Source organism: Bacillus mobilis (assembly GCF_001884045.1).
Classification (GTDB): domain Bacteria; phylum Bacillota; class Bacilli; order Bacillales; family Bacillaceae_G; genus Bacillus_A; species Bacillus_A mobilis.
In genome coordinates, this window is the sequence record NZ_MACF01000125.1 from 1 (window position 1) to 56,352 (window position 56,352).

General features: G+C 36.5%; 67 protein-coding genes, 3 pseudogenes and 1 other annotated feature (1 of these 71 only partly in view). Of the genes and pseudogenes, 25 read left to right on the top strand and 45 right to left on the bottom strand.

Features of this window, described 5'->3' with window-relative positions; translation table 11 throughout:
- Positions 1-5: 5 nt before the first annotated feature.
- The gene (locus tag BAQ44_RS23975; RefSeq protein WP_071724341.1) at positions 6-833 is read left to right on the top strand and encodes a DUF2785 domain-containing protein; all 828 of its coding nucleotides are present in this window, start codon (positions 6-8) and stop codon (positions 831-833) included.
- A 14-nt stretch (positions 834-847) separates the two neighbouring features.
- On the opposite strand, the gene BAQ44_RS23980 is transcribed toward BAQ44_RS23975, so the two are convergent.
- The 6 genes and pseudogenes from BAQ44_RS23980 to BAQ44_RS24005 form a co-directional block, all read right to left on the bottom strand.
- Positions 848-1,054 (bottom strand): hypothetical protein, encoded by a 207-nt coding sequence (locus tag BAQ44_RS23980; RefSeq protein ID WP_071724275.1) that lies wholly within the window; start codon positions 1,052-1,054, stop codon positions 848-850.
- Positions 1,055-1,117: 63 nt separating this feature from the next.
- Positions 1,118-1,294, bottom strand: a pseudogene (locus tag BAQ44_RS23985) (anti sigma factor C-terminal domain-containing protein); the annotation flags it as partial.
- Between the two features lie 153 nt (positions 1,295-1,447).
- Positions 1,448-1,903, bottom strand: a complete 456-nt coding sequence (locus BAQ44_RS23990) for a GNAT family N-acetyltransferase (protein ID WP_071724278.1) — start codon at positions 1,901-1,903, stop codon at positions 1,448-1,450.
- Positions 1,904-1,975: 72 nt separating this feature from the next.
- Positions 1,976-2,320, bottom strand: a complete 345-nt coding sequence (locus tag BAQ44_RS23995; protein WP_071724280.1) for a DUF6176 family protein — start codon at positions 2,318-2,320, stop codon at positions 1,976-1,978.
- A gap of 2 nt (positions 2,321-2,322) precedes the next feature.
- Positions 2,323-3,111, bottom strand: coding sequence for a GNAT family N-acetyltransferase (locus BAQ44_RS24000; RefSeq protein ID WP_071724282.1), 789 nt, complete (start codon positions 3,109-3,111; stop codon positions 2,323-2,325).
- On the bottom strand, positions 3,108-3,440 hold the full coding sequence (locus BAQ44_RS24005; RefSeq protein ID WP_071724342.1) for a cupin domain-containing protein: 333 nt from the start codon (positions 3,438-3,440) through the stop codon (positions 3,108-3,110). The genes BAQ44_RS24000 and BAQ44_RS24005 overlap by 4 nt, the downstream gene beginning before the upstream one ends.
- A 151-nt stretch (positions 3,441-3,591) precedes the next feature.
- Here BAQ44_RS24005 and BAQ44_RS24010 point away from each other — a divergent pair, with 151 nt between their 5' ends.
- Both BAQ44_RS24010 and BAQ44_RS24015 read left to right on the top strand, forming a co-directional pair.
- Positions 3,592-3,855 carry a helix-turn-helix transcriptional regulator gene (locus tag BAQ44_RS24010; RefSeq protein ID WP_002003636.1) on the top strand — a complete coding sequence of 88 codons (264 nt, stop codon included), beginning with the start codon at positions 3,592-3,594 and terminating at the stop codon, positions 3,853-3,855.
- Positions 3,852-4,277, top strand: a complete 426-nt coding sequence (locus tag BAQ44_RS24015) for a hypothetical protein (protein WP_063260722.1) — start codon at positions 3,852-3,854, stop codon at positions 4,275-4,277. The genes BAQ44_RS24010 and BAQ44_RS24015 overlap by 4 nt, the downstream gene beginning before the upstream one ends.
- A 51-nt stretch (positions 4,278-4,328) precedes the next feature.
- Here BAQ44_RS24015 and ald read toward each other — a convergent pair whose 3' ends face one another.
- Together ald and BAQ44_RS24025 are read right to left on the bottom strand one after the other, a co-directional pair.
- Positions 4,329-5,462, bottom strand: a complete 1,134-nt coding sequence (gene ald, locus BAQ44_RS24020; protein ID WP_001219387.1) for an alanine dehydrogenase — start codon at positions 5,460-5,462, stop codon at positions 4,329-4,331.
- A 213-nt stretch (positions 5,463-5,675) separates the two neighbouring features.
- Complete coding sequence (locus tag BAQ44_RS24025; RefSeq protein WP_071724283.1) at positions 5,676-6,434, bottom strand: SDR family oxidoreductase; 759 nt, start codon at positions 6,432-6,434, stop codon at positions 5,676-5,678.
- Positions 6,435-6,616: 182 nt separating this feature from the next.
- Here BAQ44_RS24025 and BAQ44_RS24030 point away from each other — a divergent pair, with 182 nt between their 5' ends.
- On the top strand, positions 6,617-7,075 hold the full coding sequence (locus tag BAQ44_RS24030; protein ID WP_063260721.1) for a universal stress protein: 459 nt from the start codon (positions 6,617-6,619) through the stop codon (positions 7,073-7,075).
- Between the two features lie 41 nt (positions 7,076-7,116).
- Here the strand turns inward: BAQ44_RS24030 and BAQ44_RS24035 are convergent.
- A pseudogene (locus BAQ44_RS24035) lies at positions 7,117-7,811 on the bottom strand (hypothetical protein).
- Between the two features lie 95 nt (positions 7,812-7,906).
- On the opposite strand from BAQ44_RS24035, the gene BAQ44_RS24040 reads away from it, so the two are divergent.
- Complete coding sequence (locus BAQ44_RS24040; protein WP_052943339.1) at positions 7,907-8,086, top strand: hypothetical protein; 180 nt, start codon at positions 7,907-7,909, stop codon at positions 8,084-8,086.
- Between the two features lie 72 nt (positions 8,087-8,158).
- Here the strand turns inward: BAQ44_RS24040 and argH are convergent, their stop codons facing one another.
- Together argH and BAQ44_RS24050 are read right to left on the bottom strand one after the other, a co-directional pair.
- On the bottom strand, positions 8,159-9,547 hold the full coding sequence (gene argH / locus BAQ44_RS24045; RefSeq protein ID WP_071724285.1) for an argininosuccinate lyase: 1,389 nt from the start codon (positions 9,545-9,547) through the stop codon (positions 8,159-8,161).
- Positions 9,544-10,749, bottom strand: a complete 1,206-nt coding sequence (locus BAQ44_RS24050; RefSeq protein WP_061679881.1) for an argininosuccinate synthase — start codon at positions 10,747-10,749, stop codon at positions 9,544-9,546. Before BAQ44_RS24050 ends, argH begins: the two co-directional genes overlap by 4 nt.
- A 166-nt stretch (positions 10,750-10,915) precedes the next feature.
- Between BAQ44_RS24050 and BAQ44_RS24055 the strand changes: the two genes are divergently transcribed.
- Positions 10,916-11,233, top strand: coding sequence for a hypothetical protein (locus tag BAQ44_RS24055; protein WP_063260716.1), 318 nt, complete (start codon positions 10,916-10,918; stop codon positions 11,231-11,233).
- Positions 11,234-11,261: 28 nt separating this feature from the next.
- Here the strand turns inward: BAQ44_RS24055 and BAQ44_RS24060 are convergent, their stop codons facing one another.
- The gene (locus tag BAQ44_RS24060; protein WP_000910292.1) at positions 11,262-11,456 is read right to left on the bottom strand and encodes a hypothetical protein; all 195 of its coding nucleotides are present in this window, start codon (positions 11,454-11,456) and stop codon (positions 11,262-11,264) included.
- A gap of 854 nt (positions 11,457-12,310) precedes the next feature.
- Between BAQ44_RS24060 and BAQ44_RS24070 the strand changes: the two genes are divergently transcribed.
- Positions 12,311-12,973 (top strand): YitT family protein, encoded by a 663-nt coding sequence (locus BAQ44_RS24070; RefSeq protein WP_063260715.1) that lies wholly within the window; start codon positions 12,311-12,313, stop codon positions 12,971-12,973.
- 31 nt (positions 12,974-13,004) lie between these two features.
- On the opposite strand, the gene BAQ44_RS24075 is transcribed toward BAQ44_RS24070, so the two are convergent.
- A complete protein-coding gene (locus BAQ44_RS24075; protein ID WP_063260714.1) occupies positions 13,005-13,838 on the bottom strand; it encodes an EcsC family protein in 834 nt (277 codons plus the stop codon).
- Positions 13,839-13,975: 137 nt separating this feature from the next.
- On the opposite strand from BAQ44_RS24075, the gene BAQ44_RS24080 reads away from it, so the two are divergent.
- Complete coding sequence (locus tag BAQ44_RS24080) at positions 13,976-14,611, top strand: DUF1796 family putative cysteine peptidase (protein ID WP_071724287.1); 636 nt, start codon at positions 13,976-13,978, stop codon at positions 14,609-14,611.
- A gap of 72 nt (positions 14,612-14,683) precedes the next feature.
- The gene (locus BAQ44_RS24085) at positions 14,684-15,118 is read left to right on the top strand and encodes an NUDIX hydrolase (protein ID WP_071724289.1); all 435 of its coding nucleotides are present in this window, start codon (positions 14,684-14,686) and stop codon (positions 15,116-15,118) included.
- Between the two features lie 25 nt (positions 15,119-15,143).
- Here BAQ44_RS24085 and ackA read toward each other — a convergent pair whose 3' ends face one another.
- From ackA to BAQ44_RS24110, 5 genes are all read right to left on the bottom strand, one after another.
- Entirely contained in the window at positions 15,144-16,337 is a 1,194-nt protein-coding gene (ackA, locus tag BAQ44_RS24090) for an acetate kinase (RefSeq protein WP_063260711.1), read from the bottom strand.
- 299 nt (positions 16,338-16,636) lie between these two features.
- Entirely contained in the window at positions 16,637-17,623 is a 987-nt protein-coding gene (locus BAQ44_RS24095; protein ID WP_000084362.1) for a class I SAM-dependent methyltransferase, read from the bottom strand.
- A gap of 199 nt (positions 17,624-17,822) precedes the next feature.
- A complete protein-coding gene (gene tpx, locus BAQ44_RS24100; protein ID WP_000024525.1) occupies positions 17,823-18,323 on the bottom strand; it encodes a thiol peroxidase in 501 nt (166 codons plus the stop codon).
- A gap of 134 nt (positions 18,324-18,457) precedes the next feature.
- Positions 18,458-18,850 (bottom strand): GerW family sporulation protein, encoded by a 393-nt coding sequence (gene ytfJ, locus BAQ44_RS24105; protein ID WP_063260710.1) that lies wholly within the window; start codon positions 18,848-18,850, stop codon positions 18,458-18,460.
- 12 nt (positions 18,851-18,862) lie between these two features.
- The gene (locus BAQ44_RS24110; RefSeq protein WP_063260709.1) at positions 18,863-19,501 is read right to left on the bottom strand and encodes a DUF2953 domain-containing protein; all 639 of its coding nucleotides are present in this window, start codon (positions 19,499-19,501) and stop codon (positions 18,863-18,865) included.
- A gap of 204 nt (positions 19,502-19,705) precedes the next feature.
- Here BAQ44_RS24110 and BAQ44_RS24115 point away from each other — a divergent pair, with 204 nt between their 5' ends.
- Positions 19,706-20,509 (top strand): NAD kinase, encoded by an 804-nt coding sequence (locus tag BAQ44_RS24115; protein WP_071724291.1) that lies wholly within the window; start codon positions 19,706-19,708, stop codon positions 20,507-20,509.
- Positions 20,510-20,613: 104 nt separating this feature from the next.
- On the opposite strand, the gene BAQ44_RS24120 is transcribed toward BAQ44_RS24115, so the two are convergent.
- From BAQ44_RS24120 to BAQ44_RS24155, 8 genes are all read right to left on the bottom strand, one after another.
- Positions 20,614-22,182 (bottom strand): amidohydrolase, encoded by a 1,569-nt coding sequence (locus BAQ44_RS24120; RefSeq protein WP_071724293.1) that lies wholly within the window; start codon positions 22,180-22,182, stop codon positions 20,614-20,616.
- Positions 22,183-22,252: 70 nt separating this feature from the next.
- Positions 22,253-22,684: a VOC family protein gene (locus BAQ44_RS24125; protein ID WP_063260706.1), complete on the bottom strand. Its 432-nt coding sequence runs from the start codon at positions 22,682-22,684 to the stop codon at positions 22,253-22,255.
- Between the two features lie 91 nt (positions 22,685-22,775).
- Positions 22,776-24,362, bottom strand: coding sequence for an acyl-CoA synthetase MbcS (mbcS, locus tag BAQ44_RS24130; RefSeq protein ID WP_071724295.1), 1,587 nt, complete (start codon positions 24,360-24,362; stop codon positions 22,776-22,778).
- Between the two features lie 330 nt (positions 24,363-24,692).
- Positions 24,693-24,890, bottom strand: a complete 198-nt coding sequence (locus BAQ44_RS24135; protein WP_000091640.1) for an alpha/beta-type small acid-soluble spore protein — start codon at positions 24,888-24,890, stop codon at positions 24,693-24,695.
- Between the two features lie 80 nt (positions 24,891-24,970).
- Entirely contained in the window at positions 24,971-26,185 is a 1,215-nt protein-coding gene (thiI, locus tag BAQ44_RS24140) for a tRNA uracil 4-sulfurtransferase ThiI (protein WP_063260704.1), read from the bottom strand.
- Positions 26,186-26,191: 6 nt separating this feature from the next.
- Positions 26,192-27,334, bottom strand: a complete 1,143-nt coding sequence (locus tag BAQ44_RS24145) for a cysteine desulfurase family protein (RefSeq protein WP_063260703.1) — start codon at positions 27,332-27,334, stop codon at positions 26,192-26,194.
- A 168-nt stretch (positions 27,335-27,502) separates the two neighbouring features.
- Positions 27,503-29,215 carry a septation ring formation regulator EzrA gene (gene ezrA, locus BAQ44_RS24150; protein ID WP_071724297.1) on the bottom strand — a complete coding sequence of 571 codons (1,713 nt, stop codon included), beginning with the start codon at positions 29,213-29,215 and terminating at the stop codon, positions 27,503-27,505.
- A gap of 207 nt (positions 29,216-29,422) precedes the next feature.
- Entirely contained in the window at positions 29,423-30,265 is an 843-nt protein-coding gene (locus BAQ44_RS24155) for a LysR family transcriptional regulator (RefSeq protein WP_071724299.1), read from the bottom strand.
- 124 nt (positions 30,266-30,389) lie between these two features.
- On the opposite strand from BAQ44_RS24155, the gene BAQ44_RS24160 reads away from it, so the two are divergent.
- On the top strand, positions 30,390-31,334 hold the full coding sequence (locus BAQ44_RS24160) for a DMT family transporter (protein WP_063260700.1): 945 nt from the start codon (positions 30,390-30,392) through the stop codon (positions 31,332-31,334).
- A gap of 11 nt (positions 31,335-31,345) precedes the next feature.
- On the opposite strand, the gene refZ is transcribed toward BAQ44_RS24160, so the two are convergent.
- Entirely contained in the window at positions 31,346-31,984 is a 639-nt protein-coding gene (refZ, locus tag BAQ44_RS24165) for a forespore capture DNA-binding protein RefZ (protein WP_063260699.1), read from the bottom strand.
- 147 nt (positions 31,985-32,131) lie between these two features.
- Here refZ and BAQ44_RS24170 point away from each other — a divergent pair, with 147 nt between their 5' ends.
- Positions 32,132-32,611, top strand: a complete 480-nt coding sequence (locus BAQ44_RS24170) for a free L-methionine (R)-S-oxide reductase MsrC (RefSeq protein ID WP_071724301.1) — start codon at positions 32,132-32,134, stop codon at positions 32,609-32,611.
- A 61-nt stretch (positions 32,612-32,672) separates the two neighbouring features.
- Here the strand turns inward: BAQ44_RS24170 and megL are convergent, their stop codons facing one another.
- Entirely contained in the window at positions 32,673-33,848 is a 1,176-nt protein-coding gene (megL, locus tag BAQ44_RS24175; RefSeq protein ID WP_071724304.1) for a methionine gamma-lyase, read from the bottom strand.
- A 400-nt stretch (positions 33,849-34,248) separates the two neighbouring features.
- Here megL and rpsD point away from each other — a divergent pair, with 400 nt between their 5' ends.
- The gene (gene rpsD, locus BAQ44_RS24180; protein WP_000135322.1) at positions 34,249-34,851 is read left to right on the top strand and encodes a 30S ribosomal protein S4; all 603 of its coding nucleotides are present in this window, start codon (positions 34,249-34,251) and stop codon (positions 34,849-34,851) included.
- A 54-nt stretch (positions 34,852-34,905) separates the two neighbouring features.
- On the opposite strand, the gene BAQ44_RS24185 is transcribed toward rpsD, so the two are convergent.
- The gene (locus tag BAQ44_RS24185; RefSeq protein WP_000050944.1) at positions 34,906-35,034 is read right to left on the bottom strand and encodes a hypothetical protein; all 129 of its coding nucleotides are present in this window, start codon (positions 35,032-35,034) and stop codon (positions 34,906-34,908) included.
- 150 nt (positions 35,035-35,184) lie between these two features.
- Between BAQ44_RS24185 and BAQ44_RS24190 the strand changes: the two genes are divergently transcribed.
- The gene (locus BAQ44_RS24190; protein ID WP_071724306.1) at positions 35,185-35,487 is read left to right on the top strand and encodes a YjdJ family protein; all 303 of its coding nucleotides are present in this window, start codon (positions 35,185-35,187) and stop codon (positions 35,485-35,487) included.
- Between the two features lie 76 nt (positions 35,488-35,563).
- On the opposite strand, the gene tyrS is transcribed toward BAQ44_RS24190, so the two are convergent.
- The 6 genes from tyrS to acsA all read right to left on the bottom strand — a co-directional run bounded on the left by tyrS (position 35,564) and on the right by acsA (position 40,837).
- Positions 35,564-36,820 (bottom strand): tyrosine--tRNA ligase, encoded by a 1,257-nt coding sequence (tyrS, locus tag BAQ44_RS24195; protein ID WP_000512075.1) that lies wholly within the window; start codon positions 36,818-36,820, stop codon positions 35,564-35,566.
- A 70-nt stretch (positions 36,821-36,890) separates the two neighbouring features.
- Positions 36,891-37,119 (bottom strand) — a binding site (T-box leader).
- Positions 37,120-37,196: 77 nt separating this feature from the next.
- Positions 37,197-37,442, bottom strand: a complete 246-nt coding sequence (locus BAQ44_RS24200) for a hypothetical protein (RefSeq protein ID WP_071724309.1) — start codon at positions 37,440-37,442, stop codon at positions 37,197-37,199.
- The gene (locus tag BAQ44_RS24205; protein WP_071724311.1) at positions 37,423-37,968 is read right to left on the bottom strand and encodes an RNA polymerase sigma factor; all 546 of its coding nucleotides are present in this window, start codon (positions 37,966-37,968) and stop codon (positions 37,423-37,425) included. The genes BAQ44_RS24200 and BAQ44_RS24205 overlap by 20 nt, the downstream gene beginning before the upstream one ends.
- Positions 37,949-38,404, bottom strand: a complete 456-nt coding sequence (locus BAQ44_RS24210) for a hypothetical protein (RefSeq protein ID WP_071724313.1) — start codon at positions 38,402-38,404, stop codon at positions 37,949-37,951. Before BAQ44_RS24210 ends, BAQ44_RS24205 begins: the two co-directional genes overlap by 20 nt.
- Positions 38,405-38,470: 66 nt before the next feature.
- Positions 38,471-39,028: a maltose acetyltransferase domain-containing protein gene (locus BAQ44_RS24215; RefSeq protein ID WP_000845594.1), complete on the bottom strand. Its 558-nt coding sequence runs from the start codon at positions 39,026-39,028 to the stop codon at positions 38,471-38,473.
- A 90-nt stretch (positions 39,029-39,118) separates the two neighbouring features.
- On the bottom strand, positions 39,119-40,837 hold the full coding sequence (acsA, locus tag BAQ44_RS24220; RefSeq protein WP_016130337.1) for an acetate--CoA ligase: 1,719 nt from the start codon (positions 40,835-40,837) through the stop codon (positions 39,119-39,121).
- 176 nt (positions 40,838-41,013) lie between these two features.
- Here acsA and acuA point away from each other — a divergent pair, with 176 nt between their 5' ends.
- The 4 genes from acuA to BAQ44_RS24240 all read left to right on the top strand — a co-directional run bounded on the left by acuA (position 41,014) and on the right by BAQ44_RS24240 (position 44,546).
- The gene (gene acuA / locus BAQ44_RS24225) at positions 41,014-41,646 is read left to right on the top strand and encodes an acetoin utilization protein acetyltransferase AcuA (RefSeq protein WP_061680131.1); all 633 of its coding nucleotides are present in this window, start codon (positions 41,014-41,016) and stop codon (positions 41,644-41,646) included.
- 17 nt (positions 41,647-41,663) lie between these two features.
- Complete coding sequence (locus BAQ44_RS24230) at positions 41,664-42,308, top strand: acetoin utilization AcuB family protein (protein WP_071724315.1); 645 nt, start codon at positions 41,664-41,666, stop codon at positions 42,306-42,308.
- Positions 42,305-43,471 carry an acetoin utilization protein AcuC gene (gene acuC, locus BAQ44_RS24235; protein ID WP_071724317.1) on the top strand — a complete coding sequence of 389 codons (1,167 nt, stop codon included), beginning with the start codon at positions 42,305-42,307 and terminating at the stop codon, positions 43,469-43,471. Before BAQ44_RS24230 ends, acuC begins: the two co-directional genes overlap by 4 nt.
- A gap of 214 nt (positions 43,472-43,685) precedes the next feature.
- Complete coding sequence (locus BAQ44_RS24240) at positions 43,686-44,546, top strand: alpha/beta fold hydrolase (protein WP_116758412.1); 861 nt, start codon at positions 43,686-43,688, stop codon at positions 44,544-44,546.
- A 54-nt stretch (positions 44,547-44,600) separates the two neighbouring features.
- Here BAQ44_RS24240 and BAQ44_RS31210 read toward each other — a convergent pair whose 3' ends face one another.
- The 3 genes from BAQ44_RS31210 to BAQ44_RS24255 all read right to left on the bottom strand — a co-directional run bounded on the left by BAQ44_RS31210 (position 44,601) and on the right by BAQ44_RS24255 (position 47,157).
- Entirely contained in the window at positions 44,601-44,843 is a 243-nt protein-coding gene (locus tag BAQ44_RS31210; protein ID WP_249024759.1) for a hypothetical protein, read from the bottom strand.
- Between the two features lie 168 nt (positions 44,844-45,011).
- Complete coding sequence (locus BAQ44_RS24250) at positions 45,012-45,701, bottom strand: response regulator transcription factor (RefSeq protein WP_071724323.1); 690 nt, start codon at positions 45,699-45,701, stop codon at positions 45,012-45,014.
- Between the two features lies 1 nt (position 45,702).
- On the bottom strand, positions 45,703-47,157 hold the full coding sequence (locus tag BAQ44_RS24255) for a sensor histidine kinase (protein WP_071724325.1): 1,455 nt from the start codon (positions 47,155-47,157) through the stop codon (positions 45,703-45,705).
- A 149-nt stretch (positions 47,158-47,306) separates the two neighbouring features.
- On the opposite strand from BAQ44_RS24255, the gene BAQ44_RS24260 reads away from it, so the two are divergent.
- The 3 genes from BAQ44_RS24260 to mscL all read left to right on the top strand — a co-directional run bounded on the left by BAQ44_RS24260 (position 47,307) and on the right by mscL (position 49,520).
- On the top strand, positions 47,307-47,987 hold the full coding sequence (locus tag BAQ44_RS24260) for an ankyrin repeat domain-containing protein (protein WP_063260686.1): 681 nt from the start codon (positions 47,307-47,309) through the stop codon (positions 47,985-47,987).
- Positions 47,988-48,066: 79 nt separating this feature from the next.
- On the top strand, positions 48,067-48,993 hold the full coding sequence (locus tag BAQ44_RS24265; protein ID WP_071724327.1) for a Gfo/Idh/MocA family protein: 927 nt from the start codon (positions 48,067-48,069) through the stop codon (positions 48,991-48,993).
- 128 nt (positions 48,994-49,121) lie between these two features.
- Positions 49,122-49,520: a large conductance mechanosensitive channel protein MscL gene (mscL, locus tag BAQ44_RS24270; RefSeq protein WP_063260684.1), complete on the top strand. Its 399-nt coding sequence runs from the start codon at positions 49,122-49,124 to the stop codon at positions 49,518-49,520.
- Between the two features lie 49 nt (positions 49,521-49,569).
- Here mscL and BAQ44_RS24275 read toward each other — a convergent pair whose 3' ends face one another.
- Entirely contained in the window at positions 49,570-49,842 is a 273-nt protein-coding gene (locus tag BAQ44_RS24275; RefSeq protein WP_063260683.1) for a DUF3917 domain-containing protein, read from the bottom strand.
- Between the two features lie 300 nt (positions 49,843-50,142).
- Here BAQ44_RS24275 and dhp61 point away from each other — a divergent pair.
- The 3 genes and pseudogenes from dhp61 to BAQ44_RS24290 all read left to right on the top strand — a co-directional run bounded on the left by dhp61 (position 50,143) and on the right by BAQ44_RS24290 (position 51,119).
- Positions 50,143-50,438: pseudogene (dhp61, locus tag BAQ44_RS24280) on the top strand (protein Dhp61).
- Between the two features lie 80 nt (positions 50,439-50,518).
- On the top strand, positions 50,519-50,755 hold the full coding sequence (locus BAQ44_RS24285) for a DUF3949 domain-containing protein (RefSeq protein WP_000637907.1): 237 nt from the start codon (positions 50,519-50,521) through the stop codon (positions 50,753-50,755).
- Between the two features lies 1 nt (position 50,756).
- Positions 50,757-51,119 (top strand): DUF4288 domain-containing protein, encoded by a 363-nt coding sequence (locus BAQ44_RS24290; protein ID WP_002073192.1) that lies wholly within the window; start codon positions 50,757-50,759, stop codon positions 51,117-51,119.
- A gap of 34 nt (positions 51,120-51,153) precedes the next feature.
- On the opposite strand, the gene ccpA is transcribed toward BAQ44_RS24290, so the two are convergent.
- From ccpA to BAQ44_RS24315, 5 genes are all read right to left on the bottom strand, one after another.
- Positions 51,154-52,152, bottom strand: coding sequence for a catabolite control protein A (gene ccpA, locus BAQ44_RS24295; RefSeq protein WP_001103291.1), 999 nt, complete (start codon positions 52,150-52,152; stop codon positions 51,154-51,156).
- Positions 52,153-52,557: 405 nt separating this feature from the next.
- A complete protein-coding gene (locus BAQ44_RS30920; RefSeq protein WP_161491767.1) occupies positions 52,558-52,710 on the bottom strand; it encodes a hypothetical protein in 153 nt (50 codons plus the stop codon).
- A gap of 50 nt (positions 52,711-52,760) precedes the next feature.
- Complete coding sequence (locus BAQ44_RS24305; protein WP_063260681.1) at positions 52,761-53,777, bottom strand: CamS family sex pheromone protein; 1,017 nt, start codon at positions 53,775-53,777, stop codon at positions 52,761-52,763.
- 116 nt (positions 53,778-53,893) lie between these two features.
- Positions 53,894-54,220 carry a bacillithiol system redox-active protein YtxJ gene (ytxJ, locus tag BAQ44_RS24310; RefSeq protein WP_001057490.1) on the bottom strand — a complete coding sequence of 109 codons (327 nt, stop codon included), beginning with the start codon at positions 54,218-54,220 and terminating at the stop codon, positions 53,894-53,896.
- A complete protein-coding gene (locus BAQ44_RS24315; RefSeq protein WP_084669632.1) occupies positions 54,220-54,732 on the bottom strand; it encodes a DUF948 domain-containing protein in 513 nt (170 codons plus the stop codon). The genes ytxJ and BAQ44_RS24315 overlap by 1 nt, the downstream gene beginning before the upstream one ends.
- A gap of 187 nt (positions 54,733-54,919) precedes the next feature.
- Here BAQ44_RS24315 and BAQ44_RS24320 point away from each other — a divergent pair, with 187 nt between their 5' ends.
- Complete coding sequence (locus BAQ44_RS24320) at positions 54,920-56,035, top strand: aminopeptidase (RefSeq protein WP_000654740.1); 1,116 nt, start codon at positions 54,920-54,922, stop codon at positions 56,033-56,035.
- Positions 56,036-56,073: 38 nt separating this feature from the next.
- On the opposite strand, the gene BAQ44_RS24325 is transcribed toward BAQ44_RS24320, so the two are convergent.
- Positions 56,074-56,352 carry the 3' portion of a hypothetical protein gene (locus tag BAQ44_RS24325; RefSeq protein WP_071724336.1) on the bottom strand. It continues 156 nt past the right edge of the window, so only the last 279 of its 435 coding nucleotides appear in the window; its start codon lies beyond the right edge, outside the window — the gene reads right to left on this strand; its stop codon occupies positions 56,074-56,076.

Here is a 56,352-nt window from a genome sequence, read left to right on the forward strand (position 1 = left end):
TTTATATGTTACAACAGCAGTTAGAAGAAATTCGTAATAATAATTACGTAATGGATAATACAATTAACATGGATTTTTTAATTTCCAATATGCTTAAACATATCGGTGTTACCGATAGCTATTTAAGGGACAAACTTATTTGCTCTACTTTTTACCATCTCATCAAAAAGGACTACATTTCACACACACAATTACAGAAACTATTATTAGAAAGCATTAGTGAAAACTATTTATTGTATAACATTCATTCAGATGACAAAGATGCGGTATTTACCCGCGCATTTACAACATTATTAATTGCACTCATTATTGATGCCGATACAAATCATAATTTCTTATCACAGGCTGATCTTTTACATGTAAAAGATCGATTAGTGCTATATATGAACAATGAGCATGATTTCCGTGGATATGTTCAAGACCACGGCTGGGCACATAGTATCGCTCATGCTTCTGATACATTTGAGGCGCTTGTGAATAGCCCTAAACTAGAAACTTTATATTACGAAGAAATATTACAAACTTTATTAAACAAAGTTTGTGTTCATTCCATCTATTACAAATATGAAGAAGATGAACGCCTCGTTTATCCGATTGTCGCAATGCTACAAAGTGGCCTAAAGGAAGAAACACTCATATTAGCCCTTCATGATTTAGTAGCTCAATTACAAGTAAAAAAATTAACTCTACATATTGAATCATACGAATTTCTATACGGAAATATAAAATCTTTCTTACGTAGCTTATTTTTCAGATTACGTACACTGTCTATATGCAAAGAAACAGAATGCGAAATTGAAAAATTGCTACAAGAACTTCCAAAATATTATTAAAAAAAGAAGGCCACTTAAAAAGTGCCTTCTTCTATTTCATTAATATTTAATTGAAATTTCACGATCCAAACTGAGAAAAGGTGGACAAGAAGCGCAAACGCCATACATGCTCCGCTTAAAAAAGTTAGTATAGGATGCGAATACACGTGCCCTAATCCATAAGATATAGCCACGAAAAACATTGTTATGTAAATATAAATTGCTCCATGTATTTGCCTCATATGAACCTCCTTTTCCCATATTATAACATAAATTTTCTGATTATTCACATTAATCGTTTGTGATTAATATTTCTCAACTGTTACACCTCTAACAGCCGCCTTAATATATGGTGCTCCTTGTAAACTTTGTAAACCCTCTGTTTTGCCTGTTACAACTACACCGTATATTGGTAGTTCTTTTGGTTTGAAGTTTTCCATCTCATTATAGTTTTCCCTAAAATATTTTTGATATCCCCCCTTTATTTTCACTTAAAGCTATCTAAATACAGCTTTTCTAAATGTTTATTATAATAAAAAGCACATCTATTTTGATGTGCTCTACACATATACTTTAGTAACATATGAATCATTTTTTGAAACAAAAACTCCCATTCATCTCTCCCCACACTATAGTTATGACTTAGTTGCCATAATAATTGAACGAGGATAAAACCCCAGCTTTTCATAAAACGATACAGCTTCATTCCCGTACACTACTGTTAATTCAATTTCATCTATCTTCCTCGCTTTAAACCATTCCACTGCACTATTCATTAATTTTAAACCAAATCCGTTTCTTCGATATTTTTCATCAACGAATAAAACTTCAATCTTTCCGTTTACACTTTTACTATACGCTATACAAAATCCTAATATATCACCTGTTTCCGCCTCAACTAATAATTCAATTCTATATTCTCCATACTTTGAATTCTGTTTATAATTTTCAATACGTTCCTCAAATGTCATTCTTGGATAATCACCTGAAAAATGTTTTGATTTATTATTATGATATTCATTTAATTTATTTAAGGGTTCTCTTATTATTTCTATTTCATCGAGAGTGATATATTTATTACTAATCATCATCCTACAGCATCTCCAATAATATATATTCCAACCAAAAAGAAGACCATTTTACGGTTATAAAATACCAATCTATTATTTCATCGCTTCTTTTACAACATCTTGAATCATAACGACTTCTGTTTTCATATCAACAGAGGGTGCTTCTTCATCAATACACTCATACCAAAATTCCAAATGCTTTTTATCAACTTCATGATGAGAATTTTCGACAAGAGCCCCGCCTTCTCCTTGCACAGAATACCAATATAAGTACTCTTCTCCATCTCTTATTTCCCGGAAAATTGTCTCAACGTACATCTTTTCGTCGTTTAGTGTCAAAAGCACTTCTTTCATATTGTCATTAAGAAGCTGCATCCATTCATCTACACGATGACTTTTACCTTGTTTCACTTTGAATCTCGTTAACTCCACATTCATTTTTATTCCCCCGTTCTCTTCCGTACAAACAAACTATATTCTATTGGATGATTAAAACTTAATTTACTAGCTAATTTTTGCGAAGGAATATTGTCTACATAACAATCCCAGCACGGTGTAATATCATTTTGCATGCAATGTTCAATGAACCGTGTCGCAACAGCTTGAGCTAATCCTTTTCCTTGATATGCTTTATGCGTAGCAATATCGATTTCAGCAAAACTATTCCCGCTAAATATTGAGACGCATTCAGCTATAATCATCCCATCTTGTTCTATACAAAATCCAAAACCACCGTTCAAAAACGTTTCTTTTGATCCCCAATATTCTTTGTAGTACTCCTCTGTAAATTCACTGCTTCGTTCTATATCACTTTTATCAATACGCTTCACTTCATATGTATTTTTGTTTGCATCTTGTTTTTTCTCTTCAGAAATTTCTCTTTGAAATTTCATTCGCGGCATATTCCGAAGTACATTACTAAAACGCCCTTCAATCATTATTTCCCACTCTTCAATTGAAGTGAAGAGTGTAAATCTCTTCTCTGTTTTTTCAAGAGCCACTTTTAAATACGCAAATAGATCTTCGTTATAATTTTGATCATCCGTATCACCAAATAAATAATAGATACCGTTAGCTGTACGAATTAATCCTGCTGTTAACTTCTCGTTGGCAAAAATCTCACCATCTATCATTTGGTCACATACCGCATAAGCAAACGTCGTCGTTCTTGCATTACTTTCTAAAATCGGAAGGATTTTTCTATACTCGGCTACAGATAATTTTTTCATAATTGCTCCACTTTAATCGTATCAGCTTCTATATTTTCAAAACAAAGATTTACTGTTCTCTTTAATGCTCTCGTTCTATGAATCGTGCATGCTGGAATTAAGATCGAATCATTCGGCTTTAAAATCGCCGTCTCTCCATCTTCAAAATCGATAAGTAGTTCTCCCTCTAACACAATAAATAATTCATCCGAATTAGAATGATAGTGCCAATCATATTCACCAGTAAATACAGCGATTCGTAAGCAATGACTATTTATATTTGAAACGACGAAGTTTTTATGTTGATCTTGAATGTCTTTTGTTAACTCTAATAGATTTACTGTTTCCATAGTTCTTCCCATCCAATTCCCCTCTTTCGACTTTCGACTTCCGATTTTCATTCAATTCCAAATTATCACAAAAAACAATATCATAACAAGCTATATTTCACGTAAAGTTTTGTTTACTTTTTGTAAAGTTTCATTTACTTATTACCTAAAAATGGATATAATAAATGTAACAAATTTACAAAAAGGAGACTTTGTATATTTGATTAAAAATAAGGTGAAACAATTCCGCGTCGTTAGAGACATCACCCAAGAACAATTAGCTTCCTCTGTTCAAATCACTAGACAATCCCTCATCGCTATCGAAAAAAACAAATACAACCCAAGTTTAGAATTAGCATTGAAATTATGTGAGTTTTTCAACTGTAAAGTAGAAGATTTATTTCAATTAGATAAAACTGGGGAGGAAAAAGAATGAAAAACACTTTTAATCAAGAGTTCATTTCGCATCTTACCATTTTGTTGTTAGGTTCAACTTTTCTTTATTTCAATAGTAATGATGAAGAAAAGATTAGTTCTGTCCTTCTATTCACTGGCGTATACATACTCTTAGCCTTGATACTATTCGTAGTGAAACGGATATTCTTTAAGAAAAAAAAGAGCGATTCCGAGAAGTATCCATTACCTGAAATGGATGAAAGAATCGAGAAGATGAGTTTAAAACTTATGGCACAAATTTTCGGCCTCTCTCATTTAATCGGTTCTGCGATACTATTTATTTTATATATCACTGACAAAAATTCGATGATACGAGTTGAGTATGCCTTGTATTACTTATTCGGCATTCTTTTCTTTACAATGATGTTCGGATTAAGAATCGTAAAGAAACTAGACAATTAGCTCAAATAAAAAGCCCCTCCTTATCAAAGGAGGGGCTTACATGTATTTCTATTATGATAAAGCAGGAGCTTTTTCAAGTAGCTCTTTCGCATCAGCATATTGTAAGCCGTGTGCTTCTGCAACTGCTTCGAATGTTACATATCCGTCTAATGTGTTAATACCTTTTAGTAATGCAGTATTGCCTAGGCAAGCATCTTTGTAGCCTTTGTTCGCAATTTGCACTGCATATGGTACTGTTACATTTGTTAATGCAAGAGTTGATGTACGTGGAACCGCACCTGGCATATTAGCAACTGCATAATGAACAACGCCATGTTTTTCGTAAGTTGGGTTGTCGTGAGTTGTAATACGGTCAGTTGTTTCGAAAATACCACCTTGGTCAATCGCGATATCTACAACGACAGAACCTGGTTCCATTGATTGAATCATTTCTTCTGTTACAAGTTTTGGCGCTTTTGCACCTGGAATTAATACCGCACCAATAACAAGGTCAGATTCTTTTACAGCTTCTGCAATGTTGTATGGGTTAGACATTAACGTTTTTACTTGGTTACCGAAAATGTCATCTAGTTGACGAAGACGTTCTGCGCTTAAGTCGATGATTGTTACATCTGCACCTAAACCTACTGCAATCTTCGCTGCGTTTGTACCAGCTTGACCACCGCCGATAATTGTTACTTTGCCGCGTTTTACCCCTGGAACGCCTGCAAGTAAAATACCTTTACCGCCTTTGTTTTTCTCAAGGAATTGTGCACCGATTTGTGCAGACATACGACCAGCTACTTCACTCATAGGTGCAAGTAATGGTAAAGAACGATTGTCTAATTGCACTGTTTCGTATGCAATTGATACCACTTTGTTATCAATTAATGCTTTCGTTAATTCTGGTTCTGGAGCTAAGTGTAAGTATGTGAATAAAATTAAACCTTCGTGGAAATAACCATATTCACTTGCAACTGGCTCTTTTACCTTCATAACCATATCTTGATTCCATGCTTCTTCAGCAGTTTCAACAAGTTTCGCACCAGCTTGTACGTATTCTTCATCTGTAAAGCCTGATCCTATACCTGCTCCTTTTTGAACAAAAACTTCATGACCATTTTGTACTAAATGTACCGCTCCCGCTGGCGTCATTGCCACGCGGTTTTCATTGTTTTTAATTTCTGTTGGAATACCGATACGCATTATTAGTTCCCCCTTGAGTTATGAAATGACCCCTGAATCATTTTTTAAAGCGCTTTCTACGCTCTTATATTTTAACATAATATCTCAATATTTGACAAAAAATAATACAAGTTTTCCGATAGATTTAATTTTACATTAAAGGACAGTATTATCCGCGCCTTTCAGCATACAAGATAAACTGTCCAATTATTCGAAACTTCACTTTATTTCGCTCTATCGATGTCTATGAATAACATCTACTGCACCAGTTACTTCAATAATTGTACCGGTAATCATATCGGAATCGTCCTCACATAAAAACGAAATCGTTCTTGCGATATCTTCACCTGTTCCAGATCTACCAATTGGTGTGTTCTGTTCTTTCAACTGACGCGCTTCTTGAATTGTCGCTTCTTTCATTTCACCAATAATATCACCAGGACATACCATATTTGCAGTGATACCATATTCCGCTTCTTCGTAAGCAACTGTTTTCGTTAATGAAACAAGTCCTACTTTCGCTGCTGCAAAAGCTGAACGGTAAATCCAGCCCGGTGCGCTATCTGCTCCTTGGAATCCGTAATTAATAATACGGCCAAAGTTTTGTTTTCTCATAACAGGAACGACAAGTTTCAACAAATGAAACACCGCTGTTAAATTACCCTGAATCATTTCATTCCATTCGTCTTCTTCATAATCAACTAACTTTTTTCGTTCAAATACATATGGACCAGCATTATTAATTAAAAAGTCAATTTTGCCAAAACGGCTTATCGCTTCTTCTACTATTTTATGTAAATCTTCCTTTTTCGTGACATCCGCTTGCACGAATTGTAGACGTTCTTCCATATTTTTATATGTTTCTTTCATCGTTTCCATAGCAGTTATATCGCTATGATATGTTACTGTTACTGAATATCCTTTAGCCAATAACTTTTCTGTTACTTGCTTTCCTAAACCTTTCGTACCGGCTGTAATGAGCGCATGTCTCACAAAAAACTGCCTCCTTTTAAATTGCCATAGTTCATATGTAACAAGTTCTTGCACCAATTACAACTAAAATGAATTGAAACAGAGTTTTCGAAATTCTGTAACCTTTCTGGCAAGCACATTACCAAAATTTGTTTTATAATAAAGTTGTAAACAGTAATAAAAATGATTGGGAGGAATTTACTATGAATAATACATATACAAATATTTTAATCGCGGTGGACGGTTCTAAAGAAGCAGAAAAAGCCTTTAAAAAAGCAATTCAAGTCGCAAAACGAAACGATGCAACATTAACAATTGCTCATATCGTTGATGTAAAAGCATACTCAGCAGTAGAAGCTTATAGCCGTGCAATTGCTGAACGTGCAAATCTATTTGCAGAAGACTTATTAGAAGACTACAAAAAAACTGCGCTTGAAGCTGGTCTTGAAAAAATTGAAACTGTATTAGAATTCGGTAATCCTAAATCTAAAATTTCAAAAGAAATCGCTCCAAACCATAAAGTAGATTTAATTATGTGTGGTGCAACTGGTTTAAATGCTGTTGAGCGTTTCCTAATTGGTAGCGTCTCTGAACATATTATTCGCTATGCGAAATGCGATGTCCTTGTTGTTCGTGGTGATGAGGAGCAAGGTGATCTTTAATTCATAAATAAAACACCAAGTCCACATGGGCTTGGTGTTTTTCATTTCACATACTTCACTATAAATACAAGACAAACCACTACAACAATAACAATTGCCAACACATATGGCGGTAAGAACTTCAAAGACCATAATGCCATCATAATCGTCGCAACCGTTAAATACGATTGTCGTGCATCTTCTGTCATCTTTTTACGAAGCAAGAACACATACAAATAACCGATTGGCGGCGTGATAAAGCACAGAACATATGTAATTTTAGACTTCAAATACCATTTTTGTTCTCCAAGTTTCTGTATATCTTCTTCTATTCTCTTATGCTCTTGTTCTCTCGCTTCTTCTACAAGCGGATCTTCCTCTTCTTCTCGCTTCTCTTTCATATAAGGAAGAAAGTGCATGAAAAAATAATATACAAATACGAACGCTCCAAATCCAATATCTAATCTTTCTAATGGAATATGCTCACTGAAAAAACAGCAGTAAGCGATAAAGACAAACAGTATGTCATCATCCAAAAGGAACGTTTTCTCTTTTTCCGTTCCATTTCTTTTTTATTTTGTACATGTTTTCTTTTCGAAAGCCATATCGAAATACAGCAATCTACTATAAATAGAATAAAAATAAATATCCCAACGTGTACTGTTTCTACATCCTTAAATGAAAAGATGTTTGGGAATGCAGCGTGTAATACAATTAATGTGTACAAAATTATCCCTATAAAATAAATACGTCTCATTTTCCATTCCTTTCTTATTTCCTAACTTTAGGTTAACATACATTTTTTAGAAATAGACGGACAAAATATAGATGTTAAAAAAAGGAGGATGCTACATGGATGATTCTGAACGTATTATTTTAGATGTGAATGGAAAAGAAATTGAAATGTTAGAGACGATTCGTGCACATTTTAAAGAGACACACGGAATTGAACTAAGTAACGGTGCATTACTACGAGATTTAATGGATATTGAATATATTCGAATTACGGAAGATCGACATAAGTATGATTGATTTTAAGCTATAAAAATCACAAAAAAGGTACGCTTCCCTCTACTAAGGTTAGCGCACCTTCTTTCTTACCAATCAACTTCCTACAAACTCTCCAACTAACCCCTTCGCCTTCTCCAAAGCTTTTTCAATTTGCTCAAATCCTGTCCCGCCAGCACTGTTACGACGTTTCACAGCTGCATATGGTGAAAGAACTTCATACAAATCTTCTTCAAATAACGAACTCATTTCTTTATACGTTTCAAGTGGTACATCTAATAAATAAATTCCTTTTTGTGTGCAGTGTAGCACTAGCTTCCCAACAATTTCATGAGCTTGACGGAATGGTAGTCCTTTACTTGCTAAGTAGTCAGCAATTTCCGTTGCGTTTGAGAAATCTTTGGTTACAGCTTGCCCCATTTTTTCTTTGTTGACAGTCATCGTTTCTAGCATGCCTGCCATAATGTGAAGGCATCCTTCTACTGTTTTTACTGTATCAAACATTCCTTCTTTATCTTCTTGTAAGTCTTTATTATAAGCGAGCGGTAATCCTTTCATAACTGTAAGTAAACTAAATAAATTACCGTATACTCTGCCTGTTTTACCACGAATAAGTTCCGCCATATCTGGATTTTTCTTTTGCGGCATAATGCTGCTGCCCGTTGCGTATTGATCGCTCATTTCAATAAATTGAAACTCTTGGCTACTCCATAAAATAAGTTCTTCGCAAAAGCGTGATAAGTGCATCATGAGCATAGATGAGTTACTTAAAAACTCCAGTATGAAATCACGATCGCTTACTGCATCTAAACTATTTTCATAGATTCCATTAAATCCAAGAAGCACCGCACTATATTCTCGGTCAATCGGGAATGTTGTTCCTGCTAACGCTCCTGCCCCTAATGGCGAAATGTTAATACGCTTTAACGAATCTTCATAACGATTCACATCACGCTCTAACATCCAGAAGTAAGCGAGAATATGATGAGCAAATGAAATTGGCTGGGCACGTTGCAAATGCGTATAACCAGGCATAATGGTTTCAATATTATTTTCTGCTTGATGAACAAGAACAGTTTGCAATTGTTTTGTAGCTTTTATAATATGTTCTACTTTTTCTTTTAAATATAAATGCATATCAGTCGCCACTTGATCATTACGGCTTCGGCCAGTATGAAGTTTCCCTCCTACTTCACCGATTTGTTCAATTAACATTTTTTCAATGTTTAAGTGAATATCTTCTGCTTCTACTGAAAAATGTAATTTATTTTGTTTCGCTTCTTCTAATAAATATTGAAGCCCTACCTTTATTTTCTCTGCTTCTTCTTTCGTAACGATGCCTTGCTTTGCTAGCATCGTTACGTGTGCAATACTCCCGTTTATATCTTGATTTACTAATTGTTGATCGAAGGAGATGGACGCTCCGAACTCTTCAACCCATGCTTCCGCTTCTTCTGTAAAACGTCCGCCCCAAAGTTTGCTCACGCTTCCACCTTCTTTTGATTCACTTGGCTGTATACTTTCGTCGGTAAACCGAATAATGAAATGAATCCAACTGCTGCATCATGGTTAAATTCGTCCTGGGCAGTATACGTTGCTAGTTTTTCATCATATAAAGAGTACTCAGATTTACGTCCTTCTACAATCGCATGACCTTTAAATAATTTCACACGCACTGTACCTGTTACATTCTTTTGCGTTTCTTGTAAGAATGCATGAAGTGCTTGTTTTAAAGGAGAGAACCATAAACCGTTATAAATAAGTTCTGTTATTTTCTGCTCAATCACCGGTTTAAAATGCGCTACTTCTTTTACGTGCGTTAAATCTTCCAGCTCTTTATGTGCTGTGATTAACGTCATTGCAGCTGGGCATTCGTATACTTCACGCGATTTAATACCAACAAGACGATTTTCTACGTGATCGATACGTCCAACGCCATGTTTTCCAGCAAGTGCATTTAACGTTTTAATTAGTTCTGAAAGTGAATATGCAGTACCATTTAAAGTCGTCGGTACGCCTGCTTCAAAACCGATTTCTACAAACTCTGGTTTATTCGGTGTATCTTCTAATGCCAATGTCATCTCATATGCATCTTCTGGCGGCGCTGCCCATGGATCTTCTAAAATGCCACATTCGTTACTGCGTCCCCATAAATTTTGATCGATTGAAAACGGGCTATCTAAATTAATCGGAATTGGTACATTGTTTTCTTTTGCATAGGCAATTTCTTCTTCACGTGACCATTTCCATTCACGTACAGGCGCAATCACTTCTAAGTAAGGGTTTAATGCTTGAATAGAAACTTCAAAACGAACTTGATCATTCCCTTTCCCTGTACATCCATGCGCAACTGCAGTCGCCCCTTCTTGTTCTGCAATTTCTACTAATTTTTTCGCGATAAGCGGGCGTGATAACGCAGAAACGAGAGGGTATTTCCCTTCGTATAACGTGTGCGCTTGCATCGCCATCAATGCATATTCATTTGCAAATTCTTCTTGAACATCAATCATATATGATTTAATTGCACCTACTGAAAGTGCCTTTTCTTTTACAAATGCTAAGTCTTTACCTTCCCCTAAGTCTAAACAAAGCGCGATAATATCATAATTCTTCTCTTGTAACCATTTAATTGCAACGGAAGTATCAAGACCTCCGGAATATGCTAATACCACTTTTTTCTTCTCCATTTTGCATCCCCCTAAAGAATAAATATTCATTTTCTTTTATAATAATTCACACTTTAACACCTTTTACAAAATGTATCAAGAGTCATTTTCAAATTTTTTCAAACAATTCCGTCGAACTTCTTTCTGTTTTTATGTACAATATAAGCAGGACAACGGGGGTGAACTTATGGAAAAATATTTCTTATACGATAATCATCTAGGAATTGAAATTCCTCATTTACAAGAAGATTGGGAAGATATCCCCGAAAAAATGCAGCATGCTATTTTATTGAAATGGGAACAAGTTCGCGGAAAGATTCCTGATCGAATAAAAGAACTCGAGCACACTATTAATACAAAACAGCATCATTTAAATAACGAAGAAGACTTCGAAATTTCTTGCAAACTGAATTCAGAAATTGCCGATCTCGCTTCCATCATTAATGATCTTTGGCTTTGGTATCGACTCACTCAAAATGTATCTGAGGGGAAAGCACACCAATGAAAAAAGCATGCCCCTAAATTACTTTGGGTCATGCTTTTTTGTCGTAACACGATTTACAATATATTTCTTGTGCTGTTTTCGCCAAACACACATCAAACGGACCAACTAATATACTTCTTTCTTTCGGTAACTTTACAAAGGCAACTAACTCTTCTTCATATTGAATCTTTTTCTGACATGAAACGCATGTTAATTCTTTTCTTTTAAACATGTCTTTTAGCATATCTTCATTCTCCCTTTCATCTATCTATATTAATATACTCTCATAATAGTTAAGACTTGTAAAAAAATGACACATTCCAAAGTGAACGATTCATATACTGTGTACAAAAGGAGGTCTAAAATTTATGCGCGCTTTCGTTATTATCGCTTTAACGTTTTTAAGTGTGATTAGCTGGGATACGTTTTTTAAAGATAAAAGTGATAAAAAGAATACAACTGAATAAAAACTCTTTTTTTCTTACTTATTGGACAAACTAAAAATACTGTCCGACTTAGCGAAATAACTTAGGCTTTTCTACAAAAATATTTAAACATAACAATTTTTGTAGATTCCCTCCGTTTATTGTCGGTTTCCATCCGCATACATTTTTTGAAAGTATGATATAATAATATAAATCTTGAAGGAAGGGATTTTGATATCATGATCGCTCGAAGGAGCATGTGGCATCGTATTGACGAATCATACACGTAGCGTATTTTTCAGCTCAGATACTTTAGTCTAGCGAAAAAAATACGAGAGTGGGGAAATTATGATTGCCCGAAGGATAATTTGGCAAAAAAAAGACTCTTCTTACACATAGCGTTTTGTTTAGGACTTAATTGTTACTAGCTAAACAAAACAAAGAAGAGAAGGATTGCTAAATGAAGAATCCTACTCCACGTTTTGTTTAGTCGTTTTAAGACTTAAACTAAAACGAAGGTAGGGAGAATTGATGGACGAGAGGATTATTCGTTATTTCTTCAGCGACATATAGCGTAGTTAGTTTTTTCGTAAACTAACTGAAAGCTACATGTGAGCTCGTAGTTAGTTTACAACACAAACAGGACTACTAACTACGGAAAGAAGGAATAACGATGAGGAACATCCAAAGTCGACAAATTATTAAAGAAATTTTTATGGTTTTAATCGGTTCATTTATTTTAGCAGCAGCGCTATATCACATTCACTTCCAAAACCACTTAACAGAAGGTGGCTTTGTAGGAATTGCACTATTCATCCAAAATTTTTATGATATTTCACCATCTATTTCAACTGTAATTATGGATATCCCAATTATTTTACTATGTGCTTCATTTTTAGGTAGAAAAATGGTTGGCTATTCATTCCTAGGTTCGATTTCATTCGGAGTATTTTATTCTCTTATGGAAAATTATTCTCCATTTACGGTCGATTTATCAAACAATTTATTTATAGCTGCAGTAGTTGGCGGTGCATTAGCTGGTATTGGACTCGGTTTTATATTGCGATTTGGCGGTGCAACCGGCGGGGACGATATTTTAACAATTGTATTAAGTAAACGAACTCGTTTTACAATTGGGCAAATTTTCTTCGTCTTTGACGCGATTGTTCTTGCGCTTTCATTATATTATTTAAATTGGACAGAAATTGCTTTTACTATTCTTTCGATTGCCGTACAGGCAAAAACATTGGATTTAATTTATTATCCAAAAACAGAAAAAGCAGAAGAAAAGCAACCAGTATCTATTCCAATGTCCAAAAAGCATGCAACAAATTAAAAAAGCGAAAGGCTTCGGCCTCTCGCTTTTTTTACGCTCTTTTTTCCTTCTCGACTATGTGGCGCACTTGATAAAATCTATTTGCAAATTCAGTAACGTTTCTTGTTAAACGATAATTCACTGTAGACCCAATTGCCATTCCAATTACCGGAATACCTTGGAATAATTTACGACGAAGAGCATAAATCGAAAATGTTTTCAAAATTTGTTTTAACACAACTTCAGTAGAAGCTGGTTGTAATACCGCTTCGTCTCCTTCATAGAAGAACGAATCTTCTTGCTCTAACTCTTGCAGTAAATTGTACCATGCATATTGCTGAAGTCTTCCTGGTAATAATGACGCATGAAACACCTTTAACGCAAGCATCATTTCATAAGGCTTGTTCACATCATGTCCAAACGATGTGGCAATAAGTTGGACAGCCTTCACATTTAACGCAAGCATAACTGGAAAATCAGCCGTTAATAATAATAAACCTCCAGCACCCGTTGCTCCGCCTTGTACGAATGAATATAAACGATGTCGTGCTGTTTGCTGCTCTGCTATGTATGTTAACTGATCAATAGATAACGCTTTTAAATCTTCTAGTTGCTCAATCGATTCATCAAACAATCTCGACGTTCCTAAGATACGATTACGCGCATCTAACTGTGATTGTGAACTTTGAATTAATGCATGCAAATGAAAAAGCCATCCATCTGCTTTCGTAAAGAAATCTTTTCGCTTTTTCTCAGGTAATTTCGCAATTGTCGTATGTACCCATTTATCAAACATTTTTTGAAAGTCAGTCGCTTCTTGCTCAACTAATTGCAATTCCCATTCTTTTATATTGTCTAAAATGGCTTGTTCTCGCTTCGATCGCATCGTAACAACCACCTCGTTCGATTTTTTTCTATTGTAACATATTTCTGCTTATTCTTTGCAAATATGCTTGTCTATCTTGATTCACATACCATTTTTTAATGACATAAAATATTAACAAAAAGGATGAGATGAACCACATGAATCTATCCAATATAAAAAAAGAATATAATGCAGTATTCAGCTTAGGGCAAAACTGCTGGCCTGCTTGGGCTTTATATCAATTCAAATTATCACCATTTTTTGGTGTTATCGATTTTATGCTAAGCCCTTCATTAGAAAAAGTGAATGTATTATTACAAAATCGATTTGACCGTTTTTTACAGTTCGAAAACTTATCCTTCATCTCATTTTGGGATGATGGTGCAAAATTAAGACTCCGTGACAACCTATATGAAATTGACTCTTGCCACGACTTTAAAACAGATGTAAACACACCAACTTCTTGGCCTTCTTATACAGAAATTAAGTTAAACTATGAGCATCGAATTCATCGTTTTCTAACGACAATTGAAACGGAAGAATCCATATTGTTTATTCGAACTGGAGGAACATACGAAGAAGCTCGTTCCTTGGAACACATTTTATCTCAAATAGTTAAACATACATTCTCTGTCCTATTACTCATTCCTGATGATGTATCAACTGTTGTAGAAGAAGATTGGGGATTACAAAATATTTGCGCTATAAAATGCCCTATTATGGATGTATTTCAGTATAATGAAGCATTTTGGAATGACTTATTTGATGGGATAACGATTAGACCACAGGCTTAAATACACGAGACCTTTTATTACAAAACACATTATAATCATCCTTATACAAAATAAATAAGGAGTGATTGCAATATGTATCCACGTGCAAAAGCTTTTGGTCTTGCTATACATCAAGATCGCCTTCTCGTACAAGAGTATCATACAGGCGATGAAACATTTTACCGACCTCTTGGTGGATCAATTGAACTTGGTGAAAAATCAGCACATACCGTTATTCGTGAATTTCAAGAAGAGCTTCATACAGAAGTGGAAATCACCAATTATTTAGGCTGCTTAGAAAACATCTTTCATCTTGATGGAGAAATTGGTCATGAAATCATTCAGCTATATTCTTTACGCTTATTAGACACATCACTATATGAAATGGAAAAAATGAATATACAAGATGAGCAAATAGTATCGTATGCGAAATGGATTCCCATTACGGCATTCATTCAGGAGAAAAAAGTACTCTATCCAGATGGAATGTTAAACTATATCCAACAAAAAAAAGACGAAATCCTATAGGATCTCGTCTTTTTTATATAGTATATTAACCAATATTTCCAAGACGTAGTACGTCACGAGCAATCATAACTTCTTCGTCAGTTGGAATTACAATAATTTTTACTGGAGAGTGTGGGAAGCTGATGAATGCTTCTTCACCGAATACGTTATTACGTTTTACGTCGAAGTATACGCCCATGTACTCAAGGCCTTCTAATACGCGCTCACGAATAATTGCACTGTTTTCACCTACACCAGCTGTGAAGATGATTGCGTCTACACCTTTCATACGAGCAGTGTAAGAACCGATGTATTTGTGGATACGGCTTACGAATACATCAAGTGCTACTTTCGCACGGTGATCGCCTTCTTCTTCTTTCGCAATGATGTCACGTAGGTCACTAGAGTAACCAGTAAGACCTAACATACCACTCTTCTTGTTTAATACGCTAACTACTTCTTCTACTGTTTGGCCTGTTTTTTCCATGATGTATGGAATTAACGCAGGGTCAATGTTACCAGAACGTGTACCCATTGTTACACCAGCAAGTGGAGTGAAGCCCATAGAAGTATCGATAGATTTACCGCCTTCTACTGCTGCGATACTTGCACCGTTACCTAAGTGACAAGAAAGTAAGCTTAAGCTTTCAAGTGGACGACCTAATAATTCAGCCGCACGCTCAGTTACGTATTTATGAGAAGTTCCGTGGAAACCGTATTTACGGATGCCGAACTTTTCATAGTACTCATATGGTAAGCTGTATAGGAATGCAGATTCCGGCATTGTTTGGTGGAATGCTGTATCGAATACTGCTACTGCTGGTACGTTTGGTAATACTTCTTGGAATGCTTTAATACCAACAAGGTTTGCTGGGTTATGAAGTGGTGCTAAATCGCTTAATTCTTCGATATCAGCTAATACTTCATCAGTAATTAAAACAGAGTCAGCAAATTTTTCGCCGCCGTGAACAACACGGTGACCGATACCGCCAATCTCATCTAGAGATTTAACGATTCCGTTTTCAGTTAATTTTTTAAGAAGCATATTAACTGCTACTGCGTGATCTGGAATGTTTGTAATTTCTTTTTGTTTTTCGCCATCTACAGTAATAGTGAAGATACTATCTTCTAAACCGATACGTTCTACTAAACCTTTTGTTAATACTGTTTCACTTGGCATTTCAAATAATTGGAATTTTAAGGAAGAGCTTCCTGCGTTAATCGCGATGATTTTTGACATCTAGTCTTTCGCCCCTTTTTCTCTTGGTAGTTGTGTGGATGTTTCCACAAACCGCTCGATTTTATCTAATTAAATTCACTACATATGAAAACGTTTCATCATTAGCAAATTTTATACTCACGATTTTAATTTAAACATCGTCCGACATATATTTCAAGTGAAAAAATTGTAACACCAAGAAAAAATGTATATTACAGATTTCAAAAAAATTCAGTTAAATCTAGTATATATTTAAAAATATGACATATCATATAAAACTGTACTACATGAATTACTAACCCTGTTACATATACCTAGCCTTATTTATGCGTTGCAAACCAAGTATTTAATTGATCCATAATGTTCTCCATCGCCTTCATGTTGGAGAATTTAGGTAACTCCACTAATAACGCCTGTTTTGGCATCGTTACACTAGGGCCTTTCTTTTGGAGAACAAATATACTTTTTGCATTTTTCTCGTTTTTAAACATGGAAACAGGTAGCTGTAATAACCCCTGAATAAAACATGTTTCTTTAATAAATGCATGTAATTTTGGTGCTTGGTCACTTTCAAAGATGAAGTTTGGCACTAGGAAGAATAAGTACCCGCCTTCTTTCGTATGTTTCACACTTTGTTCAATAAATAAGTGGTGAGCATATGACATTCCTTCATCTGCTTTTAACTTATATTCACTTGCACCGATTTCATTTGGATAGTAACCAATCGGTAAGTCTGAAACGACTGCATCAACCGGATCGATATAAAGTGGCGCTAGTCCATCTTGATGGAAGAATTCGATTGCATGCTTTTGTAAATTCGCATTTACTAAAGCAAGTTTAATTAGCACTTCATCCACTTCTACACCAAACCCACTCATTGCTAGTCCTTCTTTGGCGCTATTAAACACTGTAGTCATTAAATTACCTGTTCCAATTGCAGGGTCTAACACCGTAATTTCGTTTTGACCTTGCATAAATTTATGGAATAAGTAGCTCATGAACATGCCAACTGCATCAGGCGTCATTTCGTGATTCGCTTGTACGCCTTCTTTCATTCCTTTTAAAATGGCTAACTGAAATGCTTTACGAATTTCTTCACCTTTATATGTTTCTTCATTAAACGTACTATATTCACGATTCAGCCTTTCAATTGCTGACTCAGATAATTCCTCTTGTAAAATCGCTCCTTCAAACAAGTTATCACCTGTTTCTACAAGCGCCTCTAAATATGTTACATCTAATTCTTTACGTAAAACTACCGCAGAAGAATCAAAAATAGAAAATAATGTTTCTACTGTCTGACTCACGTACATTCCTCCTTCTCTCTTTTACACATAACTTATATCATACCACAAAGTGTTTTTTTCCAAAAAGAAAAAGCGACCTCCTGCAAAGAGCTCCCCTTTCAGTTATATATGATATAACGTTTTTTCTCATATATTGGTACCGTTACGCAGCAATATATGAGAAAAAACGACCTCTTTATAAGAGGTCATTTCCTTCACATTATTTTGCAGATTTAGCTGCTTCTAATGCTGCTTCATAGTTTGGATGGCTTGTACCTTCGCTTACGTACTCTGCGTAAACTACTTTGTCGTTGCTATCTACTACGAATACTGCACGAGCAAGTAAACGAAGCTCTTTCATTACTAAGCCGTAAGCTTCACCGAATGAAAGGTCACGGTGGTCAGAAAGTGTTACAACATTTTCTAAACCGTTTGCTGCACACCAGCGCTTTTGAGCGAATGGTAAGTCAGCGCTAATTGTTAATACTTTCGCGTTTTCAATACCTGCTGCATCTTGGTTAAAACGACGTGTTTGTGCATCACACACACCTGTGTCGATTGAAGGTACAACACTAATTAATTTTACTTCGCCTTTGTATGTTTCTAAACTTACTGGAGATAAGTCGTTTGCTAATACTTGGAAGTTTGGCGCTTGATCGCCAACTTTAACTTCTGTTCCAACTAAAGTCATTGGATTACCTTTAAAAGTTACGTTTGCCACTTGAAAATCCTCCCTTATTTAAACAAAATATGTACAATGTAAATGATAGTTTGTCCCTATCGATAATGCAAATAAAATCGCTTTATTTACAAAAAAATTAAAGAAGCCAATCCATTGATCAGCTTCTTTATTTGTTAAATTTGAAATTCAGGATCGTCTTCTTTTCGTTTATCCATCATTTCCTTCACTTTATCAACAGCTTGTGGCGCTAATTCAATTATTTTATCGATGACGTGTGTTTGCTTATCTAAATGCAACACTTTTACACCGTCTCCATTTATAACAAGAAAAGCAACAGGATTAATAGAAACTCCTCCTCCACTTCCCCCGCCAAATGGATGACGGCCTGCTTGTTCTTTACCAAATTCACTTCCACCAGCGGCAAAGCCGAAACTAACTTTCGAAACGGTAAGAATTACACTTCCATCTGCCGCTTTAATCGGATCACCAACAATTGTATTTACATCAGTCATTTGTTTTAAATGCTGCATTGCGGTTGTCATTAAACCTTGAATTGGATGGTCCATTCTATATCCCCCCTATGCTTGAACAGATTTTTCTGTCACACCAGATTTTTGCTTTCTCATAAACATAAGCAATTTCACCGCTGTTTTTACAGTACGGAATATACGAAAGGATGCTGTTAACTCACATCTTGACGCAAATCCTTTCCCTTGAAAAACAGGCGTAATTTCAAATTCAGGTACATCGACAATATGCATATATTGTCCTACAACTCCAGCAGCCATTCCTTTTGTCCCCCATGCATATCCAGTGACAATTCCAGTACTAGCTGCATCACCTGCACCAATTTGCGTATGCCATCTCCAACCATTGATTTTCACTCGTTTGAGAAAATCTTTAACAATAGTATGAACTTCTTGCAGCTTTTTTATCAGCTCCCCCATACTATCAAGTTGCGCTATAATTTTATTATCTAATCCGCCGTCCTCTTCAGCTTTCTCGATCTTTTGTCCTGTCTTCTTTTGTTGCTTTTCAATTCTTTCCAATACATCGAATGTATATCGAATCATCCATATTTTCACTTGAAACAAACATTGCTTTTCCATTTCTGAATATAAAAATGTCACTTTAAGCTTTATTTTCGACAATAGTATAAGCAAAATAAAAAGGAGAAGAATTATTATTCCAATTACGAACCACTGCATACGTATCATCCTTTCACTCCGTACCCATTATCGACAAGTTTATTCATCATTAAACAGAATTCCATAAGATTGAATATAAAAATTTTTCTAAAAATAAAAAGGGATTTTGACATTTTATATCGAAATATATTATTTGAACATATCATCGAGAACGGACTCTAATGATATGTAGCACGAAAAACAGAAAATTTAACTGCAGTGGAGGGATACATAATGGCAGATCGTCGCAATTTATTTTTCTTTTATGGTGATGACAAAGCAACGCTCGTTGAAAAAATGAACCCAATCTATCGTATTTTAGAAGAGAATGGATTTACCATATTAGATCATCCAAAAAATGCAAACGCTATCGTCAGTGTTGGAGATGATGCAACCTTCTTACAAGCCGTTCGTAAAACTGGTTTTAGAGAAGATTGCTTATACGCAGGGATTTCTACGAAAGATGAAATTTCGTTCTACTGTGATTTCCACATTGATCACATCGATACAGCCCTTCAAGAAATTACAAAAAACGAAATTGAAGTGCGCAAATATCCAACAATTCAGGTAGATGTAGATCACGGTACATCTTTCTATTGTTTAAATGAGTTCTCATTACGTTCTAGCATTATTAAAACATTTGTTGTAGATGTTCACGTTGATGATTTATACTTCGAAACATTTAGAGGGGACGGTTTAGTAGTTTCTACCCCAACAGGAAGTACAGCTTACAACAAATCATTGCATGGTGCAGTTGTTGATCCGCTTATCCCATGTTTCCAAGTAAGCGAACTAGCATCATTAAATAACAACACATATCGTACGCTCGGTTCACCGTTCATTTTAAATCACGAACGTACACTAACTTTAAAACTAAGACCAGACGGTAACGATTATCCTGTTATTGGTATGGATAATGAAGCACTTAGCATTAAACAAGTCGAAAAAGCTGTTGTACGCTTAAGCGATAAACAAATTAAAACAGTTAAATTAAAAAACAATTCCTTCTGGGAAAAAGTACAGAGAACGTTTTTATAACATGAAAAAAACCGCCGCATTATGATATTCCATAATGCTGCGGTTTTTTATTTTTCTCGCTATCGACCAATATTGGTAGCTTTTGTCGGTAAATCGATATATTTTCACACGTCTTTCCTATACACAATCTTCCCATCAATTACAGTCATTTCTGCTTGCACTTCTTTTATTTCTTCTGCCTCTATTTCAAAAATATTGCGATCTACTATCGTAAAGTCCGCTTCATATCCTTTCGCGATTTGTCCTCGCTTCGATTCTTTTCCAATTGCATAGGCACTTCCTGTTGTAAATAAAGAGACAGCTTCATATACCGTTAATCTCTCTTCCGGCATATAACATATACCGTCAATAAAACTTCTACGTGTAACAGCGCTATATATGCCTAAAAACGGATTCACTTGTTCAATTGGCGCGTCAGATCCACCGTTGCAATGTAATCCCGCTTCCAGTAACGTCTTCCAAGCGTACGCATAACGAAGACGATGCTCTCCTAGTTTTTCAATGACGGATGGAAAATCTGATGAAACAAAAACTGGTTGTATATCAATAATGGCTTGCAAGTTTTTCATTCTCTCAACCAACTCTTCACGAGCGAGCTGACAATGAATAATGCGATCACGCAATCCTTCTGCTGGTGGATATAATTCAAGTGCATCAATGACATATTCTAACGATAAGTCACCGATTGTATGAATCGCTACTGGCATATGTAAATCTCGTGCTTTTTTCACTAACTCCGCAAGCTCTTCGCGTGAGAAGATTGCCACTCCATTTGTTTCCTGCGCATCTTTATACGGTTCACTTAATAAAGCTGTTCTTCCGCCAAAAGAACCATCAGAAAAAATTTTCATCGCCCCAAATTCAATATAATGCTCATTTTCATATTCTTTTCGTTCATGTGCTACTTCATGGTGAACGAGTAAATGTGCTTTAAATGGCATTTCCTTTATAACATGAGAAAACGCATTGTGCGTTTTTCTAAAACCACCGTAATAATTTAAATCTTCCGTATGCCCACCAACGAGCCCATATTGCCAGCAGTCTTTAATCGCTGTTTGCAAAGCTCTTTGTAAATAAACTTCATCAATTTCTGGCTGCACATGTTTAATTAATTCTTGCCCTTGTTCATATAAAAGTCCTGTTAAATTATTTGACGCATCACGACCAATTTTTCCGCCTTTCGGGTCTTGCGTCGCTTCTGTTATGTTCGCTTCTTGCAGTATGTATGAATTCACCCATGTCACGTGACGACAAACACGCTTTAATAAAATGGGGTGTTCTTTCGAGATTTCATCTAAATCTTTCACATGAACATCTTTCGTATCTATAAAGTTATTTTCATTCCATCCTTCTCCAATAACCCAAGAACCCTTTGGAGCTTCTTCCACTCGCTTCCGCACGAAAGTCAGCACTTCACTATAAGATGTGCAGTTTGATAAATCTAGACGGAGTAACCTCTCTCCATGCCCAATAAGATGCATATGACTATCAACGAGACCTGGAATCATCGTTCTGCCTTCTAAATCGTGCAATTTAACCGCAGCATATCGGTCTCCTAACTCTTCTTTACTCCCGACATCAACGATCATACCGTTTTCAACATAAACAGCGTCTACTTTTTCATTTTCTTCTCGCATCGTGTAAATGGTGCCGCCATACCAAATTTCTCCCATATATCCCATCTCCTTTGTTTTTATTGTATAAAAAAAAGCACCATTTCAAAACATGGTGCTTTTCTAAAAATTACTTTTGTTCAGTAGGGTTCGTTGTGATTTGCCATTCAATGCTAAATTTATCTTTAAGTTGTCCGTATGCTGGGCTCCAGAATGTTTCTTGAAGTGGCATAATAACTTCTCCGCCCTCTTGTAACTTTTCGAATACTTCTTTCGCTTTTCCTGCATCACTAATTTGAATTGCAATTGTTACTTGAGATCCGATTGCATGCCCTTTACCTGGGAATGTATCAGAAATCATAAGGTCCGTATTACCAACTTTTAAAGTAGCATGTAAAACGCGCTCTTTTGCTTCAGCTGGAATCGGATATTCTGGATTTTCAGGCATGTCACCAAAAGTTTGCATGACTTCTACTTTTGCATCTAACGCCTCTTTATAAAACTGTACAGCCTCTTGCCCACCACCATCTAAAACTAAGTACGGATTAATACCTAAAATCATACGGACACCTCTTTTTCCAATTTATAAAATCGAACTTACGTTCGCATTTATAATACCATACGGTTTACAGTTCATTCAACTATTTTCGAAATTATTTTGACGGAATCTCCATCTCTTGTTTTCTAAGTTCAATACGGCGAATTTTTCCGGAAATCGTTTTTGGTAGTTCATCTACAAATTCAATTTTGCGAGGGTATTTATATGGTGCAGTGAGTTCCTTGACGTGTTGTTGGAGTGCTGGAATTAATGTTTCTTCGTTCTTGTCTATATTCTCTCTTAATACGATAAATGCCTTCACGACACTGCCGCGAATTTCATCAGGGCTTGCAACAACTGCGCACTCTCTTACGTAAGGATGTTTTACAAGTGCATCTTCTACTTCAAACGGTCCGATTGTATAACCAGAGCTAATAATAATATCATCACCGCGCCCTTCAAACCAGAAATAGCCGTCTTCATCTTTCTTCGCTTTATCACCGGTAATATAATAATCACCGCGAAATTGCATTGCTGTGCGCTCATCGTCTTTATAATATTGTTTAAAGAGAGCCGGTGTTTCAATGTGAACTGCAATATCACCAACTTCTCCTACCTGTACCGGAATACCTTCCTCATCTACAATATCAACGTGGTTGCCTGGCGTTGGTTTTCCCATTGATCCCGGTCTAATATCCATCCCTTTCATTACACCAACAAGTAATGTATTTTCTGTTTGCCCATAGCCGTCTCTCACTGTAATATTAAAGTGCTTTTGGAATGTTTCAATGACTTCTCTATTTAACGGCTCACCTGCCGATACAGCGCTATGTAACGCCTCTAAATTGTACTCACTTAAGTCTTCTACCTTTGCCATTAATCTATACTCAGTTGGCGTACAACAAAGCACATTCACCTTATTATCGTCTAATAAATTTAAATATGTTTTCGGTTCAAATTTACCGTTGTATACAAATCCTGTTGCACCTGAGCCGAGAGTTGCTAAAAATGGGCTCCAAATCCACTTTTGCCAGCCTGGACTAGCCGTTGCCCATACAACATCATTCTCTTCAATTCCGAGCCAATTTGGAGCGCTCGTGCGTAAATGAGCGTATGCCCACGCATGCGTATGAACAACACCTTTTGGATTTCCTGTCGTCCCTGACGTGTAAGATAAAAAGACCATATCTTCTTTATCTGTCTTCACCATTTCTAACAGGTCACTTTCTGTTTCTAACGCTGTTTTTAAATTAATCCACCCATCTACTGACTGCTCGCTCAGAACGAACTTTTGAAGGGATTCCATCGCTTCTATATCATCAAACTGTCCAATGTAGGGTTCATAACTGACGATCGCTTTTACTTCCCCGTGCTCGATTCGATATTCAATATCTTTTTTACGTAACATCTCCGAACTCGGAATTACGACAAATCCTGCTTTAATTGCAGCGATATACGTCATGTACGCTTCAATTAAACGCGGCATCATAATAAGAAGCTTGTCCCCTTTTTGTAAACCACTCTTTATAAAAGCGTTTCCAATTTTATTCGCACCTTGCATTAACTCAGCATATGTAACTTCTCGTCTATTCCCTTTATCATCTTGCCAAATTAAAGCAAGCTTCTCTTTATCACCTGTATATTTCTCTATTTCAGAAACTAAATTATAAGACGGCGGCGCCAACAATTCTTCTCTTTTCATACAATATCCTCCTCCATTTCTATGCCTCCCTTATATAATAAAGAATTTTCAGTTAATTTTGAACCCTCTTCTTTTGACAAATTTTTTATGTCTATGTCGAAATAAAGTGAAACTTTAATCAGTGGGGGTTTTCTTCATCCCCCACTGATTATTAGCCCTCACCAATCGGACTTTAATGGGCAGCCCGACCCCCACCTAACTTCTTTGCTTTCGCTGAATTTCGAGGTGGGGGGTCTTACTGCCCATTAAAGCGGGATAAATGTATAACGGTGCAAACAACAAAAAGAAAGAGCGGGAGAACCCGCTCTTTCTAAGCCATCTTATATGGGATTATTTTTGGTAACCGCCTAATTGTTGCTCAGCTAGTGAAACTAGACGTTTAGTGATTTCACCACCAACAGAACCGTTAGCGCGAGCTGTTGCATCTGCTCCAAGTTGAACACCAAACTCTTGAGCGATTTCGTATTTCATTTGGTCTAATGCTGATTCAGCACCAGGAACCGCTAATTTATTTGTGCTACGTGACATGTTATATCACCTCCTTGTGAGTATAGAGTGTGATAAATAACATGACTTCATACACGTTTTAGATATGGTAATTTATGGTTTTAGAAAAGTTCTTCGAATTTTTCTTCTTCCGCCACTACTTCTACCGTTTGTAATACCATTGTTTCTTTGTTCGCTACAGCTTCATCGATTAATGGTGTGAAATCATATTTCGCTTCAAAACGATTCGCTTTTTCACGCTTCGGCTTCGTCGCTGGGCTTGCTGGTGTGAATACTGTACAGCAATCTTCGTACGGACGAATTGAAATATCATATGTGCCGATTTCTTCAGCGATTTTAATAATTTCTAATTTATCCATCGTAATAAGTGGACGAATAACTGGATAGTTTGTTACTTCGTTAATTGTATGCATACTATCTAATGTTTGGCTTGCTACTTGTCCAAGACTTTCACCAGTCGTGATTGCAAGTGCATTACGCTCTTCTGCGATACGCTCTGTAATACGCATCATCATACGGCGCATAACTGTCATTGAATAGCTAGATGGAATTTCTTTATTAATCGTTTTTTGCACTTCAGTAAATGGAACAAGGTGAAGCGTTACACGTTTACAGTACTTCGTTAACTCTTGTGCTAAATCGATTACTTTTTGTTTTGCACGCTCGCTTGTGAAAGGTGGGCTATGGAAGTGAACTGCTTCCACAGACACGCCGCGTTTCATCGTTAAGTACGTTGCTACTGGGCTATCGATCCCACCAGAAAGAAGTACCATTACTTTTCCGCCAACGCCTACTGGTAAACCGCCAGCTCCCATATGCTCACCGCACATAATATATGTGTAACCACTGCGAATTTCTATACGTACATTCACATCTGGATTATGAACATCTACTGTGATATCCTCTGTATTTTCTAAAATGTGCCCACCGATTTCTGGAAGTAACTCCATCGTCTTCATCGGGAAGCGTTTATCAGAACGGTGCACTGTAATTTTAAATGTTTTCACATCGCCTTTTACTTGTAAGAAAGCTGCTAATGCACCTTTTTTAATATCTTCTAATTCTGATGGTACTTTCATCGCTAAATTAAACTTATGAATACCAAATACATCTTTCAATCTTTCAGAAATTGCTTCATGGTCTTCACCATTTAATTGGATGTACATACGATCATGTGTTGCATCGATTTTAATATTTGGGAACTTTTTCAGTTTGAACTTTACGTTATCTTTTAATGTGCTTACAAATTTAGAACGGTTCTTACCTTTAGTCGTCATCTCTCCATAACGAACTAAAATATATTCATATGTCATCATATTCCTTTACCTCATCACTTCATGTAATTTTGGCATCGTCTCTTTCACAATACCTTCAAATTGTTTTACTTCTTCCATCGTGTTTTCTGGTGCCAAACTAATGCGAATAGCACTCGCAGCAGCTGCATGTGGTACTCCCATTGAGACTAACACTCTGCTCACTTCATTTGCTTTTGAAGAACAAGCAGACTTCGTCGATACATATACACCGTGCTCTTCTAAAGCATGAACGACCACTTCTGGTTTTAAACCAACAAATGATACATTTAAAATATGCGGTGCTGCATATGCAAGCGACGTATTGATCGTTACATCTTCCATCTCTTTAAAGAAACGGACAAGCTCTGTTTGTAAATTGTGCAAATGAGCTATCTTTTCCTTCACTTGTTCCATTGTCATGCGAAGTGCTTTCACCATCGCTACAATACCAGGTAAGTTTTCTGTACCAGAGCGATACTTAAGCTCTTGTTGACCACCTGATAAAATTGGATCTAACCTTACGCCATCACGCACATAAAGAAGACCCGTTCCTTTTACACTGTGGAATTTATGTCCAGATATTGAGCAAAGATCAATATGAGAAGCATATAAATCAAGCGGTACTTTTCCTATCCCTTGTACATGGTCCACATGGAATCTTATTTTCGGATAGTTAGATAATAACGTTCCAATTTCAGCAACAGGCTGAATTGCTCCAGTCTCGTTGTTCACGTGAATAATTGACACAAGAATCGTATCTTCACGAAGTGCTCGTTTTACATCCTCTACCGATACAACACCATGCTCATTAACCGGTAAATATGTTACATCAAAACCGAGATCTTCTAATTGTTTATATGCTTCAAACACAGACGCGTGTTCAATATTTGTTGTAATGATATGTTTACCGCGCGAACGATTCCTCATCGCTATTCCTTTAATCGCAAGGTTATTCCCTTCCGTTCCACCTGATGTGAAAATAATCTCAGAAGGTTTAACGTGAAGAAGCTGCGCTGCAATCGTTCTTGATTGTGTTAATAGACGCTCTGCCTCTCCTCCAAGCGAATGAATAGAAGAAGGGTTTCCAAAATATTTTCCAGCAACCGTTACGTACGATTGAAGGGCTTCTGGATATGGCTTCGTCGTCGCACTATTATCAAAATAGATCATCGTTCTTCCCCTTTCAGCGCTATCACATCATATAATCATATCACAAATACGTGTCATTACGCTAAGACTACTAAAAGGTTCCGTTATATTTTAAAACGAATAACCTTACTGTATTCCGCTATTCATTATAGCAACATCGTCCCTAAAATTACACAAAAAAACAAACCCTTATGAAAGGGTTTGTTGATTGTCTACATATTCAGCTATTTTTTGAACAACGCCAGGTTCAAGTTGCTCTAGTACAGAAGCCGCTTGTTCTAAAGCTGCATCGTATTGATATTCACGGAATAATTTCTCCGCATAATTTAAGCTCTCTGCAAGGTTCTCATCATGACTGCGGTAACGATTACCGTATTGAATTAATTTTTCAACTAAATACGCTTGTCCAATTAACTCTTCTGTCATTTCAGCTACACCATTAACAGTTGTGTACGCTTCTTCTAAACTGCTATTTACAGCGTTCATATTTAACGGTTTCACTTCTAGCTGTTCATATACAGCTTGCATTGCCATTTGTCCTCTTTTTAAATCTTCCATAATGCTTTCTGGAAGACCTGGCAAATTCGACTTTTGCATAAAACGTTTCGTTTCAAAAATGATATTTCGCATTTCTTGCAACTTCTCACGCGCTTCAAATTCCTCTTTACGCATCGTTTGCAGCATTTCTTTATATTCTGCATGAAGTACTTTTAACGTTTCACATTGCTCATAAACCTCTTCTAGTTCCTCACGAATAATAGAGAAGGCAATATCTTGTTCCGCAACGCGTAATTGCAGCATTTCAAAACGTTTCGTTAAAATATGCATTTGCTTTTCAATTACTTTTTGAGACTCAATGTCCTTATCTTGTAGCTGATAACTTTGTTTTACAAGTTGTGTTTCTGCTTTTGTTTCAATCGTTTCAGTACGAATTTCTTCTAAGTCTTCATAAACAGCAAGTGTTTTTTGCTCCACATAATGTCTCGCATGTACTTCTTGTTCCAATTGATCATAGAAGCCATCTAAACGCGTTTTTAAGTTTTCTACTTTTTCAGCAGCTTCTTTTATATGAAGCTCCTGTATATCCATTAAACATGTGTGTAGTTGTGTCGTCATATCACGAACTTCTTTAGGGATTTCCAAATACTCTAATACATAACCTTGTCTTACCATATCATTATGTCCGTGTAATAAATCTTCCAGCTGAACTGGTAACGTCGCTTGACACTCTACCAATAAATCTGGAATTTGGTGAATAATGATTTCTAAGCTTGCCAAACCTTCTTCTAAACTAATAACAATTTCTCTCGCTTTTAAATAGTCACCATTATCTGTTGCCTCTTCAAAGCTTTTAAATTTATTAGATTCAGCGTCTAGCATCTCTTCAATTTTCTGCTCTGCTGCTCCATACATATGTCTATGAGCAAGAACACTCTTCTTCATACTACGATATGTATCACGTAACTCTTCAATTTCCGAGCTATTTTTTTCATGGCTTTCTAACAATTGCTGTAATTCATTTAAAATGTCTGTAATACGATTATCAGCGTCATCTAAACCACTTATGGATTCATTCATCGCATGCTTTGCTTTTCGGAAGGAGAATTGCGAGGCGAATTTTCGCGCTTGCGCTAAATCTTTGTCAGCTTTCGGAAGGGTTGTTGATACAATCTCATCCCATTCTTCACGCCATTTACCAAACAGTTCTTCTGTTTGACCCGTCATGTTTAAATCTTTCACCCGTTTTAGTTCATCTGCCACAGGTTTATCTTTTATCTCTTGTTTCCACTGCTCAAGTGCTTCAATATCTTTATATGAACGATTTCTTATCACAAGCTCAATCATGAGCAGCACTAGAATAGAGCTTACTACAATGATAACGATCGTCAGGATAGAATCCATGCAAAAAAGCCTCCTAGTTATATCTCTTTTTTTGTCCGTTCCGTTTATGAAATGGAAGGCATTATGTATAAAAAGGGAATTCCCCTATATTTAACAACTAACAATGTACTAATCATACCATGTAATGGCTTGTTTTTGACCTAGTTTTTTTTAAAATTTCATGTTTCTTTCAATGCAATTGTAATCTTTCTCAATCTTCTGTTTCGATTAGCTTCCATCATCAAATGATTGTAATAACGGGTTCTCTTCCATATGGGATACGAAATAAATTTTGCGTGCAAGTGGTGGTTCAATAGAAATCGCATGCACATTCCCTTGCTTTACCGCTTGCTTTACTGACATTTCTGGAAGTAACGTAATACCAAGTCCAGCTCCGACCATCGCAAGCATCGGTTCTGCATAAGAAGTTTCAAATGCAATGATTGGTTTCGCACCTATCCCCTGAAACATATTCGTAATCATTTTCCTTACATCACAGATTTCTGGGTATACGATTAACTTTTCATTTTGCAAATCTTCCATTCGGATCACTGTTTTCTCTTTATAAAGATGATCGTTTGAAACGACACAAACAATTTTTTCTTCTCGCACTTCTTTTATACACGTAGCGCCTTCTACTACTGAATCGACGAACATCGCTTCAATCTTCCGTTCTTTAAAGAGTCCCATTAGTACTTTCGTATGCTCAATTTTCCATTCTACTTCGAATTCTTCACCTAATACATCTTTACATTTTGATATGTAATGAGCTGCTAAACTTGGCAATATACCTATAGAGATTTTCCGCTTCTCTTGAAAAGTCTTCATTTCGGCTTTCACTTCATATATGTGTTTCAAAATCGGTAACATTCTTGTTATAAATAACTCTCCAGCCTCTGTTAACTCCACTCCTTGCGCAGAACGCTTCAGTAAAGTAACCTCTAAATCCGCTTCTAATCTTTGAATTTGCTTACTAAGCGCCGGTTGAGAAATATGTAAAAGCTTACTCGCCTTCGATAAACTTCGCGTATTCTTTACTTCAATAAACGATCGTGCTGCCTCCAAATCCATCGTACACACCTCTAACAAAAAGTTATAACTGTCATAAAAAATCGATATTTCCTTCTATAAACAATTACTCTTTATACTTATTTCATCAACTTACTATAACGAAATATAAAGGGGAATGAAACTCTTGAACAAAAAACAAATGCTACTCGGATCCCTCCTATGCTTACTTGCCGTAACTGCTTGGGGATTTATGTTTCCTGTCATGGCAAATGCCCTGCAGTTTATCGATCCGTTTTTCTTCACAACTATCCGATACGGATCAGCAGCTATTATTTTTCTTATTTTGCTATTCATTACTGAAGGAAAAACTTCACTCCGCTTAGAAAAAAGAACACTTTCGTTATTCTTTTACGGAACGGTCGGCTTCGCTGGATACGGTTTTCTCGTTTTTTACGGTCAACAACTTGCCGGACCTTCTGGAGCCATCCATGCCGCGATGATCCAGTCTCTTATGCCACTCATCGCTTTATTATTGCAGTGGCTAACAAAAAATAAACGTCCACAAAACTACACATTCCTTTGTATGTTCGTTGCATTGCTCGGTGTTATGCTTGTCATTTCAAAAGGAAATATTCACTTATTATTTGGAGCTGCCAGTCACCTCTCAACAAATATACTTATGCTATGCGGCGTTACTTGCTGGGTCATTTATACGAACGGCGGTGCTCGTTTTCAATCTTGGTCACCACTCAGGTATACGACGTTAACTTGTCTATTCGGCTCAATTTCACTCATCGTTATCGTCACTTTCTTCACTTACACAAACGTCATTACTGTACCTTCACTACGTACAATTATGAACGTTCGTTTTGAACTCTTGTATATGTCGATTATTGCAGGTGTTATCGCTGTATTTTGCTGGAACACAGGAAATCGCTATATTTCATCTATTAACGGCATATTATTTATGAATTTAGTTCCTATACTTGCACTTATCGGTTCCATCTTTCGAGGTTATACAGTCGACAAAATTGAAATTTCCGGAGCCTCTTTAACAATTATCGCGCTAATATGCAACAATGTATGGCAAAGAAAAGAAAGCACAAAAATCCCCACCTCAGTTCGTTAGGTGGGGATTTTTCACATATGAACAGCTCTTGGCCATTCCTGATACATATTCGTTATACATAATGTTTGTTCCATCCATTGTTCAATTTCCTTCGTGTACATTTCTATGAAAAATGTCTCAGACGGAAAAGAATGCAGCACTTCTGATATATATTGCGGATATAAAAACGGCATATTCATCATGCCTTTTAATTGTGTCATAAACATTGTAAAAGATACCTTTTTGAATTCTCGTTTCATTTGTCCTTGCTTTATGATTTGCTCTACATAATATCTTTCTTTAGAAAAATAAATGGTCATCACTTCGCGAATTAATGTCGTATCCAGTGAAAGCTCTCGGTAGAAGAAACGTGTCAGTTCCCTATTTTCAAATTGATATCGTAAAATCCCACGCACCATTTGCACCATTACATCTTTAGCCGACAAATACTCTCTCTGTTCAAAGGACGTTTCAATCACATGAATATACCCTTCTAAAAAATCCGTAATAAGCTGCTCTAATAGGCCTTGCTTTCCAGCAAAATAATATGAAATATTCGCTACATTCACATCCGCTCGCTTTGCAATGTCTCGCACTGACGTTCCATCATAACCTTTCGTGTTAAACAACGATATTGCCGCATCAATTACTTTTTGTTTCGTCTGTTTCATGCGCTCACTTCCTCTCACTGAACAGCTATAGTTTAAATTTCTTGACTTTTAAGACAAATTCCTTTAATTTTCTATCGACAAAGTCATGTGAAATACATCGTATTTTGCTAATATTTTACACATCTCGATAAAAAAGGGGCTGTTTCCATGTTTACTAAAGAAAGTTATGCAGGATCTCGCGTGCAGCAATATGAGACAGTAATTAAACAACTGGATGCATTATTAACTGGCGAATCAAACGTAGTCGCAAATTTATCAAATGCGTCCGCACTATTAAACCAATTTTTTGATCGTGTGAATTGGGTTGGCTTTTATGTAACAGAAGGAAATCAGCTTGTTCTTGGACCATTCCAAGGAATGCCTGCTTGCGTGCGCATTCCATTTGGACGAGGCGTTTGCGGCGTTGCAGCTGAAACAAAAACAACGCAGCTTGTAGCAGACGTTCACCAATTCCCAGGACATATCGCTTGCGATAGTGCTTCGAATTCAGAAATCGTTGTACCGATTGTGAAAGAAGAAACTGTCATTGGTGTACTTGATATTGATAGCCCTGAAAAAAATCGTTTTGATGAAGTAGATCAGCGCTATTTAGAAAAGTTTGTGGAAACACTCTTAAAACATATTTAAAAAGAAAAGAGCGAGTTATCGATTGCGTACATCACGTACGAAACCGATAGCTCACTCTTTTTTATTGATTCACAGTAGATATTTTCTTTAACGCCTGCTCTAGATCAGACACGATATCTTCCCATGATTCTAAACCGACAGATAAACGTATTAAATTATCATAAATGCCCATTTCTTGTCTTAACTCAGCTGGAATCGCAGCGTGCGTCATCGTTGCCGGATGCTGAATTAACGTTTCTGTATCCCCTAAACTTACGGCAATTGTAATAAAATGAAGGTCATTGATAAACGCTTGCGTCTCTTCTTTTCCGCCTTTTACTGAAAAAGAAATCACACCGCCGCCTCGTTTCATTTGGCGAGATGCTAACTCACCTTCTGGATACCAAACACCTTCTACCGCATCATGATTTTTCAAGAACGATACAATTTTTTCGGCATTATCACAATGACGGTCCATTCTTACCGCTAACGTCTTTAATCCGCGTAACAATAACCATGCATCAAACGGCGCCATAATACCGCCAATATCTTTTCGCATCGGGCGAATTTTTTCAGCTAACGCTTTCGTTTTACAAATCGTTACACCCGCCACAACATCGCCATGACCACCAATATATTTTGTCGCACTATGCACAACTGCGTCACAACCAAGCTCAAGCGGTCTTTGTAAATAAGGTGAACAAAACGTATTATCAACAACGACAAGTAAGCCATTTCGCTTCGCAACCCGAATAACTTGTTTTAAATCGATTAATTTCATCGTTGGATTAATCGGTGTTTCAACGAAAATAACCTTTGTATTTGGACGGATTTTATTTTCGACATCATCCTCTGTCTCCATATCACAAAACGAATGCGTAATCATGAACTTCTCTTCTAATACTTCTAAAAAACCGTACGTGCACCCGTATAATCCATTTGAACAAATAATATGATCTCCAGCTTTTAGAAAACCAATTAATGTTGCGGAAATAGCTGCCATACCAGATCCAAAGGCAAGAGCTTCTTCTCCTCCTTCTAACACCGCCATACGTTCTTCAAATAATTTTACTGTTGGATTTCCAAGTCTTGAGTAAATATAAGACGGATCCACTCCCGCAAAACTCGCCTCCCCTTGCTGCGCAGTCTCAAATGTAAATGTAGACGTTTGAAATAACGGTGGCGTTAAACTTCCTTTATGTTCCTCTGATGTATACCCGTGATGAATTAACGCTGTCTCCATATGCTTCTTTTTCATAAAAACATCCCCTTTTATGTTTTTACTGCCGCATATTCATCAACAAAAAATTAATGAACATTTTTTACTACATTTTATGTAAGCGTTTTATTTGTGTTTCTATCACTTCTTTTATATCGTTTTAAATTCCTTCTTGTTAATTTCCAAAATTTATATGCATAAAACAAAAACGTACTTGCTTGACGAAACTCTGGGTAAAAGATATAATAGCGTTTGTGTAAAATAAAAAGGCAGCCTTGTAATGTGAGTTTATCGTTTGTATTTTGTTCCTCTACGGAGGTGTATCTCGTAACTCCCTGCTGCTGGAGCGAAGGTACATGAAAACAAAATGCCCGTAAATATCGATTACGTCTGTTTTTATTTTACGTAAATAAAAACATTTTTAAAGGAGGAGTCAACTATGGCTCGTTATACAGGTCCAGCTTGGAAACTGTCTCGTCGTCTTGGAATCTCTCTAAGCGGCACAGGAAAAGAATTAGAAAAACGCCCTTACGCACCAGGTCCTCACGGTCCTAACCAACGTAAGAAACTTTCAGAATACGGTTTACAATTACAAGAGAAACAAAAACTTCGTCACATGTACGGCATGACTGAGCGTCAATTCCGTCGCACATTTGACCAAGCAGGTAAAATGCCTGGTAAGCACGGCGAAAACTTCATGATCCTTCTTGAAGCTCGTCTTGACAACTTAGTTTACCGTATGGGCTTAGCTCGCACTCGTCGTGCAGCTCGCCAATTAGTAAACCACGGTCACATCACAGTTGATGGATCTCGCGTAGATATCCCATCTTACCGTGTAAAACCTGGTCAAACAATCAGCGTTCGCGAAAAATCTAACAGCCTTGTTGTTGTTAAAGAAGCGATCGAAGTTAACAACTTCGTACCAGAATACTTAACTTTCGATGCTGATAAGTTAGAAGCTACTTACACTCGTCACGCTGAGCGTTCTGAGTTAGCAGCTGAAATCAACGAAGCATTAATCGTAGAGTTCTACTCTCGTTAATGACAAAAAGCCAATCCTCTGGATTGGCTTTTTTCGTTTATATATAAAATAAAATTATTTATTTTCCTCTTTCTGAACATATACATAAGCATCTTTCTGCTCTTTATGTACATCCACCTTCGAATTCTCTGCAAGCTGACCCGCGTTTAGCAAAGAAAAAATAATGAGCGCTTCTAGTGACATTTTGTTTTACCACTCCTTTCTAGTTGTTATACATTTATCATACCGCTTACATGTGATTTCCGTATGAACTCGAAAAGGAGATTACAACAAAAAGGTTACAGGAATACGAATGCACGCTATAATAACCATAAAATAGGAGGTTGATTCATTTTGACAATAAACCAAATGGTTCAATTGGGTAGTGCATGTATGTTCTTTACTACTTCCGCGCTTATTAATTGGTATCAGGGGAGTAATTTGATAGATGATCCTGATGAATGGAAATATAGCGCTAAGTTTACAAATTACTTTAAAGGCACCGTTTCAGATTACCAAGATATTTATCAAATCGATTTCTTTATATATGCAGCAAAATTTTATCCAACAGCATTTGTTGTTATGCTCATTAGCTTACTTTATCTGCTCATATTAATTCTTCATATTCTATTTACAAGAACTCGTAAGGCAATCTAAATTTATACATAAAAACCCCGAATCATAAACTTTCAGCCTACAATTCGGGGTACTATTTGTTTATATTCGGTTCTAATTAGTAACGAATTAAGAAATATTTCTTTTTACCGCGGCGAATGATTGTGAATTTACCTTCGATGCGGTCGTTTTCTGTTACAACGTAGTCTAATGCTTGTGTACGCTCACCGTTTACGTAGATTGCGCCGTTCGTTACATCTTCACGTGCTTGACGTTTTGATGGAGAGATTTTGCTTTCTACAAGTAAGTCGATTAATACTGTATCTTCTGCAGTACGTTCTACAGATGGTACGTCTTTGAATCCTTGTTCGATTTCGCTTGCAGTCAGTTCTGCTACAGAACCACTGAATAATGCAGCTGAAATTTTAATCGCTTGCTCTAATGCTTCTTCGCCGTGAACAAGTTTTGTCATTTCAGAACCTAATGCTTTTTGTGCTGCACGTTTTTCTGGTGCTTCAGCTACTTGCTTTTCAAGCTCAAGAATTTCTTCATGAGATAAGAATGTGAAGTATTTTAAGTATTTAACAACGTCGCGGTCATCTGTGTTAATCCAGAATTGGTAGAACTCGTAAGGAGTTGTTTTCTCTGGATCTAACCAAATTGCGCCGCCTTCTGTTTTACCAAACTTCGTACCGTCAGATTTCGTAACTAGTGGAATTGTTAAACCGAATGCTTTCGCATCTTCTTCTGATTTACGGATTAATTCAAGACCAGCTGTAATGTTACCCCATTGATCACTACCACCGATTTGCAAGCGGCAATTATGGTTTTGGTATAAGTTTAAGAAGTCGTATGATTGTAAAATCATGTAACTAAACTCAGTGAATGAAATACCAGTATCTAAACGAGATGCTACTGTATCTTTTGCTAACATATAGTTTAAACCGAAGTTTTTACCGATATCGCGTAAGAATGAAATGACATCTAAGTTACCAAGCCAATCATAGTTATTAGCCATTGTTGCTGGGTTGTCCACGTTTTCGAACTCTAAGAAGTTTGAAAGTTGGTTTTTAATGCTTTCTGTGTAGTAAGCAACTGTATCTTTCGTATTTAATGTACGCTCTGCTTTTTTACCACTTGGATCACCGATCATACCAGTACCACCGCCAACAAGTGCGATTGGTTGGTGACCAGCTAATTGGAAACGACGTAACATTAATACTGGTAACATATGACCGATGTGTAAGCTATCCGCTGTCGGGTCGAAACCACAGTATAATTTAACGCTTTCTTTTTCTAATAATTGCTCAAGTCCCTCAGCATCTGTTTGCTGATTAATTAAACCGCGAAATTCAAGATCTTGTAAAATACCCATATCCTACATACTCTCCTTTAAGTTCATTACTGGCGTGAAGGTTGAAAACATAAAAAAATCGCCCCTTGAAATAAGGGACGATTTTGATTATCGCGTTACCACCCTAGTTGCAGGCCAAAAAAGCCTACCACCTTATTTACATAACGGCTTAGCACCGTCTTTTCCCTTTTGAATACAATTCAATCGAAAAAAGATGCTCTAGGGGCGTAATTCGCGATCATCTATGTGCTGATTTTCACCGGCCATCAGCTCTCTAAAACAGGGAAATGATCACTACTTCTCCCTTTCCACGCTCAATTATTCATATACTTTTCTTTATACCATCATTTACATAGGCGTGTCAAATAGAGGTCGGGTTTCTCTTCTTGCCAATCCTTTACAACGTCACAAAGAGTATCGTAATAAGAGAAAGAATTGGAACCCCAACTAATAACGATACGTGAAACACAACTGATAAATCATTCCCAATCATCGCCTCCACAGGATCTTTCGCTGGAGAACCAAGAAAGCCAATGAATCGGTCGAAGCGACTTACCGTTTTTGGAAAATCCGGTATTTCTACATGGTCACTATCTAAATGCTGTTTTAATTTATATTCACTCTTAAAGGGATTTTCGCTCAATTTCATCCACCTCCAGCAATTGTTTCAATTTCTTTATCCCGTTATGAAGTCTCGACTTCACTGTTCCAATCGGAATGTTTAATATCTCCGCAATTTCTTTTTGCTGCATATCATGATAATAAGAAAGAATAAGGACAGCTCTCTGCTCTTCCGGAACTTTCAAAATTGCTTCTCTTACTGTGAGCCGATCTTCGTGAGAAAATTCTTTTTCCTGGATCGGCACTAAAAATGGCAAAAGCATACGCCACTTTTTTCTTCTATTTAATTTATTAATCATAAGCCGATAACCAATTTGAAATAAATACGTTTTTATTTTACCTTTTTCAAGTTCATACACATGTTTCTTTCGTTCTAGCGTCAAAAACGTATCTTGCACAAGGTCGATACTTAATTGTTCATCTCGGTTAAATCGATATAAAAATGTGTATAGCGCTGGTTTGATCAAAACATATAGTTTTTCTCCCGCCTGTTTATCTCCATTTTGATACGCAAGCATGAGTTCCTCCTCAATCCCAATCTGCGCCATGATTTTTGATCTCCTTTATTCCTTTTAACGTTAATGAAATGCGGGAAATTAAATAGCAACTTGCGACAATAATCCATACTTGTGATTGATTCGTAAAAAATTGAACATACGGGTTTTGTATTGTCTGTCCCGTTGAAACTAAAATATTTAATGCTTGCACACATATGCATGCATACACTGCAAGACAAACCGAAATCGTATCAAATACATTCCAGCGAAAATATACTTTTGTTTTTGTAAAATCAATTTTATATCCATTTTTTCTTACTATATGTTTTCTATCAAACGGAATAATGATGGAAAACATAATACTCATCATGACTCCAGCTGTAAACATTGAAACTTTAAATCCAATTGGCATTGGTAAAAACATTCCACAAGAGAATACAACTATAATTCCAATTAAAGCAAAAGCAAGAAGTAATTTATTAGACATAAAAAAGCCTCCCTCATCTATTCTTTCATAAATGTATACAGACGAGGAAGGCACTTCGTTCAAATATTATTTTATTTTTTTAATAATCTTTGCAGGATTTCCGCCAACTACTACATTATCCGGCACATCTTTCGTTACGACGGCGCCAGATGCGATCACCGCGTTGTCTCCAATTGTGACACCAGGATTAATAATCGCTCTTCCGCCAATCCATACGTTATCTCCAATTGTAACTGGTTTTCCGTATTCTGATCCACTTATGCGCTCTACTGGGTCAAGCGGGTGTGTTGCTGTATAAATGTGAACACCTGGAGCTAACATACAGTTCACTCCGATTGTCACCGGACACACGTCTAAAATCGTACAATCAAAGTTCGCGTAAAAATTTTCACCAACGTGAATGTTATAACCATAATCACATCTAAAAGAAGATTCAAGATGAATGTTATCTCCAGTCGTTCCGAATAATTCTTTTACGATTTCGCTACGCTCTTTTAATTGTACTTCTGGCGTTTCATTTAATTTTCTCGTTAGTATACGAGCTTGCTCCCTCTCTTGAACCAAAACAGGATCAGCTGGTATGTACATTTCCCCTAGTATCATCTTTTCTTTTTCTGTTTTCATTTCCTTCTCCCCTTTAACTCGTATGTATAAGTTTATGATACCATAAAAAAAGAAAGGTCTGAACATATTACTTGTTCAGACCTTCCTCTCTTAATCTTCCATCGTTGATAAATCACCTGTTGGTAAGTTTAATTCCCACGCTTTTAATACGCGGCGCATAATTTTACCACTTCTCGTTTTCGGTAATTTATCTCTAAATTCAATTTGTCTTGGCGCTGCATGAGCTGCTAGTCCTTTCTTTACAAATTGACGAATCTCTTCTTTTAATTCATCAGATGGTTCGTATCCTGCCCGAAGCGCAATAAATGCTTTAATGATTTCTCCGCGCACTGGATCAGGAATACCAATTACACCAGCCTCTGCAACAGCAGCATGCTCGATTAATTTGCTTTCTACTTCAAACGGACCAACGCGCTCACCTGATGTCATAATTACATCATCAATACGCCCTTGGAACCAGAAGTATCCATCTTCATCCATATAAGCAGAGTCACCTGATACGTACCAATCTCCCGGCATAAAGTAAGATTCATACTTTTGCTGGTTATTCCAGATACCACGCATCATCGCTGGCCAACCTTTACCAATTGCTAAGTTACCCATTGTGTATGGAGGAACTTCATTTCCTTCATTATCAACAATCGCTGCTTTCACACCTGGAATTGGTTTACCCATTGAACCTGGACGGATTTCCATACAAGGGTAGTTACAAATAACTTGTCCACCTGTTTCTGTCATCCACCACGTATCATGAATACGAAGTCCAAATGCGTTCATACCCCAGCGAATTACTTCTGGATTTAACGGTTCACCAACGCTTAATACGTGACGAACTTGTGATAAATCATATTTTTTAATTGCATCTTGTCCAGCTCCCATTAACATACGGAACGCAGTTGGCGCACTGTACCAAACTGTTACACCGTAATCTTGCAGTGCTTCATACCACGCTTCTGGACTAAAGCGGCCACCTAAAACAACATTTGATGCCCCAACTAACCACGGTGCGAAAATACCGTAAGCTGTTCCAGTTACCCAGCCTGGGTCAGCTGTACACCAATATACATCGTCTTCTTTTAAATCTAATACCCATTTCGCCGTTTGATGGTGCTGCACCATTGCATTTTGCGCATGAAGCACACCTTTTGGCTTACCAGTAGAACCAGACGTGTAATGTAGAATTAAACCGTCTTCACGGCCTAACCATTCAATATGTAATTCTTTTGAAGCTTGTTCAAATAAAGGGTTAAACGCTACCGTTTTACCGCCTTCTTCTACATTATCTCCAACAAGGAAGACTGTTTTTAAAGCTGGTAAATCATTTAATGGTACGCGCTCTAACAATTCAGGCGTTGTAATTAACACCTTTGCTTCGCTATCTTCTAAACGATCGCGAACTGCGCCTTCCATAAATGCTTCAAATAGCGGACCAACGATTGCCCCTAATTTCACTGCACCTAAAAGCGCAAAATATAATTCTGGAGAACGCGGCATAAAAATAAAAACGCGATCGCCTTTTTCTACATCGCCATAATTTTTCAGGACGTTTCCTGCTTTATTAGAAAAATCCTTCATTTCCTTAAATGTATACTTCTCTTTTCGCGATCCATCTTGATAATAAAGGGCTACTTTATTCTTTCGATCGGATTTCGCATGCTTATCAATTGCCTCATACGCCATATTTACTCGGCCTGTCTCATTCCAAGTAAAATTTTTATTAACCTCTTCCCAGTTAAAATTCGCGTATGCCTCATCATAATTCGGCAAATTATTTTCTCCTTTAATGACAGGAAGCGTTTCTACTTTCATACTTTACATCCCCCTCCTATGTATTCTATTATCTATTATAATAATATTATTTAAAATTTTCAGTATATTTGTTGATTTTTAGACAAATTTTTAATGACAAATTTCGATTCACATCGCATATATTATAAAGTACGATATGAATAGATTCACAAACCCTCAAGGTGGTGAGCAATACATTGATTCATAAAAAAATATATAATGCTAGAAACTTAAAAACAGCGAAAGGCACTTTAATTATTGAAGGTCCTGTCTCTACACATAACTTAGAAATGTATGAATTTCATCCAGATTTAATTGCGTTTCGTCCTGCCGAGCAGCAATATAAAGCAATTGTCGAAATTTCTAAATTACCAGAAGCTCGTCTCATTATTGCTAGACATGACCAAACGATTGTTGGATATGTTACATACTTGTATCCTGATCCACTCGAACGATGGTCAGAAGGAAAGATAGAAAACTTAATTGAACTCGGGGCGATTGAAGTTGTCCCTGCCTTCCGCGGTTGCGCTGTCGGAAAGAACTTATTAGAAGTTTCAATGATGGACGACCATATGGAAGATTACATTATATTGACGACTGAATATTATTGGCACTGGGATTTAAAACAAACAGGCTTAAATGTTTGGGAGTACCGAAAAGTAATGGAAAAAATGATGAATGCTGGTGGCTTACAATGGATGGCTACAGATGATCCTGAAATTTGTTCGCATCCTGCTAACTGTTTAATGGTCCGCATCGGTAAACGCGTTGATACGGATTCTATTCAAGCATTTGATCGTCTACGTTTTCACAATCGTTTTATGTATTAATAAAGGGGGCAACTGGAATGATTGTAGAAGAAATTATGAATCAAGATGTGGTGACACTACACCCAAACGATACAATCGAAACAGCAATCCGAACGATACGCACGAAAGGCATTCGGCACATTCCAATTGTCGATCAAAATAATCATGTCGTAGGCATTATTTCTGATCGGGATGTAAGAGATGCAAGTCCGTCTATTTTAGATGAACAAGTTTCACTCGATATGCTGAAGCAACCACTTGAACTGATTATGAAACACCCTGTTATGACTTGCCATCCTCTCGATTTCGTTGAGGAAATTGCCACTTTATTCTTCGAAAATAAAATTGGCTGTCTTCCTGTTACAAAAGCAGGAAAGTTAGTAGGAATCATCTCTGAATCTACTGTACTGCACACGTTAGTGAAATTAACAGGAGCACATCAACCGAGTTCACAAATTGAAATTCAAGTAAAAAATGAACCTGGCATTCTCGGAAAAGTCGTTGCCATTTTTAGTGAATTACAAATCAATATCGTGAGCGTTCTCGTCTACCCAGCAAAAGATGAGAATGATAAAGTACTCGTTTTCCGCATTCAAACGATGAATCCGCTAAAAGTGATTGATGCACTTGAAGTAGAAGGCTACCGCGTATTATGGCCGAATATCATGGGGATGCAAGCATGAGTAGCGCATTTATTTATTCGGATGACTTTCGGGGCTATTCGTTTAGCCCTGATCATCCTTTTAACCAACTGCGCGTCACACTCACGTATGATTTATTACAAAAGGGCGGTTTTATCTCTCCTTCCCAAATCATCTCACCACGGATGGCTACAGATGAAGAGATTGCCTACGTTCATACAGAGGAATACATAAATGCAGTAAAACGTGCTGGAGAAGGTAAGTTAGAAAAATCAATTGCGATGACATATGGACTTGGAACAGAAGATACACCGATGTTTCCAAATATGCACGAAGCAAGCGCATTACTCGTTGGCGGTACGTTAACAGCTGTCGATGCTGTTCTTTCCGGGAAAGTAAAACACGCGCTTAATTTAGGCGGCGGCTTACATCACGGATTCCGCGGCAAGGCATCTGGCTTTTGCATTTATAACGATAGTTCCATCGCAATGAAATATATTCAGAAGAAATACGGTTTACGCGTCTTATATATTGATACAGATGCTCATCACGGTGATGGTGTACAGTGGTCTTTTTATGACGATCCTAACATATGCACCATTTCCCTACATGAAACTGGGCGTTATTTATTCCCTGGAACTGGTGCTGTAAATGAACGCGGACAAGGAAATGGCTACAGTTATTCTTTTAACGTTCCACTCGATGCTTTTACAGAGGACGAATCGTTTTTAGATTCATATCGAACTGTCGTAAAAGAAGTTGCCGCCTACTTTAAACCGGATATTATTTTAACGCAAAATGGCGCTGACGCACATTATTACGACCCACTTACACACCTTTGCGCAACGATGAATATTTACCGTGAAATACCGAAGCTCGCTCGCGAAATCGCTAACGAATATTGTGAAGGTCGCTGGATTGCTGTCGGCGGCGGTGGCTATGATCACTGGCGCGTCGTCCCAAGAGCTTGGGCACTCATTTGGCTCGAAATGAACAATATCCAAAACATCTCAGGTTATCTTCCTCCAGAATGGATTGACGCTTGGAAAGGACAAGCCGAAACAGAACTTCCCCTCACATGGGAAGATCCAGACAACATGTATAAACCTATCCCCCGCAAACCAGAAATTGAAGAAAAGAATGCATTAACTGTAACGAAATCCCTTGAAATTATTCGGAATAATATGACAAAATCTTTGTACTAAAGAAAAAGGAGGCTCGTTTTTGAATAGCCTCCTTTTATTTATAGCTTGCTAGTATTGTCGTTTTCTGTCGGTAAGTCGATATATTTTGATAATCGCTGATATATTTCGAGTTGCGCCGATATATCTTAAGATTCGCTGATATATTTTAATAATCGCCGATATATTTCGATAATCGCTGATATATTTTATTTAAGAATTGGCTGGTCCAACTTTTATAAGAAAAGGTCGTGATATTATGTGGAAGCAACAAATGGTCCCCACAAAACGTGGCACATTTGAACTCTTTACAAAAGGAAATGGCGAACCACTTTGCATTACACATCACTATTCACAATTTAATGAAACTGGTGATTACTTTGCGGATGTTTTCACCGCTACGCATCGTGTATTCCTTATTAACTTACGAGACGCTGGTAATTCTGAAAAAGCCAATTCTGAAAAAGAATTAAGTATGATTGAAACAATTCACGATTTAGAAGCTATACGAGAAGCTTTACAACTTCCAACATGGCATTTCGCCGGTCATTCAACAGGTGGTATGCTTGGACTTTTATATGCAATTACATATCCAAGTTCCTTACAATCATTAGTCATGGCCGGAGCTGCAGCAAGTAATTATATCGAAACACCATTTTGCATTTATCACCCAGCACATCCACAGTTTCATTATATGCAAAAACTCATCGAAAACTTAAAAAGCCCTCACCTTACAAATGCAGAAAGTAAAGAACTATCTACTAAGAGAACAAAATTATCATTATATAAACCAGAAAACTACAACTCTTATTTTTGTAAACCAATCAAAAAAACAATGTCCGCTAGCCGGATGAACGCTTTCGCTCATGAATACCCGTCATTTGATTTAAGAGAGAAGTTACCCTCCATCCAAACAAAGACCCTTATTATATGTGGAAGGCATGATGTACAGTGCCCAATTCAGTATTCTATTGAGATGCATAACGGTATACGTAATTCTATCTTTGTGACATTTGAGGAGAGTAACCATTATCCCTTTTTAGAAGAAGCTGCTCAGTTTACTTCTACTACTCAAACATTTTATAAATCATTACACTAGCACCGTTATTATTAAGAAAAGCTCACAGTCTCTATAAGACTATGAGCTTAATTTTCAGAATAAATATTTCGTACTATATAAAAATAAAAGATAAAAGGAAAAGAGCACCAAACCTACATCAAACAACACTGACTTTTTATCCCCTTCTTTTAAACCTATCGTAATATTAAAAATGCTTCTAACTATCCAAACTAACACCAAAAATAACCAGCCGAAATGATCATTTGTATAATCTTCATCATAAAACATTTGTATTGCACCAATAATTAATAAAATAATTATAATATTAGTTCCAATCCTTAAGACCTTGTTTGATTTATCATCTTTTCATGTATCTCCCAAAATGTAGCACGCCCTCTCATACTCCCCTATGTTTTATTTCTCTTTATATTTTAACATAAATTACCTATTATTCCCTTTTTGTTCAAATAACATAAAAAACCTGCCAATTACTCGGCAGGTACGTTACACGTTAAAGCGATAACCAGCTCCCCACACCGTTTCAATATATTGCGGGTGAGCAGGATCTCTTTCAATTTTTTCACGTAGCTTTCTAATGTGAACAACGACAGTGGCTAAATCGCCAGCTGAGTCTAGTCCCCAAATACGTTCAAATAACTGTTCTTTATTTAATACTTGGTTTGGATGCGTCACAAAGAATGTTAATAAATCGAATTCCTTCGTTGTAAACGCGATTTCTTCATTGTTTATAAAAACCTTTCTCGCTCGCTGATCAATAGAAATTCCGTGAATGTATAACGTATCGCGTTGCTTACTCACATTTCCTGACAATCTTTCATAACGAGAAATATGTGCCTTTACCCTTGCGACTAATTCACTCGGGCTAAACGGTTTCGTTATATAATCATCCGCTCCTAAACCGAGTCCGCGAATTTTATCTATATCTTCCTTCTTTGCTGAAACAAGTAAAATCGGAATGTCTTTTATAGCACGTATTTGTTTACAAATTTCAAAACCGCTCATCTTTGGAAGCATAATGTCTAAAATAATTAAATCATACTCTTCCTGCAAAGCCATTTGTAAACCTTTCTCTCCAGAATGTTCTACATCGACTTGAAAATCACTAATTTCTAAATAATCTCGCTGTAATTCTGCAATACTTATTTCATCTTCTACTAGTAAAATTCTCTTCATTCTACTCACCACATTCCTGTACTTTTTTCAATGAGAAGAAAATACTTGTACCTTCCCCAAGCTTACTTTCCGCCCAAATTTCCCCACCATGTTCTTCAACAATTTGCTTCGCTATCGCTAAGCCAAGTCCACTTCCACCTGTGCTAGAATTTCGCGATTGCTCTGCACGATAAAACCGCTCAAATATATACGGCAGCGTATCAGCTTCTATACCTGATCCATTGTCCATTACTTTCACAATAACAGTATTATTATCACTCAATACTGTTACAATAATTTTCTTCTCTTCTTTATCCATGTATTTCACACTATTATGAATTAAATTGGATATTACTCTATTTATCTTTTCGCAATCGGCCGTTACATATAGTGGTGATGAATGTAATTGTAAATGTACTTCTATACCTTCCTCACTTAAATCCATCTGCATCTCTTCTAATAATTCCTGCATAAACACGTTTAATTCTATCGTTTCAAACTGAAAGGGAACTCGATTCAAATCTAGCTTCGAAAACAAAAAGAGCTCATCAATGAGTGTATCCATATGTTTTGCCTTCGTATGAATCGTTGTTAAATACTTATCCATTTTTTCTGGCGTATTTGCGACTCCATCTTTTATACCTTCTACATATCCGATAATAGATGTAATCGGTGTTTTTAAATCATGAGATATGTTTGAAATGAGCTCTTTTCGATTTTCTTCATACTGTGTTTGTATCTCTATCGACTCTTTTAATCTCTTCCTCATTTCCTCAAATCCTTGATTTAATTGCCCAATTTCATCATGGGATGTAACTGGAATTTGAAAATCTAAATCCCCTTCTTTAATTCTCCCAGTCGCGTCTTTCAATACAAAAATTGGTTTTATCACACTTCTTGAGACGAAATAACTTAATAATCCTATGAGTAAAATAGCTAACAATAAAAGCGCTCCGAACAAAATTGGAAATAACTTTTGTGTAAGATCAACAAATGAACTTTGCCTTTTTAGTACAAATATACTCCCTTCTTCATCTCCGGGAAAATAAAAATCAAATTTTACATATCGATAAAATGTATCACCTAGTTCTGTTGTACCACGACTATTAATATTTGCTGATTCAAATTTCGGAAGGGCTTCTTTTAAAGATACACTTTCCAATATTTTTGTAGCATAAGAAATGGTTTCTCCCTTTCTTACAACTATTTTCACACCTTCTTTTTCAAGCGATGAAACGAAAGATTCATCTAATAATTGTGATTGATTTTTCTTTGCCGCTAATTTCAATTCAATATACGCATTTTCTTCTTCTGGCGTAAGCGGTTTTTGAATATAGGAACTTTTATAGAAATTTTTCACTGATTCCAAGTCTCCTGTTATAGAAAAAACAATTAAAAATCCCGCGACTAATATGAGCGTGATGGAAACGAGAATAACAGCAATATAAGAGAATAAAAATCTTGTTTTAATAGACATATGTTACATCCTCACTTTACCAAACCTTATTACTCATAAGCATAAAAATATATGTTCAAATACTCAAGCGATTTTATAGTAATTTTAGCGTCAGTTTATAAAAATTTAATGTTCTTCTTTTACAGTTGAAATGAGGAGGTTGAAATTCTATGTTCAAAAAAACAGTAAGCATGATCTGTTGCGTAATTTTTTTGCAAGGATGCTCGCAAGAACAAGAAGTAAAAAAGGAGATGACAAACATGGAGACAGCGCTACTAGCAGCTACTGAGAAACAAGAAACGAATACTATTATATCGTTACTCAAAAAAGGGGCTAACATAAATATAAAAGACAATAAAGGACGTACTCCTCTTATGATTGCTACATACAAAAATGATGTAAAAACCGCAAAAGCGCTTATCGAAGCTGGTGCTGACGTAAACATCCAAGATGATATGAAAAATAATCCTTTTCTATACGCCGGTGCTGAAGGTTACTTGGATATTTTAAAACTAACGATTGATGCTGGCGCAGATCCATCACTTACGAATCGTTACGGCGGAACAGCTCTTATCCCTGCCTCAGAACATGGCTATATCGATGTTATTAAGGCACTCCTTACGCGAACAACTATTGATGTTAACCATGTAAATAATCTCGGATGGACTGCTTTAATGGAAGCCATCGTACTAAGTAACGGAAACGAAACACAACAACAAGTTATTCGCCTTCTTATTGAACACGGTGCAGATGTAAATATTCCAGACAACGATGGTGTTACCCCGCTAGAGCATGCTCGCGCCCATAACTTTGAAGAGATAGAGAAGATTTTGTTAGAAGGACGTAAATAAAAAGCTAATTTTTGCCTTCCTCCCCCGCCCTATGCTACATTTAACCCGTTATATCAATATTAATAGGGTGGGAATAAAAATGAATAAACCTAAAATTGGGATGATTGGACTTGGAAGTATTGCGCAAAAAGCCTATCTTCCAACACTTACAAAAGAAACAGATTGGAATTTTGTAGGGGCGTTTACACCTAACGCTGAGAAAAGAAAACAAGTTTGCCAGCAATACCGGATGCAAGACTTTCATTCTATTGAAACGCTAGCTTCGGAATGCGATGCAATCTTCGTTCATAGTTCAACTGCATCGCATTATGAAATCGTTTCTGAACTTCTGAAAAAAGGAATCGACGTTTATGTTGATAAGCCGCTAGCAGCTACAGTGGAACAGGCCGAGCAACTAGTCGAGTTGAGCGAAAAGTATAACCGAAAGTTAATGGTCGGATTTAATCGCCGCTTCGTTCCTATGTATGTTGCTGCAAAAGAGCAAGCTCATGACATTTCATGGATTCGAATTGAAAAGCACCGCACAAATAAAGTAGGACCATATACGTACGACTTTACTATGTTAGATGATTACTTACATATTGTAGATGCTGCTCGCTGGTTAGCTAACGATGACCTTAATGTCGTTCATAATATGATGCAAATGAATGAAAAGAATGAACTTCTTTACGGACATCATACATATACAACGCCAAGTGGAATGTTACTTTCTACTGCGATGCATCGCCATGCCGGTACAAATTTAGAACAAATTGAACTTGTAACGACAGGAAAAATCATTCGTGTAAAAAATATGAACACATTTGAAGTTGAGCAGGATAATACAGTTTCTCTAATCGGTTCACCATCATGGGATACGACGTTAAAGCAACGTGGTTTTGAAGATGCTGTTCATCATTTTATTGAATGTGTACACGGTGATACAAAGCCTGTTGTAGATGGATTAGAAGCATTAAAAACGCAACAGCTGTTGCAATCTCTACTAAACGATGCAAATAAAAAGTAAAACGGATACATTTTTCAGAATTTACTTTCATTCCCATTTCCTCTTTATTTCTCTCGCAAATTTCTATAGAATATGTTGATAGGAATTATAAATTTCATAATGAATCGTGGAAGGGATGGGATTAACACATGTGGAACGAGTTTAAAAAATTCGCATTCAAAGGGAATGTAATCGATTTAGCTGTCGGGGTTGTAATCGGTGCTGCATTCGGTAAAATCGTTAGTTCTTTAGTAAAAGATATCATCACACCATTACTTGGTATGATATTAGGTGGCGTTAACTTTACAGATTTACATTTTGGATATGGTAAATCTGCTGTTATGTATGGTAACTTCATCCAAACTATTTTTGATTTCTTAATTATTGCAGCTTCTATCTTTATGTTCATTAAAGTATTCAACAAACTAACATCTAAAAGAGAAGAAGAAGAAAAAGAAGAACTTCCAGAACCAACAAAAGAAGAAGAACTTCTTAGCGAAATTCGCGACTTACTAAAACAACAAAACTCTTCTAAAGATAGAGCATAATTGAACGGATAAAAAGGCATGTCCCCTCGGGACATGCCTTTTCTATATGCTATAACGTTTCCGAATTCATATGAATAAATAAAATAATACCAGCAACCATAAGTACCATTACACTACCTGCAAATAGTGTAATACCCATGAACATTAAGCTTGTGCTCATGTCCACTGATACACTTTCAATAAAAATAGAAATTACATACGTGATAAGGGCAATTCCTGCAAGAATACTTCCTGGAACTAATCGCTTTAAGCCATTTTGTTTTAACGTCATATATGCAAAAATAGCAGTCATACAAAGCGTAATTATCCAAAGAACGATCATCTCTTTCCCCCCTCACAAGCCTTTTCTTTCTATTATACATGACATTGCCCTATAATAGTTAAATTTGCACTTATGTGACATATAACAAGGAATCATACAATCTATAGAGAAGTCTTCCAGATAAAGTGAAACTTTAATCAGCGGGGGTTTTGTTCATCCCCCACTGATTATTAGTTGAACCAATCGGACGTTTACGGACAGTTGATCTCCCACCTAACTTCTTTGCTCCAACTGAATTTTGAGGTGGGAGTTTTACTGTCCGTTAACGCGGGATAAGCTATATACTCGGGAGGGTTTCAATTGGAGGATGATATTGTAGGATACTTTAAACAAGTAGAGCGATTCGATTATATTACAATCGACTTAGACAAAAAGTTTTTTATATCGAAGTTGTACAACTAGAAACAAATATAACTTTGCTAAAAGTATCACTTAACTTAGACAAGGATGAAACCATTATTGCTGGCAATGTGAAACAATACGATCCTTCTAGGTTAGAGCATTTAATACAAAATTTTACACTCACTGCACAAACATGCCTTGAACATAATTTACGAAGTCCTGAAGAACTTTTTGCATTTTGGAAAGGAAATTGACCGCCAGGAAAATGGATATTTTTCATATAAATCGATATAATTACCATATATAAATATTCTTTATAAGGGAGTGTTTCATAATGATTTGGATTTCACTAATCGTATTAGCCTATTTCCTCATTCTCGTCCCAATACAATATAACTATATTAAGATGCTCAAGACAAAACAGAAAAAAATGAACATGTCACAAAACGAACTATATGACAACATGTCTTATGAAGAATCCCAAATACACTATCACTATCAAAGTAACGTATTTACAATACCTGCTTCGCTTGTCGCAAGTATTATTTATAGAGTGAAACATGCAGCATAATATGTACGCTGTAAAATTATTGTTTGAATCTGTTCATTCTGGTGAGCCTAATCCTACAAAAATGGATGAGCATTATGAAGGAAATCACGATACACTTTTTGAAGAAAGTATTATTCTTGTTAAAGCAAACAGTTTAGAAGAAGCACACAATCTAGGTGAAAAAATCGCTATGCAATCTGAGGATACGTACGATAACATGTATGATGAGCAAGTGAAATGGACATTTCGAAAAGTATTGCATGTGTTTGAATTAGACGATACACCATTTGAAACTGGAAAAGAATTATACGCAAGATTTTTACACGTTAAGAAAAATGAAACGGTAGATACAGTCGTACAAAAATACTATCCCGAATACGAATAAAAGCTCACAGCGAATGCTGTGAGCTTTTTTATACTTACTTCGTTGAATCTCTAAATTGGATACGGTGAGGTAAGATAACAGTGTGATCTTCCACTTTTTCTTTGTTCATATACTTTGTTAATAGACGCATTGCTACTGCACCGATATCATACATTGGTTGTACAACTGTTGAAAGTTGTGGACGAACCATTAATGCAAGGCGTGTATTATCGAAACCAAGTACTTCTACATCAGTTGGTACGTTTAACCCAGCGTCTTGTGCTGCATGGATTACACCTAGTGCCATTTCGTCAGAAGATACGAAGATTGCTGTTGGCTTTTCATCGCTGCTCCAAAGCTTTTCGAATGCTTCGATACCTGAATCATATGTGTAATCTCCATCGATTATAAGATTTTCATCATATGAAATACCTGCTTCTTCTAAAGCTTTTTTATAACCTTGTAACTTCTTCGCGCTTCCCGCTTTATCAATGAAAGGACCAGAGACGAAACCGATACGCTTATGTCCTTGCTCAATAAAGTGCTTCATTGCGTCGTAAGCTGCTTGTGTATAATCAATATTTACTGATGGCGTTTCATTTTGCTCATCAAATGACGCTGCTAATACGATCGGTACTGGAGACTTTTTGAATTCTTCAATATGAATGTCTGTAATATCTTCACCCATGAAAACAATTCCGTCCACTTGTTTTCCAAGCATCGTATTTAATAAATGGAATTCTTTCTCTTTGTTTTGGTCAGAGTTACTTAAAATGATGTTATATTTGTACATTGTTGCGATATCTTCAATTCCACGAGCAAGTTCTGCATAAAACGTATTTGAGATATCAGGAATAATAACACCTACTGTAGTTGTCTTCTTACTTGCTAGTCCACGTGCTACCGCATTTGGGCGGTATCCTAAACGATCAATTGCTTCTAATACTTTCTTTCTTGTTGTAGGCTTTACATTTGGGTTACCGTTCACAACGCGTGATACGGTAGCCATTGAAACGTTCGCTTCGCGCGCTACATCATAGATTGTTACGTTCATCTCATCGCACACTCCTTCTATTTTTGTTATCTATTTTTATGTATCGGTTACTTGAATGAAAAAAAGACATCAACTCTATTTGCAGATGCCACCAATCGTCCCGAGTTCTTCCTTTTACTAATGATACGATAAAAACGCAGGCTCATACAATATTTTCCCGCAAAAGTTTCGAAAAAATTCGCTTCTTTTCTCGTATTTTCGTATTTTTTATGAAAAAAAGGGCATTTTTTGTAAAAATATAGATATTTCACACGGAAAAACCTTATTTTAAGCAGTACGATAGTAAATGAAATTTATATCGGCATTTTTTCGAATATATCGACCGCAACTCGAAATATATCATTGATTTTCCAAATATATCAACCACAACTCTAATTATATCAGCGTTTTTTTTGATATATCGACTTACCGAGAGAAGTCGACAATGATAGTCATTTGATGCGCTGGATTTGGAGATGCGTGGCGCCCTGTAGAATGCGTTATATCAAGAACGGAAGGGGTAACTATATTTCTTCCTTTATAATTGGCACAGCGGAAATATGACGCATTTTTTCCCATCGTACATTTCCACTTACAAGTAAAAAAGACAGTGTAAACACTGTCTTTTTTTATAAGAAGGAAACAAACGGTTTATCACTGTTTTTCTCTTTTATAATAATTGCCTCGATTTTACTCTCGGACTTGATCTGCAATTGCACTTTCGCATCTTTAGGTAATTTTTCTAACATACTTTGAGCAGCCATTTGGGTAAGGGCCATTAATTCTGTTTTACCGTTATATTTAATAACAATATTCATATTTAATGCATCCATTTGATTTTTCTTATAAGACACTTTAGCATTGACTGGGATAAAATCTGCCGGAGAAAAACCTTTCATTGCATCAGCAAATTCAGTTATTTTTGTATTATCTTCTCCATGTGCTTTTGTAAATTCATCAGAAGGATATGAATACGCTTGTTCATCAATCGTACTCCAATTTCCAAGGTTCGTATCATTCTTTTGAACGGTAGCACTAGCAATATACGTACCATTTTTTAAAGAACTTGTACTTTCTTGCTTAAAGATAGCAAATGTAATTGGAGATTTGTTATACTTGTCATTTTTATTAATCGCTTCAGTAAGTTGCTTAGCAACTTCAGCGCCCTTAGACATTGCTTCTTCATTCGATACACTTGAAGACATCGCTAGCCCAATCACCACACCAGATAAACTTAATTCATTTGAATTCTGCTTCCCGAAATAGTCTTGTTCTATAATATTTGTCAAAACTGGCGCTTCTACTTTCGCGACTAATTCATCAACTAATTTCTCAGGGATATACTGATTTAATTGCAGTACATGACTTTCTGTATCAAATTGCTCTTTCGCAATATTCATTAAACCATTTTCATACTCTGCTAAATCTAATTTAGAATTTGTTTTTATATTAGCTGTATTTATAACCTTTTGTTCTTTTAAAGGAATTACAGTTCTATAATAATCTTTAGAAACAGCAGTTCTCGGAATCATGCTTTTTTCTTTCGTATCCTTTTGTATAACTTCATCCTTCTTACTAATCGTATCATTACTACAAGCTCCTAGTAATAAACTTACGACCGCGAAGGATAATGCCATTTTCTTCATTACTTAAAACCTACTTTCAACAATCTAGTTATTTAATTTGAACTATTAACAGTGTACCATTAAATATATTTCAACAAAAACAAAAAAAGAAGCAAGCACCTTTAGCTTGCTTCTTTTTACTTAATATTCTCTTCTAAAGCGTCTTTTTTAATGTTCCAATGAGACGTATTCCATACTACCATCCCATCTTTTATGTATAACACTTGCGGAGATTCATGTTTAATGCTGTACTGTTCTGCAACACGATTCGAAACATCTCTCGCATCTTGTACGTATAAGTAATACGCTGGTACTGCTCTTTCTTCACTGCAATATGCTTGAAATTCTGTATATGCACCGTGACTAATCGGGCATGTCGTACTATGTTTAAAAAGAACATAAGGCTCATTTTTTTCTACTAATACTTCAAGCTCTTCAATTGTTTCAACTTTTGTCATATTCATCACGATTCACCTCTCATACGAAGTCTAGAGCGCTTCTCTTTCTTTTCAGCCTTTTTCTCAAGTCTTTCTAATTTACGCTCTTCTTTTTCAACCTTTTTCTCTTGTCTTGTCGTACGATAATGATTGTATACTTCAATTGCCGCGCTGCTCCACTGTACAACTTGCGCTACTTTATCTGCATTGTTTTCAATTTCGCCTGTAACAGATTCTGATACATTACGAAGTTTCGTATTTAAAGAATGGATTGTCGTTCCAATTCCATCTACACCCGATACTACTTTGTTTAATGATTGTGACTTCTGTTGAATGTCATCAGCTAACGCATTTGTTTTATGTAATAATTGCTCCGTCTCTACGCTAATCCCTTGCATTTGCTTTTCTAAACCTTCTAACGTGCTCGCAACGTTTTCTAACGTCTTTTGAACCGATAACAACGTTCTGCATACATACACTACTAATACAGCGAAAGCAACCGCGATAATAGCCGCACTTACATATAAAAGAACTTGCATTTCATCACTTCCTTTATCTTTTTCATACTTTCTCCTATTATACAATCATTTTCCGTTTCGTTCTAATCCTTATCTTTTCATTAGAATTTTCATACTTATTCGTTAACTTTAACATAAATGATTCAACAAATTCCACTAAGTAGGTTACAATAGGAGAGGATACATAATTAGTAGGGAGGCTTTACATATGAAAGATCCACGCATTGAAAAGTTAGCATACAATTTAATTAACTACTCTATTCGCTTACAAAAAGGCGAAAAAGTATTAATTGAAAACTTTGGCTTACAAAAAGAACTTGTAACTGCACTTGTAAAAGAAGCATATGCAGCTGGTGGTTTCCCATTCGTTTCTTTAAAAGATCATCAAGTAGATCGCTCTTTATTAATGGGTGCTACTGAAGAACACTTCGAACAAATCGCTGCATATGAAGCAAGCGTAATGAAAGATATGGACGCTTATATCGGTCTTCGCTCTGGCGATAACATTAACGAACAAGCTGACGTACCAAGTGAAAGAATGCAAATTCACGGTCAAACAGTTGGTAAGAAAGTTCATAGAGACATCCGCGTTCCGAAAACGCGCTGGGTTGTTCTTCGCTACCCAAATGCTTCTATGGCGCAGCTTGCTAAAATGAGCACAGAAGCTTTCGAAGACTTCTACTTCGAAGTTTGTAACTTAGACTACGGTAAAATGGATAAGGCAATGGATAGCCTTGTTACATTAATGAATAAAACAGATAAAGTTCGTTTAACTGGTCCTGGAACTGACTTAACATTCTCTATTAAAGACATTCCAGCTATTAAATGCTCAGGTCATTTAAATATTCCAGACGGTGAAGTATACTCTGCACCAGTTCGCGATTCTGTTAACGGTACAGTTTCTTACAACACGCCATCTCCTTACAACGGTTATACATTTGAAAATGTACAACTTAAGTTTGAGAATGGCCAAATCGTTGAAGCAACTGCAAACGACACAGAGCGCATTAACAAAATCTTCGATACAGACGAAGGCGCACGCTACGTTGGTGAGTTCGCAATCGGCGTAAACCCATACATCTTACATCCAATGGGAGATATCCTATTCGATGAAAAAATCGATGGCAGCTTCCACTTCACTCCTGGACAAGCTTACGACGATGCATGGAACGGCAACAACTCGAACATTCACTGGGATTTAGTATGCATCCAGCGCCCGGAATACGGCGGCGGCGAAATTTACTTCGACGACGTACTAATCCGTAAAGACGGACGCTTCGTTGTATCTGAACTAGAAGCTTTAAACCCAGAGAACTTAAAATAATAAAAAAAAACGCTCGGAATTTTCTCCGAGCGTTTTTTTTAATACTTTAATAAGTCTTTCGCCACATCTTCTGGCACTTTAAAACCCATCTTCTTATTTTTCATTTCAACTTCGACATAAGGGACATCTTTATATACTGTCATTGCACCAATTTCATGTAACTCTTTTTTATCTTTACTCGACTCTGATAATTTTGGTGTATCTTCTTGATACATTTTAAATGTTTTCCCTTGCGGAGTATCCATAGGAGCCGATTGCATTTCCCACTTATCCATTTTCATGACTTCAAACAGCTTTTCAATTTCTTTCTTATCGGT

Bases quoted from the DNA above. Each gene is read 5' to 3' on its own strand.
- BAQ44_RS23975 (WP_071724341.1), top strand. From the start codon at position 6: ATGTTACAACAGCAGTTAGAAGAAATTCGTAATAATAATTACGTAATG.
- BAQ44_RS23980 (WP_071724275.1), bottom strand. From the start codon at position 1,054: ATGAGGCAAATACATGGAGCAATTTATATTTACATAACAATGTTTTTC.
- BAQ44_RS23990 (WP_071724278.1), bottom strand. From the start codon at position 1,903: ATGATGATTAGTAATAAATATATCACTCTCGATGAAATAGAAATAATA.
- BAQ44_RS23995 (WP_071724280.1), bottom strand. From the start codon at position 2,320: ATGAATGTGGAGTTAACGAGATTCAAAGTGAAACAAGGTAAAAGTCAT.
- BAQ44_RS24000 (WP_071724282.1), bottom strand. From the start codon at position 3,111: ATGAAAAAATTATCTGTAGCCGAGTATAGAAAAATCCTTCCGATTTTA.
- BAQ44_RS24005 (WP_071724342.1), bottom strand. From the start codon at position 3,440: ATGGAAACAGTAAATCTATTAGAGTTAACAAAAGACATTCAAGATCAA.
- BAQ44_RS24010 (WP_002003636.1), top strand. From the start codon at position 3,592: ATGGATATAATAAATGTAACAAATTTACAAAAAGGAGACTTTGTATAT.
- BAQ44_RS24015 (WP_063260722.1), top strand. From the start codon at position 3,852: ATGAAAAACACTTTTAATCAAGAGTTCATTTCGCATCTTACCATTTTG.
- ald (WP_001219387.1), bottom strand. From the start codon at position 5,462: ATGCGTATCGGTATTCCAACAGAAATTAAAAACAATGAAAACCGCGTG.
- BAQ44_RS24030 (WP_063260721.1), top strand. From the start codon at position 6,617: ATGAATAATACATATACAAATATTTTAATCGCGGTGGACGGTTCTAAA.
- BAQ44_RS24040 (WP_052943339.1), top strand. From the start codon at position 7,907: ATGGATGATTCTGAACGTATTATTTTAGATGTGAATGGAAAAGAAATT.
- BAQ44_RS24050 (WP_061679881.1), bottom strand. From the start codon at position 10,749: ATGGAGAAGAAAAAAGTGGTATTAGCATATTCCGGAGGTCTTGATACT.
- BAQ44_RS24055 (WP_063260716.1), top strand. From the start codon at position 10,916: ATGGAAAAATATTTCTTATACGATAATCATCTAGGAATTGAAATTCCT.
- BAQ44_RS24060 (WP_000910292.1), bottom strand. From the start codon at position 11,456: ATGCTAAAAGACATGTTTAAAAGAAAAGAATTAACATGCGTTTCATGT.
- BAQ44_RS24070 (WP_063260715.1), top strand. From the start codon at position 12,311: ATGAGGAACATCCAAAGTCGACAAATTATTAAAGAAATTTTTATGGTT.
- BAQ44_RS24075 (WP_063260714.1), bottom strand. From the start codon at position 13,838: ATGCGATCGAAGCGAGAACAAGCCATTTTAGACAATATAAAAGAATGG.
- BAQ44_RS24080 (WP_071724287.1), top strand. From the start codon at position 13,976: ATGAATCTATCCAATATAAAAAAAGAATATAATGCAGTATTCAGCTTA.
- BAQ44_RS24085 (WP_071724289.1), top strand. From the start codon at position 14,684: ATGTATCCACGTGCAAAAGCTTTTGGTCTTGCTATACATCAAGATCGC.
- ackA (WP_063260711.1), bottom strand. From the start codon at position 16,337: ATGTCAAAAATCATCGCGATTAACGCAGGAAGCTCTTCCTTAAAATTC.
- ytfJ (WP_063260710.1), bottom strand. From the start codon at position 18,850: ATGGACCATCCAATTCAAGGTTTAATGACAACCGCAATGCAGCATTTA.
- BAQ44_RS24110 (WP_063260709.1), bottom strand. From the start codon at position 19,501: ATGATACGTATGCAGTGGTTCGTAATTGGAATAATAATTCTTCTCCTT.
- BAQ44_RS24115 (WP_071724291.1), top strand. From the start codon at position 19,706: ATGGCAGATCGTCGCAATTTATTTTTCTTTTATGGTGATGACAAAGCA.
- BAQ44_RS24120 (WP_071724293.1), bottom strand. From the start codon at position 22,182: ATGGGAGAAATTTGGTATGGCGGCACCATTTACACGATGCGAGAAGAA.
- BAQ44_RS24125 (WP_063260706.1), bottom strand. From the start codon at position 22,684: ATGATTTTAGGTATTAATCCGTACTTAGTTTTAGATGGTGGTGGGCAA.
- mbcS (WP_071724295.1), bottom strand. From the start codon at position 24,362: ATGAAAAGAGAAGAATTGTTGGCGCCGCCGTCTTATAATTTAGTTTCT.
- BAQ44_RS24135 (WP_000091640.1), bottom strand. From the start codon at position 24,890: ATGTCACGTAGCACAAATAAATTAGCGGTTCCTGGTGCTGAATCAGCA.
- thiI (WP_063260704.1), bottom strand. From the start codon at position 26,185: ATGATGACATATGAATATATTTTAGTTCGTTATGGAGAGATGACGACT.
- BAQ44_RS24145 (WP_063260703.1), bottom strand. From the start codon at position 27,334: ATGATCTATTTTGATAATAGTGCGACGACGAAGCCATATCCAGAAGCC.
- ezrA (WP_071724297.1), bottom strand. From the start codon at position 29,215: ATGGATTCTATCCTGACGATCGTTATCATTGTAGTAAGCTCTATTCTA.
- BAQ44_RS24155 (WP_071724299.1), bottom strand. From the start codon at position 30,265: ATGGATTTGGAGGCAGCACGATCGTTTATTGAAGTAAAGAATACGCGA.
- refZ (WP_063260699.1), bottom strand. From the start codon at position 31,984: ATGAAACAGACGAAACAAAAAGTAATTGATGCGGCAATATCGTTGTTT.
- BAQ44_RS24170 (WP_071724301.1), top strand. From the start codon at position 32,132: ATGTTTACTAAAGAAAGTTATGCAGGATCTCGCGTGCAGCAATATGAG.
- megL (WP_071724304.1), bottom strand. From the start codon at position 33,848: ATGAAAAAGAAGCATATGGAGACAGCGTTAATTCATCACGGGTATACA.
- rpsD (WP_000135322.1), top strand. From the start codon at position 34,249: ATGGCTCGTTATACAGGTCCAGCTTGGAAACTGTCTCGTCGTCTTGGA.
- BAQ44_RS24185 (WP_000050944.1), bottom strand. From the start codon at position 35,034: ATGTCACTAGAAGCGCTCATTATTTTTTCTTTGCTAAACGCGGGTCAG.
- tyrS (WP_000512075.1), bottom strand. From the start codon at position 36,820: ATGGGTATTTTACAAGATCTTGAATTTCGCGGTTTAATTAATCAGCAA.
- BAQ44_RS24205 (WP_071724311.1), bottom strand. From the start codon at position 37,968: ATGGCGCAGATTGGGATTGAGGAGGAACTCATGCTTGCGTATCAAAAT.
- BAQ44_RS24210 (WP_071724313.1), bottom strand. From the start codon at position 38,404: ATGTCTAATAAATTACTTCTTGCTTTTGCTTTAATTGGAATTATAGTT.
- BAQ44_RS24215 (WP_000845594.1), bottom strand. From the start codon at position 39,028: ATGAAAACAGAAAAAGAAAAGATGATACTAGGGGAAATGTACATACCA.
- acsA (WP_016130337.1), bottom strand. From the start codon at position 40,837: ATGAAAGTAGAAACGCTTCCTGTCATTAAAGGAGAAAATAATTTGCCG.
- BAQ44_RS24230 (WP_071724315.1), top strand. From the start codon at position 41,664: ATGATTGTAGAAGAAATTATGAATCAAGATGTGGTGACACTACACCCA.
- acuC (WP_071724317.1), top strand. From the start codon at position 42,305: ATGAGTAGCGCATTTATTTATTCGGATGACTTTCGGGGCTATTCGTTT.
- BAQ44_RS24250 (WP_071724323.1), bottom strand. From the start codon at position 45,701: ATGAAGAGAATTTTACTAGTAGAAGATGAAATAAGTATTGCAGAATTA.
- BAQ44_RS24255 (WP_071724325.1), bottom strand. From the start codon at position 47,157: ATGTCTATTAAAACAAGATTTTTATTCTCTTATATTGCTGTTATTCTC.
- BAQ44_RS24260 (WP_063260686.1), top strand. From the start codon at position 47,307: ATGTTCAAAAAAACAGTAAGCATGATCTGTTGCGTAATTTTTTTGCAA.
- BAQ44_RS24265 (WP_071724327.1), top strand. From the start codon at position 48,067: ATGAATAAACCTAAAATTGGGATGATTGGACTTGGAAGTATTGCGCAA.
- mscL (WP_063260684.1), top strand. From the start codon at position 49,122: ATGTGGAACGAGTTTAAAAAATTCGCATTCAAAGGGAATGTAATCGAT.
- BAQ44_RS24275 (WP_063260683.1), bottom strand. From the start codon at position 49,842: ATGATCGTTCTTTGGATAATTACGCTTTGTATGACTGCTATTTTTGCA.
- BAQ44_RS24285 (WP_000637907.1), top strand. From the start codon at position 50,519: ATGATTTGGATTTCACTAATCGTATTAGCCTATTTCCTCATTCTCGTC.
- BAQ44_RS24290 (WP_002073192.1), top strand. From the start codon at position 50,757: ATGTACGCTGTAAAATTATTGTTTGAATCTGTTCATTCTGGTGAGCCT.
- ccpA (WP_001103291.1), bottom strand. From the start codon at position 52,152: ATGAACGTAACAATCTATGATGTAGCGCGCGAAGCGAACGTTTCAATG.
- BAQ44_RS30920 (WP_161491767.1), bottom strand. From the start codon at position 52,710: ATGGGAAAAAATGCGTCATATTTCCGCTGTGCCAATTATAAAGGAAGA.
- BAQ44_RS24305 (WP_063260681.1), bottom strand. From the start codon at position 53,777: ATGAAGAAAATGGCATTATCCTTCGCGGTCGTAAGTTTATTACTAGGA.
- ytxJ (WP_001057490.1), bottom strand. From the start codon at position 54,220: ATGAATATGACAAAAGTTGAAACAATTGAAGAGCTTGAAGTATTAGTA.
- BAQ44_RS24315 (WP_084669632.1), bottom strand. From the start codon at position 54,732: ATGCAAGTTCTTTTATATGTAAGTGCGGCTATTATCGCGGTTGCTTTC.
- BAQ44_RS24320 (WP_000654740.1), top strand. From the start codon at position 54,920: ATGAAAGATCCACGCATTGAAAAGTTAGCATACAATTTAATTAACTAC.